We start from the raw sequence: 57,671 nt of genomic DNA, 5'->3' as shown, positions 1-57,671 counted from the left end.
GGAATTTGTACACAATATCAAGGTAGTTTTTAAGTGCTTTGGGAGGTTGGCCGTGTTTAATATACTCATCAGCAATTAAAGCATATGCCCAGAAATCTCTCAGACTAAAATGGAGCTGGGGTTCATTGTCCAGCAGGATCTCTTCCATTTTTGTAAAATCACCATGGCGGGCGTAGGCCAGCATGCGTTCGGGAACTGATAACGCATGAGATACCTTGAATAAATCGCTTGAATCGATCATGACATCATGAATAACGGGAGCTAGGCCAAGTTTCATCGCACAGACGTTTACTGCCCGAATGTTTGCCGGGGAAAAATAGGCATGGGTAAGATTAAAGAAATCATTCAAATTCACTTCCATCCCGGAATGGAGGGCATTAAATAATTCATTCGTATATTTGCCGGTATCGTGTTTGATAGCACTGCCTATTTTGAATTGCCAATCCCCCTGTTCATCTTTGTAAAACAAGATGTTTTCCCATCCCATGGCATCCAAAATGATGTTCGTTTTTTGGTAAAAATCACGATAATGGGTGAGAAATTCACCCATTACCTCACGCAGTTGGGGATCACTGTCTAAACGCTGCAAAATGCCACCAATGCGCGGATCAATAACCTCATAATCCTTGGGTTCAAATTGGCCTCCAGAGTCTTCTTTATGAATCAGCGCCTTATTTGATTTATCAAACAAGCTTTTTTGGTGTTCCGTTAAATAAGGGTCCAGTTCCGCAGGTTCTATTTTAAAATCAAACTTTACTTTAGATTGGAAACATTCTTCATAAGGGACGATTGAGAGTGCTGCATTTTGGGGATCTTTTCCAGGAAGACTCACGGGCAGGGTAATATGATGTTCGCGAATGCACCGATTTTTCCCATCCTTATCAAAACACTCGTATAAAACCGCGTATTTTTTCTCTAATTCCTCAAGCTCCAGGGGATTGGGATTTTGTTTCATTAATTTAACCACAACAGGAGAATCGGGAAATCGATAAAGCACATGAGTCCCGCCTTCAGCAATACGCTCGGCTTTACCCAAATCGATTGCGCCTGATGCAAGTTTCGGCATAGAGTCCATCAATGCCATTATTTTCAGATGCTCCTGAGGCATTTGCTTCACCAGCATGCTTTCTTCATAAATCGCGGTAACAATTTTCCCCTCGGCCAAGATAATTTTGTTTTTGATATTAGGGTTAGGGATTAGTTCACCTGGCTTGACATCAGGATGCATAAAAAAATCGGTGATTTCATAGGGCGACATCGATTTTCTTGCTCTCCATTGACCTTTTTCTTCCTGCTCCATAAGCATTGTATGCTCCTTCCCAAAGGAATCACGAAAACCAAATAACATTTCTTTCGGGACAGGTGTTTGCGGAAGTGGTGTGTAGATGAATGTTGCGGTAAGTTCTGATGCAGTGGGAGGATTATCAATAATTACTTCAATTGTTCCAGCGCTTTCTCCACTGACGGTTAATTTAATCGACTCTGGCATTTTATTTTTTATTAAATAAGAAAAGTCACCTATTATATTTCTGTAACCTCAGAATCATCTGGCTTGAGCAACAAATTTACATTTTATTTTCAGTTTTGCTGGCCCTTAGGGGCAAATTCAACCGCATCCAAAGGATTAAATAAATTCTATGACGCATGACAATTTGAAGCAGATGGGGTTGTCGGGCAAAACCCGACTTAAAATTATTAAAAAAATAAGGGCTTTCTTTATTCAAAGCTTAATACTTAATACATCCGTTGGATTTTCCATGTATTGCCCCTCACAAATCACCTTGGCACCAAGTTTCATATACATTTTATTTAATCTGGGATTTAAAGTATCCAGGTAAATTAAATCAGCCCCCTGTTCCACAGCTAACGATTTTGCTTTATTCAAAAGTTTGCCTGCAAAACCCAAACCTCTTGCATTCTCTTCGACAAAAATATAATCAAAATACACCACTTTTAATTTTCTGGAAGTAGTGTCTCCCTCTGCAGAATGGTCGCGAAAAGAATCAAATCTTTTTTCAAATAAACCAAACATGCCAACTGGTTGCTCGTTAAAGGTTGCAACATAAATCTGGTCCTGGTTTAAAAGAACTTCCCGGAAATAGTATTTTTTCTCATTTTTATGCAGATAACCCCACGCTTGCCTCGCCCATGAAGCAGCCAGCTTTAGATATTCTTCTTTATTTTCCTCAAATTCGGAAAGTCTTTTAAATTGGAGGGTGTGGTGCCTTGCCGCGCTTGTAAAAAAATGCATTTTAACTCCTGTGATTTATTATTTTTTCAAATTGTTCTCTACGGTTATTGATGAAATATGTTCCAGATGTTCCCGGGTTTTATCAAATAATTTTTGCCCAACAGCCATTCCCACTGCAACGCGTGCGGTACCCCAACCAATTCTGAATTTTTGTTGAAAAAAACTCAATCGGCTTAGGAGCGTCGGGGTTGAGTTTTTCGATTCCTTCCATACTTGGGTTAAAACCTCATGCGCAGACGGAGGTTTCTGGTTTGGGGGGGTTGCATATTGCATATTGCGAACGTAATTAAATGGGCTTGATGCAATAGTCGCTAATCCAGCCGCACCCGCATTATAAATAAACTCTTGATGTTTAGCCAAGTTGGAAGTTTTATCGGCTGATTTTTTAGTCACTCCTGTTACACTTCGCAACATTTCATAGGTACTTCCAAAGACCATATCTCGGGTCATTGTAGCCATTGTTCCTTTCAGAAAAGGGTTCAAACCTCCCTGTATCCACATTTCCTTGCTACTTGAACGAAAGGATGCATTTTCTTGTCCCCAAGTATGGTATTTGACAGCAGAAATACTATTGGTAATTGCCCCTCCAATACTCCCGGCAGCCATACCTACACAGAATTGGGATGCGGATTGACTTAACCCTAGCTGGTCATGCAGATAGGGAAACAGATAAGAGTTAAGCTCGCCTTGGGCCATAAAATAAATACCTCCAAGAAATGTACGTTGCACCAATGCCTGGGCAAACCCTTGATAAGGTGATTTAAAATTTTCAAACGATAAAAAAGGACGATTATGTTTCACTGATAAAAACAAAGCCCGATCCCAGGGGTTAAAAAGTCCCGAGAGGGATACCCCCACAATCAAGCCGCTGGCAACATCAATATTGAACCTTTGTTTGTGATCTAACCTTGACTCGTGTTCCTCTGCAACACGTTTACCACCCATGTAAGATCCTCCAGGTATCCATTTGAGTTTGAATTATTAAGACCACAACTGATTCAAAATAGAAGTAACTCTATGAGCAGGGCCTAGTGCATTGAAATTTAAAAGAGAAAGAGATGCAAGTAGATTTTCAGAAGAACCAAGAAAAACATCCAGTACAAGTGCTCTTGAGATATCCCCATCCCAACATTCTTTGCTTCGCCCTGTAACTAATTGCCGGCAATGCAGCACCTCACTTGTATGCCAGGGAGAAGGTAAGCAATTCAGCAATCGCGTTCTGGATTATGACTGTAGATGCTGAAAACAGTTTAATCCGCCTGAGTGCTAAAAATATTTTTGACCCCCTGAGCCTTTTTTTCTAAAGAACTGGAAATGGTTTGATGTTCTGTATGTAAGGCAATTTGCCGTAAATCAAGCCGGGAAATAATTTTCATCATGGTGGTATTGTTGATTTTTCTTTCTTTTCTTAAGGTACGTAATTCCTTATGGGCTCCCTCCAGGGCAGCATATCGCAGCTGTTGTTCGAAGGTTAAAGCCAACATACTCTCCATTTTTTCACTTTCCGTACCGTGATTTGATATAATGAATTGATTAAAGGAGTCTATTAGTTTATTCGCAACCTCGGTACATAACACCCTTTCGCGTTCATTTGCCTCTTCACATAAACTCTTCATTTTGTCTTTAATTGCTTCAACTGCGGCTTTAGATAGAGCCAGCACTGCTTCACTTTCTTCATCCGGGGTGGGCTTATGAAGCAAGTTTTTCAAACCCGGTGTAATTAAAGGCAACAGCAAACTACTAATTAATAAAGAACAAAGAACAACGCCAATAACCAGGATAATTAAAAGCTTACGTTCGGGAAATGGGGCGCCATGAATCATGTGGGGTAAAGATAGAATTGCCGCCAGGGCGATTGCACCTCGTACCCCTCCGAGGGAAAAGGTGCTGATTATTTTTAAATTGGGAAAACGCCAAGTACTCTTGTTCCGCCGTGATATTAACGCTTCAAAAGGTAAGGTTAAATAAATCCATAAGGTTCGCAGGAAAAACAGGGTCATCGTTATAAGAATGACAATCATTGCATATTCTGACAGGCTATAGCCCGTTGCCTTGAGGAATTTAATCGAGTGAGGCAAGTATAATCCCAGCAGAATAAAGATAATTCCATTTAAAGTAATATCAAGAACACCCCAAACAAAATGGCCTTCCAGACGCATTTTGGCCAGAGTTCTATCCAAAAATCCAGCCCTATCTACAGCAAAACCTGCGGAAACAGCAGCCAAAATGCCTGAGAACCCTGCTTTTTCAGCAACCAGATATACAGTAAACGGCAACAGCAGTAATAACAAATTTTCCGTGGTAGTCTCATGCACGTTATGTTTAGCCAACTTTCCTAAAAGTGAAATAAAAACAAAAGTGAGGCTCACCCCCACCGCAATCCCCCCGAAACTGATAATTAATAAACTTAATAATGCATTTTTAACTGAAAATACGCCCGTTACCATTGCAGCAACGGCTAATTTGAATGAAACCAGACCCGAGGCATCATTTAAAAGTGCCTCCCCTTGCAAAATATGCATCATCCGATCTGGAATCCGGGCTCCAGCAGTCATGGATTTAAGTGAAACTGCATCTGTCGGGGAAAGCACTGCAGCCAAAGCAAAAGCGGCAGGTAAAGGAATTAGGGGAATTAACCAATGCACCAGATACCCTATTCCCGCCACAGTAAAAAATACCAGGCCTATCGATAGCATAATAATGGGTCGGGTGTAGAGTAAAAATTCTCTCTTGGGAAAATGCCAGCTGTCATTGAATAATAAAGGGGGGACAAACAATAGCATAAACAGTTCCGGATTAAATCCCACATCAAAAAAGGCGGGGAATAAATCAGCCAAAAGCGTCCCTATGGCAATTTGGATTAATGGGGTGGGCAGGAAAGAAACGAAACGGGTAATCACTCCAGAAATTACCATTAAAAAAAGAAGAATCAAACAAATCAACACGCCTTCCATTGTTCTTTATCACTCCCCGGAATAGGTAAAATGCAGCACTCGATAAATCAATTTATCATTCATTTGCATGACCTTACCCTATAAAAGAAAAAAGTAAAATACTGCAATACCGATAACACCTAGGCTTCAAAAAAATTTAAAATGGAATCATGGGCTGCCATCGTATCCTCATAGCCTAGTTTTATTAATTCGCAGGTGAATTTTTTTTCAAATAAAAGGAAACTGAGTAAATCGCCGGAATGACGTTTCGCACCTAGAAAATTTAACAAAATACGCAAAAGCATGGGCATGTTGTTATAATGGGATTGAGCGAGCGAGGCTATATCCACACTGGGCCGTAAATGCAGCGTCTGAATGGGGCGCCAGGGAGAATGCGCTTTTTTTTCTGTCGGGAGCATTTGCGCCATACTATTCATGTGGTTGACCAATTCCAGATCGCGCTCGAGATTATCCAAAAATAACCCGTTGACCATATTGCCTAAAACCCGGGTGAAATCTATCTCGTTTTCCTGAATTTTTTTCCCCAGACTTTTTGCATCGGGTAAACTGCGAGTCCCGATTATTAGAATTTTATCCATCTGACACCGAATAGCACCACGAAGAGGAGCCGCTAACCCTACATGCCCGTCTCCATAATGATAGCCATCTATTCTTGCAGGCGGAAAAAACAAGGGTAATGAAGTGGAGGCCAGAAAATATTCCATTCGCAGGTTCACCCGTTGGCTGCTATGTAACGGATCATTCCAATCTTCAAAATCCTCCGCATGGTGCTGATAAAACGAGATGGTTTGTTGGGTTTCATAACAGCTGCTTATCACTTCCATCATTTCCAGGTGCTTGTTCTTGATGGAGTGTTCCAAAACTTCAAAATTAATAATGTTATTAATAAATTTCTGTAAGGGTGACGTATCGAGAATATGTCCTAATAAACGTTGTTTTAGCAACATATTGCTCATGTTACGCATGGCTGACATGCCAAGCGCATAATTACTGGCCTTAAAGATATGATCGCAGGTAATATTACGCCATAATTCATCCAGCTTATTCGCCCCGGCAGTAAAATCCAGGGCATTTTCAGCCAATACACCGGCATTAATACTGCCCACACTGGCACCGGTAAGCATGTCAAACGGAATTTCCTTTGTCGCAAGGATTGTGCTGATCGCCTTGAGCACCCCAGCCTGATATGCTCCGCGGGCTCCACCACCAGCTAAGTAAAGCGCTATTTTGGTCATGTGATACTGTTTTGGGAAGGGAAGTAAAAAATATATCTTTGTTGTATGTTGCTGGCAAGTCAAAACATCGAGGTTAGCCTTCCTTATTACGTAAATCAGTACTAATTCCTGGCATTTACTCCTCCAAAATTTAAAATCGCAGGAGGCCTTGGTTTTTATGGGCCGTTACTCTATTGACAGAAGCATTGCTGAATTGTATAGTAATAATACAATTTTTTTTTGCGAAATTTTATGTCCCTTTCTACCGTAAACCAAAAGTTAAATAAAGAAGCAGGCTTTGCTCAGGCCTTTGCTTGCTTTTTTTATTTTAGCTTTTTTAGCCCGGAGCTGGGTGGTCGGTAGAATTAATTAACACTCCAACCCCCAGCTTAGTCTGGGGGGTTTTGGTGCCCGAAGTCCCAGACAAAAGCGTGGGCGTTGGATAAAACCAAAAAAGGAGTGTACGTCATCATGCACCATCAATCGCTAACTTGCTGTTCCCTGGATCTATCCAAATTACTTACTGCTTGCAGGAGGGGACAATGAGCTACTCCATTTTGAAAAAATTACCTCCTGTTGAAGAAATTATTCAAAAAATTCCTTTGTCTGCTTCGGCTTATCTGCAAATTGAGCGCGATCGCAAAGAGATCAAAGCCATTTTGGAAGGTCGTGACAATCGCCTCTTAATGATTGTCGGACCTTGCTCTGCCTGGCCCCAAAAAGCTGTTTTGGAATATGCCCGCCGTTTAGTGCAATTAAATGAGAAAGTGAAACATGAATTAAAACTGATCATGCGGGTGTACATTCAAAAACCAAGAACAACCAAAGGATGGACGGGTCCTGTAAATCAACCTGATTTATTTGCTGCCCCCGATATTGCCGCTGGAATAAAATACACCCGCGATATGATGGTTAAAGTCATCGAGATGGGTCTACCTATCGCTGATGAAGCTTTATTTACCCATAACGCCAAGGGCTTTCTTGAATTACTCTCCTGGGTAGCGATTGGTGCACGCAGTTCCGAAGACCAGGAACATCGAATTTTTGCTTCCTCTCTGGATTGTGCTGTGGGATTAAAAAATCCAACTCATGGTTCCCTGGCTGTTGGGGTAAACAGTATTGTGGCTTCCCAACATGATCACGTCGCGGTTTTCGATGGTTATGAAGTACAAACCCATGGCAATCCGCACGCGCATATGGTTTTGCGCGGATCAAATAACGCCCCTAATTACTCTATAGATCATCTTAAAGAAGTAAAACACCATATGGATATTCATCAGATCGCCAATCCTTCCATCATTGTAGATGTCAGCCATGATAACTGCCTGGTTGATGGCAAAAAAAATCATCAATTACAACCTGCCATTGCTTTAAAGGTTTTGGAAAGCCTTAAAAACCACCCCGATTTGAAAAAATTAGTTAAAGGATTCATGGTGGAAAGCTTTATCAAAGAAGGCAATCAAAAGGTGGATTCCATGAATCCAGCGGAACTGGATCTAGGTGGTTTATCCGTAACTGACCCCTGCCTCAGCTGGGAGCAAACAGAATCCTTTCTTTTGCGGTTAGCCCAAATGCGATCTTTGGAAAGAAACAAGGTGGAAATGGAGGCTATTTTATGACGACTTTATTTGGTATTTCTGGCGATGCAGGGTCATTTTCTGAGGAAGCAGCCTTGCTTTATGCACAACAAAATGGAATCGAACCAACCCTTGTTCACCTGCTGCATATGGAAGGAGTTCTGCATGCTCTTGAAGAGGAACGCATTGATTTGGGCATAGTGCCTGTTGTTAACCTTATCGGTGGACTGGTCAAACCTGCATTTCAGGCGATGGGAAAACATGCATTTACCTTTATTGATGAATTATGGCATGAAATCAATCAATGTTTGTTGGTACGCCCAGGGGTTCAACCCCATCAAATCTCCCATATTGTGTCGCATTCCCAGGGTTTAGCTCAATGCCGCCAATTTCTACAAACCCACTACCAGAACGCCGAACAAATAGAATGGATAGATACTGCCAAAGCAGCCAGGGATTTAGCGGCAGGAAATCTACCCTCCCATGCCGCAATCATTGCCCCGGCACGATGTGCACAATTGTATGGTTTGGAAATTAAAGCAGTAAAGATTCAAGACCGCCATCCGAACCGGACGGCATTTATTTTAGTAAAAAAATATCCAGATAACGCCAGTCTTCTCAAGTAAGGAGAATACCATGCCTACCCTCGAAGAATTGAGAAAACAAATTGAACAAACTGATGCCTGCCTAATTGAAATTTTGGCAAAGCGCCAGGAACTTTCGAAACAAATTGGGGCTTTAAAATCCAAAGAAGGAAAAAAAATAGTAGACAGGTCGCGGGAAAAACAATTGTTTGAATATTATGATCATTTATCCCGGCAGTTTCATCTGCAAGGTGATTTTATTAATCGCTTGTTCAAAATAATCATATCCAATTCCAAAAAGGTGCAAAAATAATGAAGCATTTAAAAAATAAAACCTTGCCTGGGGATTCTGCAACAGTTGCGATTAATTCATTAGTTCAGCAAAAAATGAATGAAGGGGTTAAAATTTATAATCTCAGTGCCGGTGAGCCAAAACTACCTCCCCATCCCTCAATTGTGGCTGCAGCCACCCGAGCGCTGGAGCAAGGACAAACCCTTTATCCCCCAGTAGCGGGGATTTCAGAATTACGCCATCGGGCAAGTACATGGATGAACACTACTTATGGGTGCTCATTGGCAAAAGAAAACTGCCTCGTTGTAAATGGGGGGAAGTTCGGAATTTATTTGCTGATGCAGTTATTAATCCAACCCCATGATGAAGTGATTATACCTGCCCCTTATTGGGTTTCCTATCCAGCGCTGACGCAATTGTTTGGCGGCCTCCCTGTTATTGTGGAGACTGAAAAAGCACAAGGATGGAAGCTGACACCCCAATCCCTCAAAAAGGCGTGTACTCCCCAAAGTAAAGTTCTTATCCTAAACAATGCCTCGAATCCCACCGGGGCCTTATATACTCAAGAGGAATTGCTTGCACTGCTGCACGTGGCACACGAACAGGATCTTCTCGTCATCGCAGATGAAGTATATAGTGCCCTCACTTATGATGGACAACCCTTTATATCGTGTGGCTCCTTTCTGCAATTTCGCGACCGGGTAATTATAATTCAAAGCTGTTCGAAAAACTTTTCAATGACCGGTTGGCGTATTGGCTTTGTTTTCGCACCCCCATCCATGATTTCCTCCCTTACTGTATTAATGAGTCAAAGCACCAGCGGCGTAAATACTATAAGTCAGTGGGCAGCCCTGGCTGCCTTGGACGAAAAAAACCATGTAAGTAGCTGGGTGCAACAATGCATGCAAAAAAGAAGAGATACTGTTATTGAGGCGATAGGAACATCTTTCGGTATCACAGTACAACCGCCGCTTTCTTCACTCTATGTTTTTCTTTCTTTACACAACCTGGGTTTTGAACAAAACAATTCAGAAGAGTTTTGTAAACAGGCTCTTGAAGAAGCTCATGTTGCTCTTGTACCCGGGGTGGCATTTGGTCAGGAGGGTTATGTACGTCTATCGTTTGGAGGTAATGAAGAGGATTTAAGAGCGGGGATCAAGGCACTAGCCCACTGGGTGCACACCCGCAAGAAATAAAGCCGCGTAGGGAATCCCTTTGATAGTGCATTAGGGGGCTTCGGTGAGGAGCCTCCTTTCTGCTCAATTCCCCTTAAGTGCATAAACTGCAATCACCCTGCACATTACCATTACAATAAAAAATAAAAAAGTGTATAATAATCCACCACAAAATAAAAGGGTAAGGGTTTATGGTCAAGATAATTGTAACTGAAGAGCAAAAGGAGAAAATTCTTCTGGATACTGATAACATCAGGTTAAGCAGAGCATCAGAATATTATCAGGAACTCTCCCATTACAATAAACTTGATGAAGCCTTAAAATTATTATCGGGATTTGCAGGAGATGCCTACTGGCAAGAAGTCATATTGTACAAGAACCTGTTGCGAAAACGGGAAGATGCTGAGGAACCCGAGTTCAGATTCCTCCTGCAACAATGCAATGATTTTACCTCCATTTATAAAAGCAATTCAGATCAGCTTGCAAATATGAACGGCCTCCGTTGTTATCGGGTAGGCGTTGATGCAGGTGCAGGATTTAAACAAGGGGATTTAGATGTTTTGGGGACGGAAGGGTTTATAAACTGTACCGGGGTTTTAATCGCTACAACAGATGAAAAGAACACCCCTTGTTATTATCTCGCCCACATATTCGGTGAACGAACCACCAGTTGCGCAGTAAATGAAGAATTAAATCGAATTCTTTATGATGTGCGAATGCTTACTAACAGAAATCTCTCCTGGTCCAACCTAAAAGGTCAAGTTACTTTAGTAGGCCCTGGAAGCAAATATGAAAATCCCAGCTTATGCTACAAACATGCATTTAAATTATTGTCTCAAAAAAAGGTGAAGCCTGTTCCCTTATTTGGGGATAGTGTGGCTTTTAATTTAACGGGTCATGGCGACTTAATCATCTTAGAGCCCGTGGGGCATTTAAATAAAGGCATTCAATCAAGGCTGCCAAGAGTTGGACATGGATACTACTCCCCTATAGATGACAACAGTCATTTAGAATCAATGATTACTATTGAAGCACAAATCCTGGGTGGATTTCTATCTGAAGAAACCTGTAAAGATGCGTCAGCCGTAAGCCATTTCTTCCTTTCTATGTAACCTGTGGTTTCTTACTCAAAGGACAGCTATTAACCGAAGAATAACTCCTTTGCTCATGGAGGTTACTCCCCGGAATGCAAAAAAATCGCTGCCTGGATACCACTTCGTTTGCCAAGATGTTATAAAGTATGATTTTTCCAACCAGGATTGTCTCTAAACATGGAATATCGGCCGGATATTGATGGCTTAAGGGCTGTAGCGATTCTTTTTGTTTTATTTTTTCATGCAGGCTTTAAATGTATTCCCTCGGGTTTTGTTGGCGTTGATGTATTTTTTGTTATTTCCGGATTTTTAATTACTCGCATCATTCATAGCTCATTACAAAAAGGCAGCTTTTCGTTTATCGATTTTTATAATCGCAGACTGTGGCGTTTGCAGCCAATATTCATAGGGTTAATCATTACTACCCTTCTTTTAACCCTGATTTTCTACTTACCTGAGGATTTGCTTCAATACTCCAAGAGCGCTCGCAAGACTTCGCTTTTTATATCCAATGTCTTTTTTGAAAACGCAACAAAAGGATATTTTGCACCCAATATAAACCAGTTGCCTTTATTACATACCTGGTCCTTATCCATAGAATGGCAATGCTATCTCATCTTACCTGTGGTGATATATCTTCTTCATCGTATGGTAGCCCCAAAAAATATCTCCCAAGTAATTTACTTGCTTACGGTTCTTTTTTTTGTTTTGGCTTTATGCTTATCCGTTAAAGAGCCCACAAAAACATACTTCCAGTTATCAAGCCGCATTTTTGAGTTTTTAATGGGTTCTTGTATCGTATTTAGTGCCAATCGTTTTGCATTCAATAAAATTTTTCTTGATTTGCTCAATGCAGTTGCCCTCTTATGCCTTTTCTATATAGCAACCCATAATCAGGTAAATGCAGGTTTTCCTAATGGGTATGCTTTTGTTTTATGTTTGGCAACAGCGACACTGATAGCTTCAGGCAGCCTTGCTCAAAAGCCAATTATCATTCGTTTGCTTTCTATAAAGCCCCTGGTTTTTATAGGATTACTTTCCTATTCACTCTATGTCTGGCATTGGCCGGTATTTGTTTTTATACGTTATATGGGCATTGAGGAAACCCCTACAGTTTTACTGCTGGCTTTAACTCTTGTTTTTATCATTGCCTATTTTTCCTGGCGTTTTATTGAAAAGCCGGCTCGCAAATTACATAAACTCTCTCTGGGATATACCCTCACCTTTTTATTTATAGTACCTGTCCTTCTCCTGCATCTGAGTGATTATGAGCTTAGAAAACATGAGGGATTCCCCGAGCGTTTTAAAGAAATGGGCCTTATTAACGCCCAATTAAAAAATTATGCGTACCCGCAGAGGGTGCAGTGTCTTCAGGAAAAAAACATTGAAGTAAATAACCAGTGTATGCTGGGCGCCACCAACGCAGACAGTAAAAAAGGATTCCTCTTTGGGGATTCGCATGCAAATCATTTATGGGGATTTATGGATAATCTTGCCCGAGCAGCCAATATTTCCATTCTTGCTCATTCCACTGTGTCCTGTCTTTCTTTACCAGGAGTGCAGCAATATGATTGGAATAAAGAGGTTTATGCGGCATGCCATGAACAGGTAAAACGTTATTACGCTATGATCCAGGCGAATCACTATGATTTTGTAATCCTCGGTCAAAATTGGGACGGATATCTAAACAATCGCTTAATCCCCAGCGAACCGGTCGAATTAGTGAAAAAACGTATTGAAAAAGGTTTGGATAAGGCTTTGCAAATTATTATTGCCTCAGGTTCCAAACCGGTTTTAATCAAAAGCATTGCCGTGCATGATACGTACAATTGTTTTTTACATCACATCAAACATAGAAAAAAATATGAACCCCAACAATGTGATTTTAATATGGGTGCAAGTTGGCAAGATGATCTGTTTTCACGAATGCAAAATAAATACGCTCAATTAATAATTATTGATCCCAGAAAGGTGCAATGTCCCCAAGGAAAATGCATTGCTGAAATTAAGGGGATACCTGTATTTCGCGATTCAGGACATATAAATGATTATGCATCATTCCACTTGGCTAGCCGCTATTTGCACGATTATAAAAATCCCTTGATCTAGGGGCAACACTTATTTGCGCGCAACTTTGAATGAAAAAACCCGATTCTAAGACAATTTTTAGAGAAATGAAGTGCTAAGTATCTGTGATTGAAGTGGCACGGCATTGAAGTGACCTAAGACAAACCCTATAATTCACTGAATTTAAAAAAGACAGGACAGAATATGAAAATAGATGTCACCGCGGAAAAAGTTGAATCCCTAACCAACGAGGACTATTCCAAAGCAATGAATTTTATCGGACAAAATTTATTGTCTGCCCTGGTGCAGTCTTTGGAAAAATTACCCCCTCCCCTAAGGGATAGTAATGTGATCTCCCAAGCTCTTTCTGCTTTTTTGTCAAATATTATTTACAAACAATTTCCAGACAGTCCCGAAGCCTGTCAAAAAATGCTGGAAGCCATAAGCAAGCTTGTGAGTAAACAACTTGATAAAATGTCGCAACCCGCAAAATAAAATAAATTTAACTCTCTAACCCGTATTAGCGCAGCCTGGTACGGGCGCAAATAAAGCCGTATGGCCATACAAGTATGACTGAGATTATCCCTGTACTCTTTTTTTAAATACCTTTCCCTTGAAGCACGATTTTAATGATAAAGCACGGTTGCCTGGCTTTTTTCATCGATTTCTTGGGTGATTTTTCTCTTTTTTGCTATGCTGTTTAGAGTAGTAATTTCTTTTTTGATGGATTAGATATGATTATTGCTTCTGTTTCTGACTATCGTGAAGCCGCACGAAAGAAATTACCCCGTTTTTTATTTGATTATATTGATGGCGGTGCTTTTGACGAACACACACTCAAAGCAAATACTGCCGATCTGGCCAAAATAACATTACGTCAACGTATTTTAAGAACGGCAGGCCCCCTGCATCTGGAAACCGAACTTTTGGGGCAAAAAATGGCAATGCCTATTATTTTAAGCCCCGTGGGCCTTACCGGAATGTATGCCAGAAGGGGTGAAATACAAGTTGCCAAAGCCGCCGAAAAAAAAGAAATACCTTTTGCATTATCTACAGTTTCAGTTTGTTCCCTGGAAGAGGTGTCTGCTTCCTGTCCTCATCGAGCCTGGTTCCAATTGTATGTACTCAAAGACCGTGGTTTTATGCAAGCGATGCTGGAGCGTGCCAAAGCATGTGGTGTAACGCACCTGGTGTTTACTGTAGACATGTCCACGCCGAGTGCGCGCTATCGGGATGCGCATTCAGGGATGTCAGGACCATTTTCCCGCGGACGCCGTTTTTTTCAAGCCATGTTAAAACCCTCCTGGGCCTATCAGGTTGGCATTATGGGGCGGCCGCACGAGTTGGGAAATATTTCTGCCTATTTGAAAAAACCTATAGGGCTAAATCATTATATTGGATGGTTGAATAACAATTTTGATCCAGCAATTACCTGGAAAGACCTGGAGTGGATACGTCATGCCTGGAATGGACGATTACTTATTAAAGGAATACTCGATCCAGAAGATGCAAAAGATGCCCAAAGCTTTGGTGCTGATGGGGTTATCGTTTCCAATCACGGAGGACGGCAACTTGATGGCGTCTTATCCACGGCTAAAGCTCTGCCGAGAATTGTGGATAAAATCAGTTCTGATCTCACTATTCTTGTGGACTCAGGAGTTCGTTCCGGGCTTGATGTCGTTCGCATGCTTGCCCTAGGTGCCAAAGCGGTGCTCCTGGGCCGGGCTACTGCATATGCATTAGCAGCCAGAGGACAGGCAGGCGTAGAACATATGATTGATCTTATCCAAAATGAAATGAGAATTGCCATGACCTTGATGGGTGTGACTTCCTCTACCGAAATTAATCGCACTCATATTTACACCTTGCCCTCAAACGAAAATTAGTGAGGCAGTAAATTTTATACCGCCTACCTTATAGGGGTAGAGAAATTTCATAAGCCCCCTAATCCAATGGGAGTAAGGAACGTTTCTTATTAGTAAGCAGGGATTAAACTTAACACTTTAGCCGGGATAAAATTATGGAAGATGACCTGGAATTTACGACGAAAAATTCTTCAGTCAAGACAGTACCAGTCAATGAATTGAAAACAAGTCCCAATCCCAAGGGCGTATATGGTTTTTTTTCAATTCATCATGAAAAAAGTGTTGCCCCACTCTATCCCCAAAGATTATCTATTGCCCACGTCGCCCAGGGGGCACTAAGTGGTGATTGTTATCTTCTGTCGGTAATAAATGCGATCCTTGCTTTGCCCAAAGGAGAGCACTATTTTCGTAAGATAATGATTGATAAGAACAATAAAATTTATGTGCGTTTTTTTAAGGATGATGAACCACAGTGGCTCGTTATGGAAAAATCCCTGCCTAAATACTGGGGGATTTTAAGTTCCGGAAAAATCTGGGTGCGTTTCCTTGAAAAGGCCTATATTACTTTTATGGGCGGCAATTATAATAAAATTCTAAACAGTGGCGATTCGCGCAAAGTATTAAAAGCACTCCTGGGTGGATTTAGTGAACCCATTCCACTTCCGAAACAAGCAAATTGCCCACTTGCTCAATTGCATAAAAAAATAATTTATGGCTGTAATGGTAAAGATATTTACTCCTTAATTTTTCTCTTGCGTCCCTATGATAAGTTAGCAAGTGTTACGAATATGGTGGAATCTATTTTTGCAGGTGAGCAAACCTTACTGGAGGGGTGGTGGAACTGGGTACGTTTGCATCAACACCAATTGGCACATCTGCTTGAGGAACATGTCTTTCTCACAAAAGAAACATTTATTCACTTTATTCAGCAACTGGCAGATACCAGCATTGATCCCCCCCTTAGAGCAATTGGGGCCGTCTTCCAGTGGCTGCAACAGTATAAGATATTACCTGGGGAGAACGAGTACAGTTATGATGAAATGAATCTTTTCCTTTCCTTAAAAAAGGCTCAGGAAGAACAAAAGCCAATTGTTTGCAGTTCCAGAGAAGATCCTCCAGAAGGAATTACAATGTGGCATACCTATGCATTACTCGATGTGAAGGAAAGCCATTTATCCTATCGAAAATTTATTACCCTGCGAAACCCTCATCATGAAAACCGTAATTGGTTATCCCATTATTTATTTTATGGGGGCCGCTATTCAATGGAACGCGAGGTGAATGGAAAGGTCGAATTAGTCATATTACCGGTAAAAGAATCCACCTTTACAATGGAGCTTAGAGATTTTGCCCAGGCGTTTGCATACATCGATTGCGGCCGCTCTTTAGTGGATAATAAACTCTTGCAACAGGAAAATAACCCTGCCTTATTTGAATATGGTTAAACCCCGGTCCTGGATTACATCCATTTCTTTTTTTTAAAAAGAAAAATAAGGAATAAAGCGCAGAAAAATATTAAACCAAGCGCACCAAAATATCCGTATTTCCAGTGTAACTCGGGCATCCATTCAAAATTCATCCCATAGATTCCTGTGATTAAAGTAAGCGGCAGAAAAATCGATGCAAATGCCGTGAGGATCGCCATTGTTTTGCTCATTTTTTGCATCAATTCATTATCAATTTGTCCCAACAAGCTGTTTAACAATTCACGGATTGAATCTGCATCATTGATAATCAGATGACTGTGATTCGATAAATTCGATAAAGAAGAACGGCACTTTTCTGAGACCACAGAGATATTTCGTGTAGTGATGCGCATTAGAACTTCCCTTATGGCCATCATGTACCGTTTAATCTGCAAGGTTTGGTGCTTTACTTCTGCAACCTCTTTATAGATATTTTCATTTGTGGTTTGCAATAGATCTTCCAACTGCTCTGCTATTTCTTCATAGAGAAAAATTATCCGGGCATAGTCATTAATTATCCCTTCAAGAAATAAAAACAATATAAAACATGAGGTCTTGGCATAATGAATTGATTTTGCGCAACTATTAAAAAACTCAAATAAGACAGGTAATGATGTTGTCGATGCAGTAAAACAATAATTCGCAGTGAGATGAAGAATAAGGTTGTCTAAAGTAATTTCCTTATCCTCATTTAATTCAAGTGAAGCCAAACATTTGATTTGCAAGCTAAGCGCATTATCATTATCAATGAGATTGGTTAAGTTATTTTCTTCGCATAATTTCATTACCTCTTCAGGCAATTTGAGGATTTTCACTATTTGTGCATAAGCCTCTGATTGCTTCAGATTGCTGTGGACCCAGTATACTTTATTTTTGTTTTGGGTATCGATACTTAGTTCCTCAAGTGCGATTTGTTTCACATGGTGACGAGTTAAATCAAATTCAATTGCTATTGTATCAAAAGTATTCATTTTGATTGCATCCATGAGGTATCTCTTTTTAATTATGACTTGTTTTGCCTGATAATCAATTTCACCTATACCCCCGAAATAGGAGCTCTTGGGCTGTTTAAAATTGTGCTCATAACGAGAATTACTTAATGTTCCCTTAAGAATTCGACTATAAAATGGGGCATTTTAAAAACTATTCATACAGGAAAAAAGGCAATAAACGCCTGCAATTTAATCTGTGTGAGCGGAGGACTGATACAACTTAGGTAATCTGAATCAATGAGCTCGATTTTGTTGAAATAGATTTTTTAAGTTTATCAGTGATGTAACAAAGCCCGTCCGTAACCAACAGGGCAATATTATTTCATTCTTTTGTCTGAAACCTCGACTTAAATCTTTCTCTTACCCAAACATCGACCGCAAATTTAACGATTCCCTGGGACTAAATATTAATTCGCAATTTACTTAGGTATTTTTTCATATAAAAACGAATTAACTTTATAAGGTTCAAAATGACAATACGCTATTTATCTTTTGATTTTGATGGATGTTTATTTAATAAAGCTTATGTTCAATTACCCCATGATAATTTTTCCAAACATAAAACAGATGCCGTTCTTGTTAATAATAAGGCTTTCCTTGAGAAATTGAAAAAGCAAAATTCCAAATTTTCAGCAGTTTATGGTTTTATTGGGTCTACCCGGCAAGATTATAATACCGATTTGCTCAATTGTGGTTTTTCAGAGCGCTTTAAAGGTTCTTGTTGCTCTGCAATGGAGATTATCTGTGATTATCTGGGCATAACCTTAGATCCATTCATGCTTGCGGATGCTGAAGGGCAACTGCAAAGCGGAACTTCGTTTCAGCGAATAATGGATGAGATAAAAAACAACTCATGGATGGATATGAAAAAAAATATTCATCAACACGCGGCATGTGCAACAATGGATGAATATAAAAGAACCATTCTTTTTGCACAAATGCAAAAAGCCGCGGCAGATCATCCAGGAGAAGAAATAATATTTGATTTTTTTGATGATCGTCGGGATATAGTGACCACCCTGAAAAACTATTTTACTCAGTATCGGCACATGATTCCCAAAAATGTGAAATTACGTTTGCACAGTTATGCCGGAGAAGAAGACGTACTAAGAGCATCCATTTCAGGAACAGGAAAACCTCTCTCTAATTATGAATTCTGCCTCCGTACAATGCACCAAAATGTTCATTTCATGGATGCAGTTGCAGAGGCACTTAAAGAATTTGCCATTCCTCCTGAAGAAAAAATAAAGTCCCTTATGGAGGAGGTTTTTGAAAATGGCCTCTTTATCGAAAGCGCTGAGGAAACAAGCAATTTCTTTGCTAAACATCCTGACGCACCTTTTGTAGCACACCCCAGCAGGCTTAAGGTCGATGATCTCCTTCTTTTCTCTATTTCCTATCAAACAGATAAAGGCATCGTTTCCTCACGATATGGCTTGGATATTAAGGGCAAATTATATTTAGTGGAGCCGGATGCTCGATTCGAGATAGAAATGAATCCCAGAGGATTAATTGCCACACTGGCTTTACATGTGGAAACCGCAAAATTTATTGTAAAATACGAGGAAAACTGGCAGGCTGCTCCTCTATCCCCCCAGCCAGAACCCAGAAAAATTTCCAAAGGCGAGGCGCTTTATCAGGAACTCACCGAAAGCCCTTATTTTGTAGCAGATACAACACAAGCTAAAACCGCTTTGTTAGAGAATCCTGATTTCCCCTTTGTAATACGTCCAAGTAATACCTGCAAAAAAGAAATGTTCACCTTTGTTGTCGTCTATGAAACCACCAAAGGGATTATATCTGCGCGTTTTGGGCTTAATAAACAAGGGGAATTGTTCACTCTCGATGATGATGAAGCATATAAGTTGACTCATGTTACGGATAATTTAATATCTTTTTTAAGGGAAAAGACGCAAGCTTTGAAAGAGATTATCGAGAAAGCAAAACATCTTGAGGAGGTCACCTTTACCCCGATTCAGCATCCTGCAGCAACACAAGAAAATGCGGTCAAGACAACTGGAGTTTCTGTCTCCGATAAAGGATTTTTTTCAAACAAAACCACAATACAGCCTATGGAAGAACGTACTTCTGGTTATGGCAGACAACCTTAATTACCAAGTGCAAGCATAAGTCCAACTTATGCTTGCACCTGTTTTACAATGCAGTTCCACACTGATTTATCATTATTTTTTACAAAATACTCTTGAACCTTTGTTAGAGATAAGTTAATTATCAAGATGAGCCCCAAATATCCAAAAAAGTTCATTGATATACAAAAAGGATTTTAGATATGAAGACAAAGATACCCACCCCCTCAAAATCACACAATATAAATCCTAAAAACAGCAGAGCGTTACCACTTCAATTGGTACAAGATGCGCAGGCCGATAGAACTTACTATTTAAAAAGTACAGCCTCAGAAATCAGCAATTTTTTTTCACTGCGCGTCAAGGAACTTTATAACACTTTAGCATGGACATTTTCCCTGGATTCTATGGATTGGAGTACGTTTAACAAATACATTTGGCCTACCATTTCTTCTGGGGCAGCTTTGGTTTTAGGCAATTACCTGACCCCGCTGCTTAGTGAATACCTAATGGGAAGTCCAGAATATGATTTTGTAATTAAATTCATTTTTGGCGGGGCTGTATTAGGATATTGTGCCTTGAACCGCATTACGGACAACAAGCTGGAATCAGGACCTGCCCTATCGGTTGCTGTCGCCAGTGAGGTAATGGCAATTATCTATATGTACAGCTCGATTTTTAAGGGGACTACCTTTTTTCTTGACGGCCAGCTTGCTGATGAATATTCACTCATTGCAGGACTGGGAACCAGTGCCTTGGTTGTGCCCAGTGGAATTTCTTATCTCACCCAAAAAATTCAAGAAACCCTGTTGCGTTTTCAACACAATCGAGGAGCACAACGTGCGGATACTGCGGTAATTTCCAGCGGCCTGACCCCGTTATCCAACCTGTATTTTCAAATCAATCACTTTATCGCCAGCGAGCTTATGGTAAGTTCCCGTGCGTTCCAATTGGGGCTAATTGCTCATAATATTCGTTATGCTGATCGAATCGTGCAAAAATTTCGCAATTTACCTGCGTTACTTGCAGACTTGACCCCTTCCACTATAAAAAAAATGCGAATTCAGCAAGAAAAACTGAATCACGATTATGAATACAACCATCAGCTACATCAAGTTTTGCGCTTTACCCCCAAGGGTCCAACTTTCGTTAGCGTTCCTCGCTACCAACTCCGTACCGGAGATTTGGTTCTTTGTGATCAGAGCATCAACTTAGAATGCGTCCCCATTGCAGGAGAGCTGGTTGCGCTAGAACGTAATTTAAAAGGTGAATGGACATCCCTCCTGGAGCGGAAAAAATTCAGTGTGAATCTCAAAGCCCAAAATGGGGAAGATGTATGGATAGAACATCATACCAAACCTGATTTGACTTCCAATTACAAAAAAGTGGACTTATATGCAGTGAGAGATGGCAAACAGGCGGGAGTTTTAGTAGGGGATAAACTAAACCTCTATGGCCATGACAATATTTTCATTCAGATAAAACCTGAAAAAGAAATTCTGATTAGCAGCAATTATGAGAAAAAATCTTACATTGATGAGATCATCGCCAAACGCAAACAAAGAAATGTTTTATATTCTATTTTAGGTTCCATCATTATGGCGGCTTTTCTGCAGAGGGACATTACCTTAATGCCCGCAGAAACCCTGAGGCTCATGTTCACCCTGTTTCAAACGATGATTCCTTTTTCCGAGGCATTTTTACGGGAAACGGTGAATAGCCGCTTGATGAAAAAGTTGAATAGCAATTTAGGGGATCATCCCTTTGAAACCATCGATGCCCTGCGGTTGGTGGATTTATGTAACGCATTGGGGGGGTATTATCACGATAAATTTCCCAAAGGGGTTGCCATTATTTCTGATAAAACCGGCACTCTGACCACTACCCGCATGAATGTATTAGGATTGTGGACTGCCGGGATGTCCCCGGAGGTTCAGAAGCTAATTAAAGATAAAGAAGAAAACATCCTTCTGCCTGCAGAAATGGAATGGATGAAAGCCTTTGAAATTTTTTGTTATGCATTCACTCACAGCAAAAAAGAATTAGAACCTGAAGAATTCGCCATTTTGGAATTATTCAAATCCTTATTAAGTGATTCTCGATGCCTGGAGGTAACCACTTACGGAAACAACCACTTTAAAAAAGTGATTGCTGGCAAAAAAGAAGTGGAAACCTTTCATCTGGGTTTGTACCGGACTTTTGGCGGGCGTTTTACCCTGGTCCAGGAGGGTGACCAATATGCTCTTGTCTTTTGTGGCGTACCCAAAGCCGACGCCTTTAGCGACACTTCGTTACTGCATGGCTATACCCGGATGCAAAGTCGTACTGAAGTTTTATCTCGGGATTGGTGTATTGCACATTGCCAAATCAACCCATCTGCATTTATGGCTTTAAAAGAGTTATTTGATAAAGAGGATAAAAATGGCATCGAGAACTTTTTTTTAAAAAACTCGCACTTGCTTAAACGCCTGGAGTATTACGGAACTTTTATAATTGATAATCCCGTCAAAAAAGGTGCAGAGAAATTCATCTCCCAATGCCGAGAAATATCTGTCCCTGTATTTGTCGCAACAGGAGATACTACAAAAGCCGCAATAAATATCGCTAAAGTATTATGTCCGCTTAATGCAAAAAAAATCATCACCATCCGCGCAGAACATACAGAACTCAGTGGATTGCAACTCCTCAGCGAAGAAAGTTGCCCCCCTGAAGCTACAGTAATATTCGCAGGGGTTAACCCATCAATTTTGGCGCATTTTCAAAAGCTGATGGACAGGGATAAAGCCAATCGTCCGGTAATCATTTTTGCAGAGATGAGTACTGAAGGAAAAGGGATCCTCGCCCAGTATCTTAAGGAGCAACACTATTTTGTGGTAGCAAACGGTGATGGCACCAACGATGTCATGATGATGAAAAATTCCCATGCTGTCATCGCTCATCATGCAGAGGATGGGACATTTGCGCCAGGAGTAGGCAATTTATCAAATCTTAGTGAGGAACAGCTGAGAAGATTATTTGGTTCCGAGAAAACGTTTTATGAACTTTTTGATATCCATCTTCCCAAGAGCTTGTTTGTACAACAACTTGCAGATTTGGCTAATTCCCAGGAAAAACCGACCATGGCGCTGGCACTAAAAAGTGGGAAACTGACCTTTGATTTAGCTAAAGCAGTAGGTGCACAAGTTACGGAAATGAATCAGCAGCATTGGTATAGCGTTGCTTTTGATCTGTTATGGTTGTGGATTGCTTTTTATGAAATTAATGAAAGCACTGATCTTCCTATGGATAACCGCAATATCAATGCATCAACACTGATTTCCAAGACCATGGGGATTGCTCTGATTATTGCATTTTTCCAATCCTTGGCTAACTATGTCCTTTTCAATGAGTCAACAAATTTAAGCAGCATGCTTATTATGTTAACCCTGTTGCCTTTTGTCCTGAGGAGTGTTTTTTCAGGATTCAGGATGGTTCAGGAGCGTTTGTATCCTGAGCCTGAAATTGTTGAAGTTGAAGCAAGTCCAGAACCCTCTTCCAATCCCCCCAATTCCTCCATCCTGAGTTATGTGGGGGCCTTTTTTTCACGCAAGCCCTTACAACAGTTGGAGAACATCGCCAATCACCCGAAGCTACAATAGCCAAGACGAGGCATAAGGCACTGCGGAAAAGTCCTGTTCGTGCAGTTGAAAAAGCAACATAGGGCTTTTCTCAATTATTCTTTAATAAAAGCAGGGCTGAAAAAAGCAACAACAGCCCTCCGATGGCAATTAAACCTGCACTGGAGATAAGGGATAATAAATTTGAGCCAAAGCCCGTGACCATCCAGGCAAAGGCCATCACTGCACCGGATATCCCCATTACCCATCCTTGTGATTGCGCATCAACAGCATTGGAGAATAAAGTTAATAAACAGGCAAAAGCCATAATGTCAAAAGTTGCAATGACTACTGCCAAAGGCCATTGCAATAAAGAATTGGAAATAACATAGACGAGTAATTGGCCCAACCCGGTCAAAATCAGGGTAACTAAAGCAATATGCTGTACTTTAAATCGATTCACACATAAAGGCATTCCTATGAGAATACCCATGGCAAAACCCAAACCAATCATACCTTGTACCGCCCCCAGCTGCCAGTTCGTGTATTGATAAACAGCCTTCATATGGACGATGATGAATTGAAAATAAAGACTGAACCCCATCTGCATTAAAAGAAAAACCAATGCCAGAATACGAACTGATCGATGCTCAAATGCTTCTATGAATATTTGTACCGGTCGGAAAAAAGAAATTTTTTTATGTGATAAAGCAACAACAGTATCTTGATAAGCAAGCTCTATCCAAATCCAGGCAGTAAATGCAAGGAATGCCGCCATCAAAAACGGGGTGGTAAAAGTAAACCAGGGCAGCAATTGCTGATCCGACATCACTCCGCCCAGCAAGGGCCCAAGAACAGAACCAAAACTAAAACTCATAGAGATAAGGCTCATATTTAAAGCCTTTGTTTCGGGTGTACTCAAATCGGCAATAGAGGCTTGAGCTATAGGTTGGCTACCGGCCATTAACCCTGAAAGAGCGCGGCCAATAAGCAATAAACTCAAACACGAAAAGGCAACTCCCATCCCCATGAGAAGGAAGCTGATGGTTATTCCTAACATGCACAACAGTAATACTTTTTTTCTCCCCCACACATCAGATAAATCCCCCATGAACGAGGTGCCAAAAAACATACATAAAGGATAAAGCATATAGCTTAGCCCTAAATAAAAATGCTTTACTGCCACACTGGCATCAGCGCTTAATACAGGACTATGGTCTGCTGTGAATATAGCGGTCATTACTGGATAGACAAGCCCAAATCCCAAAGCGTCGATAACGACGGCAAAAAAGCAAGGAGCGGTTTTTCGGAACATAAAGAACCCCGGAGTATCCCTGTAATCCCCAATATACTTTTATTCTATAAGGGTTGTCCATTCACCATTTTCTGCTTTATCTTCATAGCCACATTGTGAGGGTGTTTACAAAGATAACTTTTTGGCGTCAATGAGCCTTAATGCAGCATCAACAATTTCTGCATCGTATTGAATGCCTCTTCCCCGCTTAAGCTCCTCTACGGCAGCATCAATCCCCAATGAGGGTCTGTAAGGTCTATGAGAAGACATCGCTTCCAATACATCGGCTACAGCAATGACCCGGGCCTCGGGTAAAATCTCCGCCCCTTTCAGTCCTCGAGGATAGCCACTGCCATCCAAACGCTCATGATGTTGCAAGATGACTTCTGCAACGGGTTCTTTGAGGGGAACATCCTTTAAAATGTCATATCCAGCTTGTGGATGTCTTTTCATCAGTTCCATTTCAAGATCAGTCAAACGGGTAGGTTTGGAGAGAATTTCGGCGGGGATCGAAATTTTACCTATGTCATGGACTAATCCCATAAGTTCAAGGGATGCACAACGCTTCGCTGGCCAACCCAGCTCTTGTGCAATTGCCTTTGCAATTAACCCTACCCGCCGTTCATGGCCGGCAGTATAGGGATCACGAAGTTCAACCATTGTGGACACCGCGAGAAAAGTCCCCTTTATCGCCGCTTCCAATTGGGTTACATATAGATCTATCTGCTCTCTGGCATGTTGAATCTCAGTCACATCTTCAACGATAGTTAAAAATTCAAAATTGCTCTGCCAGGAAATAACCGTAGTATCTACTCTTAAAACTATGGGAGTGCCGTCACTTCTTTTTAATGGCAAGTAATAAGTAATACACCTTGATCTAATTTCTCCCAATGCTCAAGAACCAATTTACGGGTCGATTCATCTTCTAATAAATCCAGCAGTCCAATCGATAACAAATCCTCTCGTTTGCGGCCAACAAGCTCACAAAAACGAGGGTTTACATACAAAAACCGTTTTTTATTGCGTATATACACCCCAACTTGTGCTTGATCAATAAATGCCTGGAAATGCTTCTCGCTTTCCTTAAAACGGGTTTCCGCTTCTGTTGCTTTTTGTTCGGAATGAAACCGCGTTAGGGCACTTTGCAATAAAACAGCTACCGAGTCTAAAAGAGCTACTTCCTCAGGTAAAAAAACAGGCTCTTTTGGAGGAGAAAGACGATAAAATACATTTATCCTGATTACTGCCTCGCCATTAAATGTAAATTCCTTTTCCAATTGGTAGGGCAATTTTTGTGCTTGAGGGTCTGAACAAAATTCCCCCCAATTACTTTCAATTTTTGCAACAACGTATTCCGGGAATTGAAAAGCAGAAGGTAATTCGTAAACTGTTCGGGTAAATAACTCCTCAATACTCATGTCTCTAAGGGCAATTAGATTGGAAATAGTGTAAAGGCATTCTATTTCTTTAATCCGTTCACCCAAATCGTAGGTTAGCTTTTTACGTTCAACCTCAAGTGCCTTACGGACCGTAATATTTCTTACCATCTGCACCCAGGATTGAGGGAACAAATCCGAATCTATCGGGGATAAGCTGCATTCTACCCATTCCTCTTTGTCGTTTTTAATTTCCACGATAAATTTATTTCTGGCAACAGAGAGCTGCGAGCATACCGGGCACTGCTCCTTGGATACATTCTTATTATGGAAAAGTGTATGGGAAGAGAGACCTACCAACTCTTCAGGTTTACTATGAATAAATTTTCCTGCGGCAGTATTTGCCTGGCTTATCGTTCCTTCAGATTGCACAATAAACGTTGGGTCAGGAATATTATCATAGGTTGTTGCTGCGCGTGTGAGAATGGCAAAAGGGCGACGTAAGGTTTGTACTACCAAAGCAATATAGATAAACCAGAAGGAAAATATTTTGAGTATATGCCCGATTATATTTTGAAAACCAAATAAACTTCTGTAGTCGGAAAATGCCAAATCAGAAAATATCATGGAAATCATGCTCAAGCTCATATACAACATCAACTCTTTTGATACCATTACTTTTTCATACCAAAGCAGTATGAGCGCCATGATCAAGATAAGAATTATTCCCCATTCACAATAGAGTTTGAACCAGGTTACTCCATAATTCTCAATATACGTCTGCGGAAAATGACCCGTAAAAATGGCAATAAAAAGGGTCAGGGTTATTAAAAAAAAACCCACATTCACCACCCAAATTCGCAGGGAATGCCTAAAAAAATAAATAGCAAACAAAAAAGACAAGGCCTGCAAAATACGTGCTGAAATCCAAAGCTGGGTACTCAGGTTTCCTCCACCCTGAGGTAATAAATTCATTCCTTTATAGGCTAACAAATGAGCTATATCAATACAGGAACACCAGCCTATAGCTAAAGAAATAAAAACCACATACTGATTTTGGGTGAATTTCATCGATGTTGCGACTACTGTCATTGCAGTTAAACCGATAAATACGGTGCTTAACTCTGTCAACGTATGAAAAACAAGAAAATTAGTTTTCAGCTCAATTACAATGCAAAGTAGAGACAATACGGTGGGGGGTATTAAAACTCGCCAAAGAGGTGATTGTTCCTGGACATAAGTAGAATAGGGTGCCCTATCGATACTCATAAATATTTCTCCCCTATTATGTCCCTTGTCCCATGCATTCAATCTTAAAAATGATATGAATCAAGTCGATAAAAAATATATCCTTTTAATTATAGTAGAATTAGGCAATTCAGTTTTCAAACACTGACGGGTTGATATTTAATCATCCTGAGCAAAACCAACACTCCTTCATCTTCCCTTAATTATTTATTGTTAAAATAGATCCAATTTTAAAGCAAATGAGGTTTTTTCATGCAAAAGAAATACGACTCCAACACAATAGGAACATCAGCAAAGCCCAAAAAAAGTGTTTCCTGGAATGATAACAAGCAAGAAGGAAAAATAGATAGCGAATTTCTTGATATCGGGGAAGGCGCTTCTCCTACCAAACAAATCCTGGAACAAGAAATTACAGATTTACAAAAAATGGGGTATTCAGAAATTGAAGCCACCTCCATGGTTGGCAAAGCACAAACACCTCGTGGTGAAGTGATAATTACAAAGCCAATATTTTATGATTCGAGAGAGAAAATTGCGGAACGCAAATTTTCACAGGCTCAAGTTCCTGATGCTAAAAATCCCGATCCGGGTTCTACGCGCATAAATCAATTCAGCTTTTTCTCTGCCGCGAGCATTGGTATGGGTGTTGCTTTGGCTGTGGCTGCTACTGTGGGGTTTGCTGCATTCAAAAATTAAAAATTGGATGACTTTAACGGCCTGGAGAACAATCCAGGCTATTTTTATGTAAATTCGTTATTCGTTAATTAGTTGAAGTATCCTTTTTGGAGATCCCTTTCAAAATCATCTGGCCAATTACTTCGATATAACCCATATTGTTTTTTTATGAAATTCTTTTCGATTGTTATCCATACCTGCGTACTGACTATCTGATTGGGATCATAGCTTGAGCCATTCTTTATCGTGATCTTAAATTCATGGGCAGAATATCCATTCCTGAGTAAAATGTTTTGAAAATCTCCTATTATGACATCCTCTCCGTTATGCATTTTTTATTCCTTCAAAAAGTGCTACTTGAGATAAGTATAGTCCTTTCAATTCAGTACCTGTAAATTCCTATACCGAACCTTTAGGAACCGGAGCTGGAGTTAAGCCTCTAAACCCTCGTGCACTACGCCAACCTCCCGGGCTTGTGAGTATTTTTTAAATAATTCGATCAAATATTTTGCCGAGGGCCCTAATTCCTGAGATTGATGGTGCACCAGGTAGATCGGATAGGTTCTTATATTATTTTCTTCCATACACAAAGGAAGAAGAGGTAAATTTCGACCTTCCACCATATGTTGTGGAAGCCAGGCAAAACCTATCCCATGTGCAGCACACTGAACTTTCATTTCCAGGGAGCTTACTTTCCAATGGAATTCAGACCCCAACCACCCTTCATTCCATTTTTTAATGGATCCGGAATCCTGGGCAATGAGATAACGCTCATCGTAGAGATCCTCAAGAGTACATTTTTTTTGGTGTAAGGAACTGTCTTTATGAGCATAAGGTAGAAAATGAACATCCATTAACTTATTAGCCGTATAACCCTCCGGAATTTTTGAAATCACTGCAAGCTCTGCCTCGCCCTGAATTAATTGATCACTAGGACCTGATAACAAGCCTTGATTAATTATCAGCCTGGTGTATTTATTCTCTTGGCCAAATTGATACAACACCGCCAATAATACCGACAATGGAAAAATTTCATCAATGGCAAGCCGCAATGAATTTTCATAAATGGATTTTAAATTGAGCGCGGCAATTTCTACATTTTTGGCCGCTCGGGTAATTTGCCGCGACAGCTTAAGGATCTCCACCGCGTGTGGGGTTAATACTGCTCTTCGTCCCTCAGTCTGCAATAATTGGATCCCTAACTGCTCCTGAAGTCTTGCGACAGTATAGCTGATATTGGATTGACTTTTGTGCAGTTTTAATGCGGCCTTAGCAAAACTTCCTTCATCAACAACTGTTTGCAATACCCGCCATTGTTCTAAAGTGACCTTCGCCATTATCTCACCCCAATTCATCTAAAAAATAGATATATTTGACCAAAATTATGCGCTTTTTTTTTATAATCCGCTATTTATAATCAAAAAGTTACATTAAAAAGGAGCGATAATGAACAAAGTAACGATGGCTTTAATGAGCGGGTGGTTCATGATTCATTCCCTATATGGGAATGCCGGATCGATGCAAGAGGCAAATAAACAAATTGTGACTCAATTTTATCAAAAGGCATTAAATGAAAAAAATTTTGATGCCGCGCAAAGTTACCTGGGAGCCTGGTATATTCAACATAACCCGCAAGCTCAGGATGGGATTGAAGGTTTGAAAAATTACATTGACTATCTCAAAAATACTTACCCACAATCACACAGTGAAATCAAACGAATCCTTGCCGAGGGCGATTATGTGATGGTGCATGTGCATTCAGTTTTGGAACCCGGAACTCAAGGCCGAGCTATAATTGACATTTTTCGCTTGGAAAACAATAAAATTTACGAGCACTGGGATGTAATTCAAGCTCTTCCTATAGAATCAGCAAATAGCAATGGCATGTTTTAGAGCACCTTTTGCAGGGTATCTCCTCCCCCGAAAGGAGGAGATTTTCCGATGAATTACTTCTTTATTAAGTAGAGGTCGAATAAAAATTTAAAAACTCAAAAGTCAAGACTGGTTTTTATTTTTTTCTTTGTTAAGATATGCAAGAAATTTTTAAATTGTTCTTCCCATATCCTGTGGATAACTTTCACAATCCAATCGTGTAACAAAAAATCAAAACTTCCATTTTTTTTATAGTTCCTTGTTTTATAAGGATCTTATCAGTTAATTCTCAGTTTAAATGAAGTTGTTTATCCACAAAATCTGTGGATAAACCTGTGTACATGATATCAAACCTCCTGTGGCTACAACCTTTTTTTACCCCTGCCAAAGAACTTTCCAAAGTGTCGATCATCACCATTTAAATGACCTCTGGGGTTATTTTTTGAGTACCTGCGAAATACAAGAATTTGACCATTTGCAAAATCATTATGTACACTTAATACGTGGTATTATTTTGGATTTTTCATATGTCAAAACCATTTATTTCCCAAATAAATCCTCCTGTCACACTTGTTGAAGCCGCTTTCTGGTTTATTTTCCATGGCGACGATCTTCTATTGCAGCACCACGCCATACCTCAGGCTTTTAATCTCAGTGAATTCAATCTTGCGGTTGAACGCCAAATTTTTTTGGGAACCTATGGGAATACCCCCTGTTTTGCCGTCCAGATTAAAAACAAACCCCAAACATTGGCAAACCATCTTTCTTTCCAACCCATTCGCCAGGCACATGAAATTCTAGGGGATGAAGATTTGTTTCTGCTTGTTACGCGGGCAAAGCAGCTTTTGCATTGGGACCGAAGCAACCGGTTTTGCGGATATTGTGGCGAGCAAACGCAATACAGTGCCAAAGAGCGGGCCAAAGTATGTCCCAATTGTAATTCATTAATATTTCCACAAATTTCCCCCGTTATGTTGGCACTTATCTGGCGGGATGATGAAATTTTGCTTGCGCGCTCACCTCACTTTATGCCAGGGATATACAGCCTACTTGCAGGTTTTGTAGAGCCTGGGGAAATGCTGGAACAAACAGTTGTACGTGAAGTCATGGAAGAAGTGGGGCTAACCATAAAAAATTTACATTATTTTTCTTCCCAGCCCTGGCCTTTTCAGAGCAATTTAATGTTAGGATTTATCGCCGAATATGCCGCGGGCGAGATCCAGATTGATGCAACCGAAATCGAGGATGCCCAATGGTTCCCCCTAAACAAACTGCCTCAATTACCCAAACCCGTCAGTCTTTCGCGTCAAATGATTGATAAATATTTGGCCATGCGTTCGCGATAATACTATCTGGGCTCCTCAATCATTTTTTCAATAAAGTGTCCACAAAACACCCAAAAGATATATAATTGCCCATTTTATCAATTAAAGATACCAACCATCCAATCTCACAGCAGGAATAAAATGAAAACTCTGGCAGAAATTCTCGAAAATCTGGGTTTGTTATATGAAAAGATTCAATTACCAACTATTGAATCCTCCGTTGAACCCAATGGTGGGGTGCTGAATCTTGATAAAGCTCTGGCAGATAATCCGGAGTGTTGGGATACCATCGCGATCGGTTCATCACAACTCGATAAGAAAACCATCATTATCAAATGCAATTTAAAAAACTCCTCTGAAAATATATACCTGCAAGAGCGTATTATAAAAAGACTCATCGAAGATAATTTTTCCATATATTTCCCCACTCGAGATGGTTTAAAAAAATTAGAGGATGCAGCACACATTACCAACCTCCAAGAGCAATATGCTGAGCTGGATCCCAAGCAAGAAGCAGATGAGTTAAAAAAATTAAACCTCATCTATGATCGGATAGCCTTTTTTGATAAGTCGGGTTTTGAGGAGCTGTGCAGCAAAATTCTTAATTCACCGGAAGCATTTTTTCATTTCATCAATTTCGTCGTTCAGGATTTAGATTCCCTATTCAGCATTTTAGGGCCGTCTGAAATACGTAACGGCATATTAAAGAGCATACTCGAGTGGTCTTTTGATCCTCATCCGAACTTGGATAGGGATTGGGACAAAAAATGCCAAAATTTGAAAACGGAACTCCTGGCTGCTGAAAATCAAAAAAAACCAATTCCGCCTTTTTTGTCGGCCACCCAACCTATGGTAACTGCTGATGATCCTGATCACCTGTATCTTTCATATCTGGTACAAAATTATCCCGAATTACTCAAAAGACTCACTCATATTAATTTGGCAAACAACAGATTTCCTTTATTTACCTTTCTTAACCAGCTGGAAAGTTTGGCTTCCCTTTCTCTGGAAAACTGTGAATTTGGACCATCAGAATATGAGGCAGAGCCCGATGAGGATGTACCCCTATTAACTACAAGTTTAAGATTTTTTCAGGCACAAGATACTGAATTTTATTCAGAACGTTTTGCAATGCTTCTCAATAACTCACCTCAGCTAAGGACGCTTTGTTTGCTTGAGGCAGGGATGAAAGATGATGCCCCACTGCAACTCAATCCTCATCAATTAGCCAATCTAGAAAGTGTGTCTTTTACAAATACCCGGATAGCAATATCTCAACTAAATACTCTCATTAATTCAACTTCCAATTTAAGAGAACTGAAATTAGCCCCTCTTTTGGGTCCTTGGGATGAACCTCTGCAAATCAATGAACCGCTCCTTCATTTAAAAGAACTGTTAATCAATTCCACTTTGATTTTTGACGATCTGTACTTGCTGCTTAATTCAGCTCCAAACCTTGAAACATTAACAATTTCCTTTTTTGACTGGATAGATTCAGGACCACCCGAATTTCAATTGGGTATCCAAATGGATGCGCTAAAAAATTTGGTCCTTGGCATTGGGAAAATGAGTAGCACGCAGCTCCATAGCCTTCTCATCAGTGCCCCAAATTTAACACGGCTGGAACTGGCGTCTTGCACTATTGATTATGACTTCAATTTTATCCCCAATTCCTTACCCAATTTAAAAGAACTCCATGTCACAAACACTGCTCTGCCTCCCAACCAATTATTAAAACTATTGGCCGCAGCACCCAATTTAGCTCACATTGAAATTTCTAATCCTGCTAATCTTCTTCGCCTGCTCCACAGTTTGCAACCGGGTTCACTGCCGTTCTTAAACCATATTGCCTTTACTACGGAGGCACTGAGTTTTTCAGAAATAGCGCAACTGATTAAAATAGCACCCAATTTAAAATCAATATCCTATCCTCTCCCGCAAAATAAAAGTGATAAACTCGCGGCGCAATGGCTGCAATATAACTGCCCACAAATTGAACTCAAGCTTATAGAAAATGCGACAAGCTCTGAAAAGCAAGCTGTCTTTACTTATGGTTCTCTATTTCTTGATGGGAAAATAGGCAAGTCTGATCAAATTCCAAACCTGCCCGCACGAACAATTTTCAAAGCTAAAGAAGGCATAATCCCTGTTTCCAGTTATCATTTGGATACATTTATTTGGGTTTCTGAAAGCAACTGTTTTAAACCCTATATCCCTGCAGAAAAAAATTTAGAACCTGTTGCTGAATCCTTAAAACGTACCCCTCAGCAAATAGAAGAACAATTTAACCATCCAGACGCCCCCAAGGAATTGGTATACAGTCAATTTTTATATGAAAAACCTCAGGTGGGTACCTGGCTGCAGTTACCTGCTTTAAGCGCAACCGATAAGCTCATTAACTATGCGGCAGAACATCCGGATTATGAAATAAAGAGAGATAAAAATTCGGGGTACTTTTTCATCAAATTTAAGCGAAAAATGGATTCCTGCATAGTGAATTACCTTCTTGATCCAGGAAAAAATATGGATTTCACCCTTGGAAAAAAACCAAACCAGGAACATCTTGAATGGCTCTCCCGATTATCATTTGATGGTACAGGGAAAATAACCGACTGCGAAGAATATCAACAGCTGTTAAACCTCGATGTCATGCAACGCATTAAAGCATTAACTGAATTTTGCCGCTTTGAGAAAGAAGCAGCTGATGAAGATATAGAAGGCAATGTCATTGACGTGTTAAATGCCTTGATCCAAAAAAGGGCCGGGGTTTGCAGGCACAGGGCCCAACTATTTTCTGCCCTCGCAGATGCATTGCAAATTGATGCCCATTTAGTGGATAACGATGTACATCAATTTATTCTTGCCACCCATAAAGACGTGCACTTTACCCTGGATTTAGGTGGCGGTACGGCCAATGTGGTGGATCTTCCCATGCTGTCCTTGCAAAAAAGGCAGCATGAGAAGAGAAAGGAAGAGCTCCTGGAAAGGACGAAAAAACCCGTTATTCCATTAAATCCGGGCAATCGCTTTCAAACCTGGAATAGCCTCCCTCTCCAAGCCAAAGATGCCGATGCACTGGCACAGAAACTCTCCTCTAAAGATTCAGTTTCAAGACAATGGCTTATTTTCAAAGACGGCCGCGGTATTGAAGCCCTGCATCAAGCATCCCTAAAGTGCAAAAATACTTTTTTTTCGCGTGATCTCGATACACTCGTCCTTCATCACACACGGATAAAGGATAATAAAGATACCCGGGTTGATAGTCCGGTAAGTCAATTTTTAAAGCATGCTGCTTTAAACCCCGGTGAATCTTACACCTGGTTTATTGATTGGTCTGATCCTAAGGCGCGTCACGTCAGCTTAAACAGTGTGATCGATAATGAAGACCGTAATCTTGGGGGGTTACCTATCCCACCCAATGTGCATCTTGTCGTAGGCATGGATGAGCGTTCTGCTTTCAAAATGGGCGATGATTACTATTCACGTTTCGATGCAATCAGCCAGGCGCCTGAACTTCCCCCCCTTAATTTACCCGAAATAAAACTGAATCATCCTGTAGGTGAGGATGATGTCCTTTTTCCTTCCCCCCTAAATTGGGAATCCGTTTTTCTGGGTAAACATACTTTTGATGAGGGCGTTTTAGACATCGCACCCGGCGCCCTCATGAAGGCATCGCAAACAAAGAGCACAAAATTGGTTTTGCATAACCCTCCGCTTGAAGATCCTAAATTTCGCTTTTTGATTCAGGATATCAGGGCCAACAAGCGCTTTTTCTTTAACGGGGAATGGCATGAACTGCACCAAGATTTTCAGCTCGAATTGGTACAGCCCGACTTAAGTACTTATCCTGAGATAATTGCTCCCAAGGGATTGCCAGGGAAAAAACGAATTGTTAACCAAACAACTTTGCCCTTGTTTACTAATCAATACCAAATTACAAAGCATCACACGATTAAACCTCTGCCCGGATTTTTTGCTGCCGATTCCTGTCTTGAATTAGTTGTGACCGATAACTTAACCGAGATCCAATGGTACAGTCTCTTGAAGGAAGCAAACAGAGCAAAATGTGCCTTGTCGATTAAAATCACTCCGAAAGTATTCGTACCGGAGCCTTTAAAAAAATGGGTGAGTTCCATTGAACCATTGAGACAAGGAAATTGCCTTGTTATTTCTGATGATTTGGATGCTGCTGAAGAACACTATAAATCAGCAGACGCCATTACGGTTAATATTGATTCCAAAACAAATTTTAATAATTTGTTTTTCCATGTCTCTTTAAAAAACAAACAATTTAGCGGTGAAGAAACGCCTTTATTAAGGGCCATTAAAGAAGGAAAACCTGTAGTTTTCAAGGGACAATTTTCCACAACCCTGGCGCAGCAATTACAAACCCTTTTTGTTGATCCCCCCACTCTTTGGGTTAATGGCGAACCCGTTTCAGCCCCAAATATCACCCTCGTCACTGATAATGCTGCCTCCTTTAAATCCGTGCACAAGACAATTTATACTTATAACCCCGAAAACGATTTTGCACGCTTAGGCTCTGATTTGTCAGCCAGGTTAAAGAAAATTTACCAACAGCTCCAACTCACCCCGTGCCATAGTCATTTTCTGGATTTGCCCAAAGATCCGACACAGCATTTACCCTGGTTGGACCACTTAATCCATCGCCTGCAATGGCGGGCGGGAATCCTTCCTCATGGAGGGGAGCCAACACCCCCCGAAGCAGTAATGGATTATCTGAAGCAGCATCCCTTTGTCTTTCTTACCAGTAAAACGGGAGCTGGAAAAAGCTATTTTGTTCAGAAAATCCTTCCAAAGTATGGAAAAGAGCAAGGACAACCACTCAAGATATACCATGAATTGGCGGGGGTAAAAAAATGGCTTGAACATCAGGAAGAAAGCCAACCGGTTTTATTTATTGATGAAGCTAATATAAGCCAGGAGCATTATTCCTTATTCGAAGCCCTTGCTCGTGGGGATAAAGAGCTTTGGTTTGAGGGTATATGTTATCCATTAAAAAATCATAAAATTATTTTTGCAGGAAACCCGACCCATTACGAAGGACGTTTTGAACCAGACTTATTTAAACGTTATCCCCATTATTTGCCTTTCGAGGGGCAACCTTTGGGTAACATCTTAAGGCCTCTGCTTGCGCACTATAAAGATTCAGAAAACTTGTTACCTCTCATTGAAACTTACTATACCAAAGCACAAGCCGCTGGGTTGAATATTACTCCCAGGAATGCCCAAATGATGTGTTTGCGCTTCTTTATTCTAAAAGAGCACGCACAAACCAAGCTGATGGGAGATGATTTTTTAATGCGCTACGCTATTTTAAAAGAAATCAAACAAATAAACCTGGATAAAAAGTTAAGTCAGAATATACGACATGAGATAAAACAAGTAAAAAACTGGAATCAGGAAAAGCAGCAGCTTAAAGAAGTGTTACAACAATTTCATCCGGTTACCACTGATAAAAAATTCATCTGGACTGAGTCACGAAAAAAAATAGCCGTGAGTATCGAAATGCTCCTGCTTATCCGCGACAAAAAGATAAAGGGTCTTTGGAATCAGGAATTTGGTCTAAACGGAATCATTCTTGAAGCAGAACCCGGTCTGGGAAAAAGCCAATTGGTTCTCTCCCTGCTCAAATCAAAGGGAGTCGACTACATCACTATTACGCCAACTAATCCTAAAGAGGTACAAGAAAAACTGCTGGATGCATTCCACAAGGGAAAGGTTGTTTTTATAGAAGAATTTAATACGCAAATTCATGAAAAACTCCTCAATGCCTTACTTTCAGGCTACGATCTTGAGGGAAATCCTCCAGATAAACCAGGTTTTTGTCTCATTGGAACTCAAAATCCAACTACCTTTCACGGTCGGCAACCTTTATCCAAAGCCCTGGATAACCGGCTCATGTTTGTGGAATTAAGCCATTATAACGTCAATGAATTCATTAAAATTCTGACCGAAAAGTTCCAGTTATTTGCCGCGAAGGCAAAAACCTTGACTGAGGAATATTTTTCAGCACGTGCTTATGCGCACAGCCAGAGTTTATTCCCCCCTCCCAATCCAAGAAATGTGATGAAAGTAGCTGAGGAAGAGCAAAGAAGACAGGAATTGACGGTATCGTAGAAAAACCGGGGGTATGGGACGTGCCGCATGGCGCAGGATAATATCCGCAGCCCCCTGTTTGTATCGAATGGAACAACTTTCGCAATTAACGGGCATAGAACTTCTCTTAATTCAAGACTACACTTGAAGTAGTGAAATAAAGAGGCATGCAAATGGACATATCAAAGTTTTTAAGTAAAGTCCTTGGAATTTATTTGATTGTTGTCAGCATTGCCATATTTTTTAACGGGGATCAATTCACCATTTATATCAAGGAATTGCTTAAAAATGCTCCCTTAATGTTAGTCATGGGATTTTGGACCTTCATTATTGGTCTACTCATGGTGGTAAGCCATAATATTTGGCAATGGAGCTGGCGGCTTTTGGTCACTATTATTTCCTGGCTGATTTTATTAAAAGGAGTGAGTATTATTTTTTACCCTCACTACATTGATCTGGCGAGCCTTCTCTTTATTCAAAATAAAAATATAGCCTATACCACTGCAGGATTTGACTTGATAATGGGGATGATACTCTGCTACCTGGGTTTTAAGCGAAATTAAACGGCTTTAAGCTGCCTGCCATTTTATAGAATTCATCGATGAAAACATTCCTGAAAATACTTTAAAATTAAGGGATTGGGAATAGCCCTAGTCAATTTACAGTATATTGGTTAAAGTATATAAACTGTTTTTCAAATTAAGGGAATAATAATGAACCTTTTAGCAAAATCACTTTTTTGTACAGTCTTTTTAGCTAATATTACTTTTGCTAGCGAAATATCCCAATTTAATTCACAAATCCAAAGCCAATTAAAACAAATGCAAACCGATCAACAGCAACAAGCACAACAAATGAATACCCAACTCCAGGACCAAATTAAAAAAGTTCAATCCGATTTACAACAGCAAATCGACTCATTAAACACGCAACTGCAAAATCAGATAAAGACAGTACAAAGTCAACTACAGACACAAATACAAAGCGTCAATTCTCAGGTTCAACAATTAGCAATCAAACAAGGCATGCAGCAAGTCCCTGCTCCAGCTCCAGCCCCGGTTAAGAAATAAATCCAAAGCATTTCCCGCGAAAGCGGGATTTCCTGCCTCCATTCCCAAGCCCTGCTGCCTCATTAGATTGCTGAGTTAATTTTTACTAAGTAAATTAATGGAACAACTTGAAGACGCAGACAATTTGGGTGATTTTATAGACACTTAAAACATAACTTTTTAAATCGCTCCCCGCTCACAATCATGCATTAGATAGGCTTTCTGATAGGAGCTGTCATTGCAAAACAGCAGGCTTTGGAATGTTTGCTTGCAAATACTCTCGTTATAACTGCTCAGTAGTTCGTTTAAGCCCTATTGAATGGCTTAAGTTTAAGCAAAAAATACATTAACAGTATATACTTTAAGTTAAACTGGCTTACACATGGTGCCAAACAGTTTGAGGGGAGTGAGTGAGGGAACATGACTAGACGTCAAATAGATTATCAAAGAGTGGCTCAAGCCGCGGAAAAAGTGAAGAAACAAGGTAGAGAACCATCTCTTACTAATGTGTGTGAAGAATTAGGTATTATTTCGCCAACATCAAACTTATCCAGCCTGCTTGAAAAATGGTATCACACCCAACCCGAGTTCCAACGCTCCATTAATGCCCCCCTGTCAGAAAATATTAATGTTAAGACCCATGATATCCTTGAAAAAAATGTAGAGTTGGAAAAATCATTATCTTTATTACGTGCCACCCTTGAATCAACCGCTGATGGCATCATGATGGTTAACGGCAAGGGACAAGTAGTAGACTGGAATCAAAAGTTCGTAGAAATGTGGCGCATCCCCTCGCATATGCTGGAATCGGGCACTGAAAGTATAGGTTTTGAATACATTTTACAACAATTAAGTAACCCGGAAGCCGTTATTGCAGATGTAAAATATCTTTACGAAAATCCTGAATGGCAGGGGGAATTACCGGTTTTACATTTTAAAGATGGACGGATTTTTGAGCGCTTTACGCAGCCGCAACGGATAGGTGCAGAAATCGTTGGAAGAGTATACAGTTTTAGGGATATAACGCAAAAACTTCTGGAAGAAGATGAACTTCGCATCCGTGAACGTGCGATCGAGGCCAGCACCCATGGGGTGGTAATCTTAGATATTTCCAAACCCACTTTACCAATCATCTATGTGAATAAAGCATTTGAGCGCATCACAGGGTACAGCGAAAGGCAAATATTGGGACAGAATCTTACTTTTTTACATGGCAGTCAAATGGAGCATGTAAATCATAAGCGGATTAATCTCGCCATAAAAGAATTACGTGAGGAAACGGTAGAACTGGAAAGTTATCGACGAAACGGTGAGGTTTTTTGGGCTGAAGTGAGTGTCGCCCCGGTAAGAGATTCATTCGATAACGTCAAACATTATGTCTGTATTCTTAATGACGTTACCCAGCGTCGAGAGATGGAACAGCAACTAATTCAACAAGCGACCCATGATTCGCTTACTGAATTACCCAACCGGGTTTTATTAATAGACCGGGTAGACCAGGCCATCTTACAAGCCAAGAAAAAAGGCTCCATGCTGGGTTTTTTATTCCTTGATTTGGATCATTTCAAAATGACTAATGATACGTTGGGGCACAGCATTGGAGACCGCCTCTTACAAGCGGTCTCCAATCGACTGCTTATTGCTACGGATGATTTTGATACCGTTTGCCGCCTGGGGGGGGATGAGTTTGTTATTTTATTGCAAGATGTTGCCTCAGAACTGCAAGCCCAACAAAAGGCTGAGGAAATTCTTGAGTCAATAGCAAAACCCTTTCAAATCGATCAACACAATCTGAAGGTGACCGGAAGCATCGGCATCAGCTATTTCCCTAAGGATGGTGATGATTATGAATCCTTGATGAAAAGTGCCGATTTATCGATGTATCATGCCAAAGACAGCGGCCGCAATACGTATCGTACCTATGACAAAGAAATGAATATGCGCATAATCAATCGAATGCAGCTTGATAACGCCTTACGTGACTCCCTCAAGAAAAATGAATTTCATTTGGTTTATCAACCATTTATTAATTTAGCTACAAACAAAGTCATTGGTTTTGAAGCCTTACTGCGTTGGCACAGCCATATTTTAGGGGATGTTCCCCCAAATGAATTTATTAGCATGGCGGAGGAAAATGGCTTAATCCTTGATATTGGAATGTGGGTTTTAAAAGAAGCCTGCAGTCAGCTGGTACGTTGGCATGCTCAGGGTTATGATCATTTAACTGTCGCCGTAAATATTTCAGGCAGGCAATTTCGCCAAGCTCATTTATCTCAATTAATTGAAAAAATCCTTCTTGAGACAGGCTTACCTGCACGGTTTTTGGAATTGGAACTGACTGAAAGCTTGCTTGTCGATAATGTAAAACATGCTGTAGAAACCATGTATGAGTTGAAAGACATGGGGACCAAGCTGGTTATCGATGATTTTGGTACCGGTTATTCCAGTTTATCCTACCTCAAACAGTTTCCTGTTGATAAATTGAAAATAGACCGCTCATTTATCAGCGAACTGGTCAACCGGGAAAATGATGCGGCCATTACCCGGGCGATCATTAACTTGGGCCATAGCTTAAATCTTGAGGTCCTGGCTGAGGGAGTGGAAACCGATTTACAACGTGAATTCATTGTGCAACACGGCTGTGATTATGCCCAAGGATATTATTTTTCCATGCCTAAAAAGCCTGAAGAATTAAAAGAATTTATTAGCCATCATCTGTAATTTCCCCATTTTCTAATTGTTTTCTCGAATTCGGTATGATTTTTGCTATAAAAATTATGCTTGGAAGTACGTAGAGAATTTTTATGTTGATTTGATTATATTAATTTTTATTAAATGGAATAAGCAGTCGTAGTAGTCGCTGCCCAAAGTGATCTCGGTACAGGTATGCCAGTGAGTAGAGGTTCTGGGGTACCTGTATCACTTCACTTGCAAGCTGTGATTGTTCTAAGGAGACTGGAATGAAAGAGGTAACCCTCATTGGCTCGGGTTTGGCTGGAAGTTTACTCGCCCTCTATTTGGCAAAAAGAGGTTATAGACTTGCTTTATTTGATGCGAGGCCTGATTTGAGGTTGATGCACGCAGATGATGGGCGCTCCATCAATCTTGCCCTATCATGCCGTGGAATTACCGGAATGGAGGGCGTAGGTATTATGCCACGGGTGAAAAAACTCATGGTTCCCATGCGTGCCCGCGCTATTCATGAACTTAATGGGGAAATTAAATTTCAATCTTTTGGCCGCCATCATGATGAATACATCAATGCCATTCAGCGCAACGAGCTAAATAAGCTATTACTCGATGAGCTGGAGCAGTACCCTCAGGTTAAACTCCATTTCCATACCAAACTCATTGATTTGGATGTTGACAACAAAATTGTCATTTTTGAGCGACCCGACAGGAGTACACTAAAAAAAGGGTATGAACTTTTGATTGGTGCGGATGGTGCTGGCTCCTTTGTCCGGGAGCAATTACTGGCCAGGAATTTGGTTCACGCTTCCCGAACCTTTTTGCCGTATGGATATAAGGAACTTTCTATTGGGGAACCAGGCCAAAACCACCTTATTCATGAACATTTACACCTTTGGCCACGAGATGCTTTTTTATTGCTAGGCAATCCCAATGTAAATCAATCCATCACCGGTTCATTATTTTTACCCCATGAGGGAAAAAACAGTTTCGCTGCTCTGGATAACGAGATAAAAATCATTACCTTTTTTAAAGAATCATTTCCGGATGCCTATGCGGAAATGCCCCATTTAATTGAAGAATTCACCCTACATCCTACGGGTAATATGAGCACTATAAAATGCGATCCCTGGCATTACCAGGATCAATGCATGCTGATAGGCGATGCGGCGCATGGGGTAGTACCTTTTTTTGGTCAGGGCATGAACAGTGCTTTCGAGGACTGTCGTATTTTGAATACCCTCCTGGAAAAACACAATGATGACTGGAAGGAAGTGATGCCCGCTTTTTATCAATCAAGAAAGGCAAATACGGATGCTGTGGCGCAAATGTCTATGGATAATTTTCATGAAATACAAGTCGACATTAGAGATAAGCAATTCAATTTAAAAAAACAGCTAGAGCAGGAATTAATGCAGAGATATCCAGAACATTATGTTTCAAAACACGTTTTGGTGATGTTTACTAATACCCCGTATGCGGAAGCACAGGCGCATGGGGAATTACAAGCACAATTTTTAAATAAAATATGTAAGAAAGTGGAGCGAATTGAAGAGATTGAATGGGATAAAGTAGAGAAAGAACTGAAACAGTATGACAAAAAATTGGCATAATTGAACTGAATTTTAAATTAGCGGAAAAAATTCAAGGGCTTACTTTGTCAAAAATTTGACACAGTGATTAATTTTTGCATTATTTTTTTGACGAAATAAGGTTTTTGATGAGTCACACGGGGGTATTTAACCCTCTTTTTAGGGAGATTTTTAGGCAACAAGAGAAAAAAGTTGGTACGCCGCATGCATTACCTAAAGTGTCCAACCAATTTATCTCATGGAGATGGCTATGAAAATCATACAAGATTATATTGATTCAAAACAACAAGAATTCATGAATCATCCCTTTTTTGAATTACTCGAACATTTAAAAAGTTTAAAAGAATTGAGCTACTTTGTACCTGAACTGACCTTTTGGGCTATGACGTTTCAGGATATATTAAGAATAAATGAAGAAAAAGTGACCGACCCCTACTTAAGAAAAGTGGCCCGCCACCATCGGCTTGAAGATTCAGGCCATGAAAAATGGTTTCTGCATGATAAAAAATATATGGGGGCCGTAAATATCGACCCCACAAATGATACCAATGATGTCAGTTGGCTTTACAGCAAGGAATCACAATTAACGCGGGATGCAGCTTATGCTATCTTGGCTGAGGTTTACAAAGCGAATGAGGAAATCCTCAATATTGTTCTTCTCTTAACAATTGAATCATCCGGGCACGTGTTCTTTGAGAAAGTCTCAAAACAAGTGAAAAAAACGGGAGAAGATAAAAACCTCAAATATTTCTCTACATCACATCTGGAAGTAGAAATGGCGCATGCCTTGTTTGAAGAAGAAATGGAACGTTCCCTGTTTTCGAGAACAGTACCTATCCATACCCGCCGGGAAGCATTAAAAATGGTAGACCGATGCTATGAGGCGTTTAACAAGATGTTCGATGGATTGGTTATCGCTTGTAATCGAAGACTCGAATTGGCAAAACAAAGGAATCATCAAGATGCTGCAAACAAAGAACCAGTGGAATTCATTTCACATAAAGCAGTGTAAACAAAAGCTTGGACAAGCGGTGCTCAGCGATGGGCATCCGCTTTTTTTATTTGAAGAAGATTTTGGAAAGTTGTTGCATTCCACTCCTGCAGCCCTCTGCGAACCGAAAACCACTGAGGAACTTCAGGCACTGATACACTATGCCGATGAACATCAATTGCCGGTAACAATCCGTGGCAACGGGTTAAGCCAAAGCGGACAATCGCTTGCAGTTCCTGGCGGACTAGTCCTGAGTATGCAATATTTTAACCATACATCAGAGGCTGACGCAGATTCAATTTGGGTTGAAGCAAATGCCTCTTGGGCTTCTCTGTTGGAAAGTTCATTAAAAAAGTCCATGGTTCCTTATGTGGTGCCGCATAATTGTAATTTATCGATTGGAGGCGTGCTCTCGGCAGGAGGGATCGGGTCGGCCTCATTCAAATACGGTAGTGTCATTGCTCATGTGAATGCCTTGGAAGTAGTCCAAGCCAATGGAGAATTGGTGAGCCTAAAAAAACAAATGCCGTTGATGGAAGCCTGTTTGGGTGGTCAAGGACGTTTTGGTTTGATCACCAAGGCATGCATTGCCTTAAGGCCTTGTTTAAAAAATGTGCGCACGTTCTTTTTACTTTATGCAGACAAGAATAAATGGCTTGAGGATTTACTGTTATGCCAAACAAAAGCAGATCATATAGAATCATTTTGCACACCCGCCATTCAAGGGGCAAAATTATCGGAGAAAGGCCGTTTCCCTTTTGCACAATGGTTTTATGCACTGCATGTTTCTCGGGAATACGACAATGAACCACCAGATTTCAAAGATTTGGGGTTAACTCCCTGGCAACTTCTCCACACCCAGGATGAAACCATTCACTCTTATTTCCATCGTCATGATTCCCGCTTTAATGCAATGAAAATGACGGGGCAATGGGAACTTCAACACCCTTGGTATGAGTGCTTTATACCAGGTATTTTACTCAAAGATCTGGAACAACTGTTAGCTGCTTTACCCCTGCATTACGCTACGGTAGTGCATATTGCACGGGTTGCCGCACTTGCCCCTACCGGATTTTTACAACTCCCCAAAGGTGAGGATGTTTTTGCGCTGATGATCTTGAATCCAGGCTTGCCAAATGCATTAATTCCCAGTTGCCTGGAAACCATCAAACATCTGGACTCAATTTTTCTTGGGCAAGGGGGAAAACGTTATCTTTCAGGCTACCTAGGTGATATTCCAGATAAAAATTATTGGAAAAAGCATTTCGAAGAACGTTATGATGATTGGGTTCAATTAAAAAAACAGTATGACCCCCACCCGATTTTTTGTTCGCTTTTACATCACCAATAATGCACGCAAATGCCAATCTGCTGTCATCATAAGAATTCTGGCAAAGAAACCTGGGGCTTTAGTCAGGAATAGGCCCCGCCCTCATAACTCCAGAAAATCATGTTGGAATTATCATTTTCAAATGACTTATTTTTTGTGCCTGGAGGTCATTTAAGTTAAAAATCCTTCATTCTGTAACAGCAAATTAGGGCAGGCCATTTCGCATTGGTTGTGCTTATTATCACTAACCAACGAAATTTAATTCGCGTCCATATCCCTCTCTCATCTTTCTCTCTCGGGTATAGGCTTAAATTCCATTAAAGTAAACAAGCTCTGCGTCGGATAACTGTTTTTAAAACGAAACCCTGTGGGTTCGATTGATTTTTGCCATTCGGACAAGGTCCGTTGTCTTCCGCCTAATAAAACCATCATGACCAAATCCATAGTTTTATTCGGATGGGGTTTATCATCATCCGGCATCACTTGTTCTACAATAAACAAAGTTGCATTTTCAGGCATTTGCCGGGCACAATTTTTTAATATCTGGTGCATCATCTCATCATTGAAATCATGCAACACCCCCTTAAAAATATAAGCATCAGCTTTGGGTATGGCCGCAAAAAAATCTCCTTCCTGAAGGGTGATGTTTTGTGCAAACGCATCGGTGTTTAGTTGGCGAATCACGGCAGGCGTATCAAACAGGATGGCATTTATCTGAGGGTAATCTTTGCTTAGGGAGTTTAAAAGTCCTCCTCGCCCGCCCCCCATATCTACAATAGTTGAAAAGATAGAGAAATCGAAGGCGCTGCTAATTGCCGCCTCATCATAAGAAGATAATTTTGCCATCCCCCTATCAAAATTGTGTTGCTTTTCCGGATGTTTGGCAAGAAAACTGAAAAAATCGTCTCGGTGTTGTATTTCAAACGCGGGTTTTCCCGTCTTAAGACTGACATCCAGCTGAGAAAAAGCTTGCCACCAGGAATCATCTACCATACATAATACATCACGCACAGAATGGGGATCATTATCGCAAAGCGGTTTGGATAATTCGGTCAGGGAGTAAACCCCATTATCGTAATGGAATAAATCATAGCTTATTAGAAATTTCAAAACCCTATCAAGCCATTCCGGCTTTGTTGCTGTTGCTTTGGCTAATTCATCAATATTTTTAGGCCCGGATGCAAGATGATTGGCTACACCCAATTTGGCTATGGCATGTAATGCTCGTGAAGCCACATACCAACGTGACATGATAGCTAATTGAACATGAGGTTTTTCCATTTGAGAGTACATTTATAATTCCTTTTAACGCGGTTTATTTATTATTTGTTAATTGAATCAAAAAGTTAAGTGATATTTAAGTTTTTCTGTGATTGCACAAATTAAGATAGCTCTTATTTTATTATATACCGCCCGCTAAATAGTACTGGAGAGGGAATAGAGCAATTCCCAAGCTAACATTTTGACGAGCGGATCGTATTCTTACACTATACAACAATATGAATTTTTTGCGTGTTGCTTTTCTTCTATTCTATGCAAAATCAGACCAAGATGCTCATTTTGTATATACAACAGCAAGATTTCAATACCATTTAATTGTTTATTAAACAGTTTATCGAAGTATCTTTCTGCGGCTGGTATCCCTTTAGTGGTTCATTTTTTAGTTTAAAATCCAAAAAAGTATAACTTGTCAAATCAGGAGTTAATGAATTAATGGTTTCGGCATCGTGTAGCTCAACTTCGAAGGATTTATTTTCTTGAATCCCGACAAATGTTTGATATTTAGGTTCCCTTTCAACTTTTATGCTCAGAATTCCGGACAATGGAAGCAAGTTTACTTCCGGTAATTTATCAGCCACGATGACATGGGCATCAATTTTACTTACCTCATCGGCATTTGTGATTTGATTTTTATAATTATCCAAACAAATTTCAACCCCGATATGCAAGCCATTAAGCTTGATAATATTACTATTGGCAACAGAACCTTTTTTAAAAAAAACGCTTTGGTTGAGCCTGCCGCCAGAAAAATCAAAATCATACACCAGGTGGGGATTACTTTTCCTGTATTTCATTACCTGTGTTTTGTATACAAAATAAATCATATTCCTATAATAAATTTTTTGATTTTCTTTGCTGGTTTTTTGCCAACATATGGTTCCAGGAGCGAGGATGAGTTCACTGTCTTGAGACAAGCGGATGAGAGTATTTTTAAATTGATTTTTTTGTTCTTGCGAATAATATTTTTCTTTGCCGGATTTATTTAAATCTTTAAATAAATATTCCGGTGCAATAAAAATGGCTTTGATTAATCCTTTTTTTGAAAACCCCTTTAAATTTTCCTTGGCGAGTTCGATATTATCTTCTACCTCTTTTAATCGATCCGCAAAAGATAATTGATAAAAATCATTTTTAGGTTGATAGATATAAACTTTAAAATGAGCGCTTATTATCGGGAACTCACATTCAGGAGCTGATTTTGAATGAAACATAAAAACATCACTTTTCTAATTTCAGGTAGACCCTGCTGAAAGATTACAAATCATCAGAAACGAGTAAACATTGCCAAATAAATTTCGGAAGAGAATAAAGCAGACCTGTGAGCCGAGTGAATCAATCGCCTTTAATTCTCTTCTTAATCCAGGAGCTTATTTTATGCAGGTAACATTGCAGCATGGCTCAGGTTTGCAATTCTTACTCCAAAAGCAACCAGCAATCCCCCCATAACTTTGACAATGTAATATTGCAGCCGATTCAGGTTGGATTTAACGTACTGATGAGTAAGCAGGTAAGAAAGGCTGGAAAACCAAATCATATGAATTAAAGCAATTTCAACTCCATAACCCAATTCTGTAATAATGGAATGCCCGGGTTTAACCACCAAAGTAAAAAATGCCAGTAAAAACATGATTGCTTTAGGATTTAAAAGATTACAAAACAACCCCTGGTTAAACGCTTGTAACGAAGTGATGGAGTGGGTTGCCTGACGGGTGTCAACCTTCATCATTTCACGTTTTGCTAACAGGCTTTTAATGCCGATATAAATCAAATAAGCTGCTCCCAGATATTTAATAATACTGAAAGCCAGCAATGATTGTGAAATAACCAATGCTAATCCTAAAATGCAATAACTTGCATGAGCCAAGAGGCTCACGGAAACCCCCAAAGCGGTATAGATCCCGGCTTTTCGGGAGTACAACAAGGAATTTTTGGTGACCAGGGCAAAATCGGGGCCAGGAGAAATAGCAGCTAACATAATCAACACGCTTATTGATAAAAACTCTTGCACAATTCTCCCCCAATAAAATCATAAAGCATCATTATAACATGAATTTTAGCGTCCTTAATCCTTATTATCTCGACTATAAATGGCGAAGTTTTTATCTGCACTCCAAGGCTGCAGAGCATAGGTTTTTGTGGTCAAGGAACATTGGGAGTCAAAAACAGCACCTATATTTGCTGCCGTGTAATGGGATGCTTCTTTTCCACCGTGACCATCATAAATTCCTACCAAAAAGGGGAGCGTCGCGGAAAGTGTTTGTACAGCAATTGAAATATTATCTTGGGAGCCTCTTGCAAGCGCTTTATACGCAAGTTTTTTTGCTAATTGATGTTCTTGCAGTTGGCCGGGGGAAGGTATTCTCCGGATGCAATCAAAAAGCCACCCTTCATGCTCTTTTTGCGTCTGTGAAGTTAAAGGCTCCGTAAAACCATCGCAAGTAGTAATGATTTGCACCCTTGCCACGCATGGAGCACTAATACCCAAATGCCCATAAATTTTAGCGAGCGAATGAATGTCGATATGGGCATCAGCACAAACTACCTCAGGATTAAAATCATAATCACCTATCGCTCGGGAGACAGCCAGGCGACCATTAATACGATTAAAAAAAACCTCACCCCCGGCTCTTCGTATCCGTTCTAACTCCACTTCAGGATGGTGAATTATGCTATTCAATCGAAACACTCCAAGCAAATCCCCCTGTTTTCCATAAATCACGGCAAAAGAGAGAGAGTCTGCTAAAGTGGCGGTAATTAAAGTGCCTCTACCATCATAAACCGTCGTTGAAGCAGTTGTACCGCTATAAAATTGCTTCTGACCCAACTGGTTAAGCAGGTGGTAGCTAGTCCATAGGCGCCGTCCGATTTCTTGCGGGGTTAGGGGATTAAAGTGATCTTTGGTATACCAGCAGGCAAAGGCGGCATCCTCCTGGCTTTGACGGGCGCCAATAGTTTCATACAAACCAAAACCATGACCTTCTACCCGTTCACAGACATCAAGCCCGTTATCTGCAGGCAGTGAGATCAATTGCTGAATACGAGTCATGACTGTCCTGATTTATCTCTGTAGAAAAACTATAGCATAAGGACCAACGTACTTTGTGACTACCGGCACTCAGATTCCGTTGTTTCTTCTTTTGTTAATTGGGGCAAATATCCGCAGTCAATTAGGTAATCAAGATATCTACGGAATAAACCCGCTTCAGTTTTTCCACAATAAACCCCATACTTTGCTAATTGATTTATTGTATAAGTACAGTCAATCCTCGCTTTGTTATTATGGAGATATAAATCAAATAATGTACGGTCTTTGGGTAATAGTTTTTCTGTAAAAAAAGGACGTAATGGAGAAAGGCCGCTGTTATGTTTCACTAAGTTTACCCACTCAGGATAAGCAACTTTCTGCATCTTGAATCCTTTAGCCTCAATGGCTTTAACTAATTGATGAACATCCATTTCCTGAGGATTGGTTAAATGATAGGTATCCGGCTGATAGGGTTTTTCCATAGCTAAACGAGTAATCGCCCGGGCAATATAATCCACTGGAACAAAATTGAATCCGACTTCCAGTTCAGGGATAGCCCCCAATTCGATGCACCCTTTGAGGATTCGGCATACCACATCTTCATGGTTCCAGTGACCTGTTTGGCTGTTACCGGTTATTAGGCTTGGCCGGTACACTATGGTGGGAATATTGTAGCTGCGCGCATGGACCACCAACTGTTCTGCCAACCATTTGGTTTGATTATAACCTCCATAAATTCCTTCTTCTGGTGTCAGTTCACTCAATTCGCTGACTACTGCATCCTCTGCCAAATCAGCAGACATAAAATAACCTATGGTGGAGATATAATGCAGTGCCTTCAGCCGTTTATGTGCTGCTAACTTTATGAGTTGTTTGGTGCCCAGTACGTTGCTGGCCATCATTTTTTGGTAAGGGTAGTTAAAATTAAGTACTGCAGCTCCATGAAAAATGAGATCGATAGTGTCTGCCAAATACTCCCAATCGTGCCGGAAAAGCCCCAAGTTATTTTTTTCCAAATTTCCCGCGACGATTTTAATCCGTTCATGAAAAATCGGATCCCATATCCCATAACGCTCCATATTAGCTCTGAGCCTCTCCATCCCTGCAGCGAGTGAACTGGCTTGCACAAGACAGGTAATCTGCCAGTCCGTATGCAGGAGCAGTTCGCACAGTAAGTAGGCTCCTAAAAAACCTGTGGCACCCGTTAACAAAATACGTTGCGGCATGGGAGCTGGTTGAAATCTGATATGAGGGGTTACGTTTTTATGTTCCTTAAATTCTGCCTTCAAATCAACCGGCGTATTTTCCAGCGTCTTGGGAAGCTCCACTGTACCCGCCAGTAAGGACATTATTTCCTCGATGCAGGGATCCCTGAGCAAGAATTCAATTGAAATGTCCTGACCAGTACAGGTCGAAAGGATATGGTGCAACGTGCCCATTTTCACCGAACTTAAGCCTGTTTCACTTAATCTTTTTTCCTTATCCAGCGAGTTAAAATCTGCATTAAAAATTTCTCTGAGTTGTGCATCTATTCCTTTTGCCGATTTTTGTGGGCTATCGCCCTCGAGCTTGCTGATGCAAATAATATCCAGCTCGCCACGTACATATTTTTTCTTGCATAATAAACGCTGGATTTTTCCACTCGTTGTTTTTGGTACTGATTTACGCCCTGCTAACACCACCACCTCTGCTTCAATTCCATGAGCCTGCAGCAACTTGCTGCGGATGATTTTTATGAGTGCTTGCGGATTTAATTCCTGGATGTCTTTTTCTATTTCCTGGACAATAATCAAGGATTCCCGATCGTTTTCTTCTACAGAAAAAATAGCGCAGCAATGCTCGCGAAGATGAGGGTGGCAGTTATGGAGAGCATCTTCCAAATCATGAGGGTAATAATTGCGTCCGCGCACAATAATCATATCCTTTAAACGTCCGGTGACATAAAGTGCACCTTGATCCACATATCCAAGATCCCCTGTACGTAAAAAAGAGTGGGGTTTATCAGGGAGGCCAGCATTAAAACAATATTCTGTTTCCTCAGGTAATTGCCAATAGCCTTTGGCAACACTTTTCCCTGCCACCCATATTTCGCCTACCGTTTTTTCTGGACATTCGTGTAACGTTTCGGGATCAACAATGGCAATGTGGCAACTATCAATTGCTTGTCCGCAGTTAATCACGCTGCGGGAATCGGGATGCGTTTCATTACATTGAATGACCTGCCCCTGGTTTAATCTGTTCTTATCAACATAGTGACAGTTAACCCCCTGTTTTCTCACCCCTCCTGTGACCATCAAAGTGGATTCTGCAAGCCCATAACAGGGGTAAAAAGCCTCGGGCGCAAATCCACAACGGGCAAAGTTGTGAATAAAACGCTCAATCGTTGATTTGCGAATGGGTTCTGCACCACTCATGGCACAATGCAGGCTGCTTAGGTTCAGCGCATTTTTTTCTTCTTCGCTAATTTTGCTCGAACATAAGTCATAGGCAAAATTAGGGGCCACTGTTGCCGTGGCGCGATAATGAGTTATAGTTTCCAACCAAATGGCGGGGCGTTGCAAAAAAGTAAACGGGGACATGAGTTTTACAGGAATGCTACTGAAAAGTGGTTGTAATATTCCACCTATTAGCCCCATATCATGATAATGGGGTAACCAGGAAACACTGATATCTTGTTCAGTGAGCCTGTTGGCTTTTTCGATGACAAATAAATTATGCAATAAATTAGCATGAGTGATCATCACCCCTTTGGGTTTGCCTGTGGAGCCTGAGGTATATTGCAAGAAGGCGATATCCTCTTTTATTACCGCAGGATTGCGCCACCCCTCCCTCTCATTCATCCAATCTTCAGCGGTAACCCATTGGATTTTCTCAAATTCTTTTTCGTTGCTTTTTAATTTGCTGATGTGCGGAACCAGTTCTTTTGTAGTGAGGACGACAGTTGCCCCTGAATTTTTGATAATATGGTGTAATTTTTCAGACAGTTCTTTTGTAGTAGGAACATAAGAAGGTACGGCAATGACTCCGGCAAACAAGCACCCCAAGAATGCTGAAATAAACTCAAGTCCAGGAGGATAAAAAATCAATGCACACTCCCCGGGAGAGGTGACTTCCCGCAAAACACGCGCTATTTTCTGGGCGTCTTCTGCCAACTGACCATAGCTTAATTTCTTATCTTCCATCATTCTTCGATGGATGAATGTATAGAGTGGAAAATCAGGATTTTTTTCTGCTTTTTTTTCTAATAATTCGACCAGGCTCTTATAACCTTCTCCCATCCCAAACCCCTAAAATCTAAACTCAAAATGACTCACTCAATGAGAGACTTGTAAATTTTTTTAAATACTTTGCACATCTAAATCCTCTGTGCCGCAATTTATTATGGAATATCTATTTGAAAAGTACAGCAATCTCAGCCAAACTAAAACATTTTTCAACGATGTGGCAGGATCAATTCAATGTTCAAATTCATAGTTAAAGCCCTATTGAAAATAAAAGAAGCCAGCGGGTATTCTTTTGCTGGTTTGAAGGCCGCCTTCCAGGACGAATATGCATTCCGCCTTGAATTATTAGCCGGGGTTATTGCCTTGCCTGCTGCGATTTTTATAGGAAAAACCTCCATTGAACGTGCCTTGTTGATAAGTACCCTGCTCCTCGTATTGATTGCCGAATTATTGAACTCTGCCGTGGAAACCACATTAAATCGAATTGATCGCGCCTGGAATCCTTTAACAAAGAAAGCAAAGGATCTGGGTTCAGCAGCAGTGTTCCTTACGATCATCAATGCACTTGTGGTGTGGATCTTAATTATCATCTCCCGTTTCCAGGGGTAAAAAAACAGTTTGAAAAAGAGCGTAGGGCAAATCCCTGAATAGAGGTCATTGCGTACTCAACAGCCTGGGTTTCATAATTTATTCCAGGCTATTTGTTTGATCAGGATAAAAGCGGATTAATGCGTAAAATTGGGTGTACTCCGGATAAATTCAGAGAGTTCATCCAATTGGGTTTTAGCACAATACTCAGTCTGGTTTTGTTCTGGATTAATCTGGGCAAGTTTCTGATAAAGCTTTTCTATGTTTTCATGACGGCCTTTACCTAAAACCTTGGAGTGGCTGAAAAAGTAAAATAAACCTGGTGCAATCTTTGATTGCCCAATTTGTTTTAATTGTTCCAATTGTTCGATAGGGGAAGCTGTAGAGCTTAAAATATGGGCAATCCTTTTCATGCCTGTGCTGTTGGTTGTAATAAATTTAGCCGTGAGCTGTTTGTCTTTTATGATTTCCTGGACACAGCCTTTAAAACTGTCTATTCCTTCTTTAAATTTCATGTTTTCATTATGCAACATGCGAATTACATGTTCCAAATCAGGGTATGGATTATCCTGATCTTCAAAATCTGCCCTACGATTTTCTTTAATTAATTTTTTTGCTAATACATAGTGGGACTTAGGTAAAGTGAAAGTGGAAATAGCACGATAAATTTCTGCTCTTTTTTTAAGCATCTCCTGATTAAAGAGATGACTCTGGAGTTGATTATCCACAAAAAGGTTTTTCCTAAAAGGAGATAAATTATGCTTTGCTGCCAGCAATTTCATTTGTTGGTGATACTCTTCGAACTCTTTGAAATGGGTGATCATTGCCGCCCATCTTTCATTAAAACTTTTATATGCATCCATGCGGGCAGGTAGAGTAATAAAAAATTTATTCACATGATCAATTGTGGGCCGTTCCTCAGGCTTCCTTCTTTGCAATCGCTGCAGCAATATCTTTATATCTTCCAGCAGATATGGATCGATTTCAGACACATCATAATCACTAAATAGGCCATCAAGACAATAATTGGCATTGGCTAAATCAGGCAGGTTGGTAGCTGACTCTTTGTATTTTAAAATATTTCTGGCCCCAAATATCTCCCCCAATATTGCGGCAAACGCATACATATCGGATTGATAGCTGCTTCCTTGTCCAAAAAGAACTTCAGGGGCCATATAAGCCAGTGTTCCTGAACAATTTAAATTATTTTTAGAATCAATATCTTCAGCCAAACCAAAATCAATAAAAATAATAAGAAATTGCCCTTTACTTATCTCTTTATAGCAAATGTTTGCGGGCTTCAGGTCACGATGCACAACACCTTTTTGTTGTAATAAAAGCATTTCACAGGCAATCCGTGCAGCAACTTCCAGGCGAAATTGAAAGGAATACTTGTGGCTGGGGCTAAAGGGCAAAATCTTATCCAGACTGATGCCGCAATCATCGAGAATGGTAATTACTTTATCTCCCGCCCCAACTACCCCCACAACGTTCACTCCATGGTTGTGTTGTTTCTGGGCTTCTCTACCTGCCCTTAACAGTAATTCAGAGTAGGGCAGTTTTAACGTAGGGGTTTGGATTTTAACCACATTCTTTACCGGGATAACTTGTGCTTGATAGCGTTTGCTTCTTGGTTCATGCGTCATCACAATTTTAAACTTTGATTCATTAACCGCCCCGAAACCGCCCTTGCCTTTTTGCGTGCTTTCAATAATATGCCATTGATCTTTACCAGAGAGCACAAGACAGTGGCTGAAATTAAATTGGGGCAAATCTTTTTTAAATAAACTGAGTTTGGATCCTGAGGAGCGAATTGATGAGGAAGTATCAAAAGGTACTATAAAATTAACCTTTTCTCTCTGTTTAAACAAAAATTTTGCTATTTTTTTATCCAGAAAAATCGGGGCATTTGTTTTTTTACATAATTGATTAAAATCAACATACTTCATAGGATTTCCATAACGCTAAAAGTAAAAAAATAGGGTTCCAATGGTATCAGTTTTAACTCTTAATAAGAAAAAAAATTCAAATCTACTTACGAGAATTCCCGATTCGAGTTAAAATAAGCGCCTCGAACAGTAGCCGTATACCGATTCCAACATGTCCAAATCATTAAAACATATTAGGCGCGTCTCCTGTGTTGTACCGGTTTACAATGAAGAAGCAGGAATAGCCGAATTCATTGCCGCCTTAACCGATACGCTAAAAAAACTTGGCTATGCCTATGAGATATTGCTTGTAGATGATGGCAGCCAGGATAATACCCCTTTGATTATTCAGCAGCTAAAAGCGCACTATCCTCTGCGTTGTATTCGCTTTAGCAGGAATTTCGGCAAAGAAAATGCTATCAGTGCCGGTCTTGATTATGCTCAAGGTGACGCCGTAATTCTATTGGATGCAGACTTCCAACATCCCTTGGAACTTTTGAGTCAGTTTCTTGCCAAATGGGAGGAAGGCTATGATATGGTTTACGCTGTTCGTCAAAACAGAGCTAATGAATCCTGGTTAAAAAGAACCTGCGCCAAAGCATTTTATCAACTGACTTCGCGAATCAACCGCATCAATATTCCTGCGAATGCTGGCGACTTCAGGCTGTTGGATCGCAAAATTGTGACTGCCTTGCAAAAATTGCCCGAGCGCAATCGGTTTATGAAAGGCTTATACAGTTGGGTGGGATTTAAACAAGTTGCTATTCCTTTTGAAGTACAACCTCGTAAAACAGGTACTTCCCAATGGAATTTTTACTCGCTCATGGACTTGGCCATCACTGGAATCACCTCCTTTACCGCTTTTCCTTTACGGATGATTGCTATTGGGGGCATAGGCGTGGCAACCTTAGCCATTTTATATGGCTTATGGATTATCCTTAGCACTTTAATCTTCGGAATTGAAACTCCAGGTTGGGCAACCATAGTAACCACCATTTCGTTTTTTGGCGGGTTACAACTTTTTGCCTTGGGCGTTGTGGGTGAATACATAGGACGTGTATTTGATGAAGTCAAACACAGGCCCCATTATATTATCGATGAGGAATCCAGTTTTGATGACAGCTCAACTTAGGTTAAAGCATAGGCTGGTTTTTTTTCTGGTTATTGGCGGCTCTGCTGCCTTAATCCACCTCTTTACCGTCTACAATCTGGTAAACTTCATGCATGTCCATGCTCTCACAGCAAATGTGTTTGCTTTTCTGCTCGCCTTTAACGTCAGTTTTTTTGGCCACAAATATCTGACCTTTTCCCGCCTGCACAATGAACAAATTTTAAGCTTACCCCATTTTTTCCTGGTCGCAGCTTCTGCCGGCATTATTAACGAACTCCTTTACTACTTTCTCTTAAATTATACTCATTTGAATTATTTATTGGCCTTATTTCTCGTATTGGGATTGGTTTCTGTTTACAGTTTTACCGTGTCCAGATTTTGGGCGTGCCGCTAGGGCACCAGTAAGAGCCGTTACATGTCAATGGTGCTTGGCTTCAGTACCTCTTCATTCTCACCTCTGAAGCATTGGATTTTTTTCTTTTTTACATCAAAAACATAATGGAGCTTGCAATATTCTCTGGCGTTTGACAATAAATTAGGATTAAACACCACAAGATTAATTCCCTCTGCATGTCTGGCGGACGGAACAATCAGGAGAGGATGTCCTTCATGCGCTACTCTTCTGCCTGTTTCCTGGCATTTGGTGTAGTTATCCGGATCGACGAGCCACGGGTATTCCTCTTTTTTATCAGTAAGATCCAACCCTAGACCCTCACAATAAATTTTTCCTACACGTCTATCAATGATAATTCGATCTTGGGTTTGAAAAATATCCCAAGAATCTTTTATTTCCTGAATGAAATGGTACCTTGTTTCATAAATTGTCGTTTTCAGTGTCTCTGACCCATACCAGCACGCAATGGAACCATCGCTGTATCGGGAGCTGGTTATGTTTTCAAACGGATAATCAATAAAATCATTTTTACTGTAATCAAACGCGCGCTGAATCAAAGATTGATTGATTAAAGCAGGATGGGTATGGCTTTCTAATTCATTGGCCGCCGCCCAATTGACTGGATCCTCACTAAGATCATCAAAAAGATCCTGGGAAACTTTAATTCCTCTTATGTTTCTATAAATATCTTGCGAGTATTCCCTAACCATAGCAAATAAAGACACCTTTATTGACCTCTCATAAAATCGGTGAAACGTCTTATTTGGGCAATCCCGATGTATCCTTGCTCCAACATAACGTCCAAAGGACGCAGGTTATGAAGCTTTTTATTTCTTCCTTTTACCCATTGATAGACTATCTCCCGATTGTATGGGTAAAGAATCCGCAGATTTTTATGTATCCCCAAAAGGTGTCCCACCCGTTCAATGGTATCGCGGCCAGATATATGAGCTGTCCCTTTTTTAAATTTAGCCAGTTGTGCAGGACTGATACCCCCTAAGAGTTCGCACTCTTCCTCATTTTTTAATTGCCAATGTTTAAAAAGGGCAACTACGTTCTGCGTATTGCGTTTGAGAACGTCTTCATTTATCACGGACGATAGATTAAATGGCTTTATATGTAAATGATTCATAGCAACACCTCTATTTATAGATGATAATAGTCTATTAATGGATTTTTTACAAGAATGAGGGATCAGAATAGTAGATGACAGCGCATAAAAAATTTAAATTCCACATGCGCATAAGATGGTGTTTTCAGGAAATAGTACCGATTAACTAACGAGGTGACAGCCGTTTAGAACTTCTACAGGCTCGCGAATGATGAGGCGTTTTCCCGCCATTTCT

Annotated in this window: 42 protein-coding genes (1 of these 42 only partly in view); 24 read left to right on the top strand and 18 right to left on the bottom strand. The window is 40.4% G+C overall.

From position 1 onward, the window contains the following. The 5 genes from KYQ_RS01565 to KYQ_RS01540 form a co-directional block, all read right to left on the bottom strand. A protein-coding gene (locus KYQ_RS01565) for a hypothetical protein (RefSeq protein ID WP_019349493.1) crosses the window boundary here: on the bottom strand, positions 1-1,489 show its 5' portion. 266 nt of this gene lie to the left of the window's left edge; the window shows 1,489 of its 1,755 coding nt (coding positions 1-1,489); the start codon lies at positions 1,487-1,489; its stop codon lies off the left edge, out of view. A 231-nt stretch (positions 1,490-1,720) separates the two neighbouring features. Beyond that, positions 1,721-2,251 (bottom strand): GNAT family N-acetyltransferase, encoded by a 531-nt coding sequence (locus KYQ_RS01555; protein WP_010652601.1) that lies wholly within the window; start codon positions 2,249-2,251, stop codon positions 1,721-1,723. Between the two features lie 18 nt (positions 2,252-2,269). After that, on the bottom strand, positions 2,270-3,196 hold the full coding sequence (locus KYQ_RS01550) for a hypothetical protein (RefSeq protein WP_019349491.1): 927 nt from the start codon (positions 3,194-3,196) through the stop codon (positions 2,270-2,272). 305 nt (positions 3,197-3,501) lie between these two features. After that, positions 3,502-5,205 carry a Na+/H+ antiporter gene (locus KYQ_RS01545; protein ID WP_019349490.1) on the bottom strand — a complete coding sequence of 568 codons (1,704 nt, stop codon included), beginning with the start codon at positions 5,203-5,205 and terminating at the stop codon, positions 3,502-3,504. A gap of 119 nt (positions 5,206-5,324) precedes the next feature. Then, positions 5,325-6,440: a patatin-like phospholipase family protein gene (locus KYQ_RS01540; RefSeq protein WP_010652598.1), complete on the bottom strand. Its 1,116-nt coding sequence runs from the start codon at positions 6,438-6,440 to the stop codon at positions 5,325-5,327. A gap of 521 nt (positions 6,441-6,961) precedes the next feature. Between KYQ_RS01540 and KYQ_RS01535 the strand changes: the two genes are divergently transcribed. The 9 genes from KYQ_RS01535 to KYQ_RS01495 all read left to right on the top strand — a co-directional run bounded on the left by KYQ_RS01535 (position 6,962) and on the right by KYQ_RS01495 (position 16,518). Then, entirely contained in the window at positions 6,962-8,038 is a 1,077-nt protein-coding gene (locus KYQ_RS01535) for a 3-deoxy-7-phosphoheptulonate synthase (RefSeq protein ID WP_019349489.1), read from the top strand. Next, positions 8,035-8,622 carry a prephenate dehydratase gene (locus tag KYQ_RS01530; RefSeq protein WP_010652595.1) on the top strand — a complete coding sequence of 196 codons (588 nt, stop codon included), beginning with the start codon at positions 8,035-8,037 and terminating at the stop codon, positions 8,620-8,622. Before KYQ_RS01535 ends, KYQ_RS01530 begins: the two co-directional genes overlap by 4 nt. 10 nt (positions 8,623-8,632) lie before the next feature. Further along, positions 8,633-8,893, top strand: coding sequence for a chorismate mutase (locus tag KYQ_RS01525; protein ID WP_010652594.1), 261 nt, complete (start codon positions 8,633-8,635; stop codon positions 8,891-8,893). Beyond that, positions 8,893-10,068, top strand: a complete 1,176-nt coding sequence (locus KYQ_RS01520) for a pyridoxal phosphate-dependent aminotransferase (protein ID WP_010652593.1) — start codon at positions 8,893-8,895, stop codon at positions 10,066-10,068. The genes KYQ_RS01525 and KYQ_RS01520 overlap by 1 nt, the downstream gene beginning before the upstream one ends. Before the next feature lie 170 nt (positions 10,069-10,238). Further along, the gene (locus KYQ_RS01515; RefSeq protein ID WP_010652592.1) at positions 10,239-11,159 is read left to right on the top strand and encodes a hypothetical protein; all 921 of its coding nucleotides are present in this window, start codon (positions 10,239-10,241) and stop codon (positions 11,157-11,159) included. A gap of 159 nt (positions 11,160-11,318) precedes the next feature. Further along, positions 11,319-13,250, top strand: a complete 1,932-nt coding sequence (locus KYQ_RS01510) for an acyltransferase family protein (RefSeq protein ID WP_010652591.1) — start codon at positions 11,319-11,321, stop codon at positions 13,248-13,250. A gap of 162 nt (positions 13,251-13,412) precedes the next feature. Then, positions 13,413-13,703, top strand: a complete 291-nt coding sequence (locus KYQ_RS01505; RefSeq protein WP_010652590.1) for a hypothetical protein — start codon at positions 13,413-13,415, stop codon at positions 13,701-13,703. Positions 13,704-13,942: 239 nt separating this feature from the next. Then, the gene (lldD, locus tag KYQ_RS01500) at positions 13,943-15,094 is read left to right on the top strand and encodes an FMN-dependent L-lactate dehydrogenase LldD (protein ID WP_010652589.1); all 1,152 of its coding nucleotides are present in this window, start codon (positions 13,943-13,945) and stop codon (positions 15,092-15,094) included. A 134-nt stretch (positions 15,095-15,228) separates the two neighbouring features. Next, entirely contained in the window at positions 15,229-16,518 is a 1,290-nt protein-coding gene (locus KYQ_RS01495) for a C2 family cysteine protease (protein ID WP_019349488.1), read from the top strand. A gap of 14 nt (positions 16,519-16,532) precedes the next feature. Here KYQ_RS01495 and KYQ_RS01490 read toward each other — a convergent pair whose 3' ends face one another. Next, positions 16,533-17,525 (bottom strand): magnesium transporter CorA family protein, encoded by a 993-nt coding sequence (locus KYQ_RS01490; protein WP_019349487.1) that lies wholly within the window; start codon positions 17,523-17,525, stop codon positions 16,533-16,535. A 476-nt stretch (positions 17,526-18,001) separates the two neighbouring features. Here KYQ_RS01490 and KYQ_RS01485 point away from each other — a divergent pair, with 476 nt between their 5' ends. Together KYQ_RS01485 and KYQ_RS01480 are read left to right on the top strand one after the other, a co-directional pair. After that, positions 18,002-19,642, top strand: coding sequence for a hypothetical protein (locus KYQ_RS01485; protein ID WP_010652586.1), 1,641 nt, complete (start codon positions 18,002-18,004; stop codon positions 19,640-19,642). A gap of 179 nt (positions 19,643-19,821) precedes the next feature. After that, positions 19,822-23,256 carry an HAD family hydrolase gene (locus KYQ_RS01480; RefSeq protein ID WP_019349486.1) on the top strand — a complete coding sequence of 1,145 codons (3,435 nt, stop codon included), beginning with the start codon at positions 19,822-19,824 and terminating at the stop codon, positions 23,254-23,256. Between the two features lie 70 nt (positions 23,257-23,326). On the opposite strand, the gene KYQ_RS01475 is transcribed toward KYQ_RS01480, so the two are convergent. The 3 genes from KYQ_RS01475 to KYQ_RS18110 all read right to left on the bottom strand — a co-directional run bounded on the left by KYQ_RS01475 (position 23,327) and on the right by KYQ_RS18110 (position 27,153). Next, positions 23,327-24,529, bottom strand: coding sequence for an MFS transporter (locus tag KYQ_RS01475; RefSeq protein WP_010652584.1), 1,203 nt, complete (start codon positions 24,527-24,529; stop codon positions 23,327-23,329). Between the two features lie 105 nt (positions 24,530-24,634). Then, positions 24,635-25,363 carry an HD-GYP domain-containing protein gene (locus KYQ_RS18115; protein ID WP_019349485.1) on the bottom strand — a complete coding sequence of 243 codons (729 nt, stop codon included), beginning with the start codon at positions 25,361-25,363 and terminating at the stop codon, positions 24,635-24,637. After that, positions 25,354-27,153, bottom strand: coding sequence for an MASE3 domain-containing protein (locus tag KYQ_RS18110; protein WP_019349484.1), 1,800 nt, complete (start codon positions 27,151-27,153; stop codon positions 25,354-25,356). Before KYQ_RS18110 ends, KYQ_RS18115 begins: the two co-directional genes overlap by 10 nt. A 231-nt stretch (positions 27,154-27,384) precedes the next feature. Here KYQ_RS18110 and KYQ_RS01465 point away from each other — a divergent pair, with 231 nt between their 5' ends. Continuing rightward, positions 27,385-27,828: a hypothetical protein gene (locus tag KYQ_RS01465; protein WP_010652582.1), complete on the top strand. Its 444-nt coding sequence runs from the start codon at positions 27,385-27,387 to the stop codon at positions 27,826-27,828. A 410-nt stretch (positions 27,829-28,238) separates the two neighbouring features. Here KYQ_RS01465 and KYQ_RS01455 read toward each other — a convergent pair whose 3' ends face one another. Next, complete coding sequence (locus KYQ_RS01455) at positions 28,239-29,144, bottom strand: LysR family transcriptional regulator (protein ID WP_019349483.1); 906 nt, start codon at positions 29,142-29,144, stop codon at positions 28,239-28,241. 109 nt (positions 29,145-29,253) lie between these two features. On the opposite strand from KYQ_RS01455, the gene KYQ_RS01450 reads away from it, so the two are divergent. The 9 genes from KYQ_RS01450 (at position 29,254) to KYQ_RS01410 (ending at position 44,795) form a co-directional block, all read left to right on the top strand. Then, on the top strand, positions 29,254-29,700 hold the full coding sequence (locus KYQ_RS01450) for a nuclear transport factor 2 family protein (protein WP_010652579.1): 447 nt from the start codon (positions 29,254-29,256) through the stop codon (positions 29,698-29,700). 506 nt (positions 29,701-30,206) lie between these two features. After that, a complete protein-coding gene (gene nudC / locus KYQ_RS01445; protein WP_010652578.1) occupies positions 30,207-31,025 on the top strand; it encodes an NAD(+) diphosphatase in 819 nt (272 codons plus the stop codon). A gap of 120 nt (positions 31,026-31,145) precedes the next feature. Next, positions 31,146-37,145, top strand: coding sequence for a MoxR family ATPase (locus tag KYQ_RS01440; protein WP_019349482.1), 6,000 nt, complete (start codon positions 31,146-31,148; stop codon positions 37,143-37,145). A 152-nt stretch (positions 37,146-37,297) separates the two neighbouring features. After that, positions 37,298-37,687 carry a hypothetical protein gene (locus KYQ_RS01435; RefSeq protein WP_010652576.1) on the top strand — a complete coding sequence of 130 codons (390 nt, stop codon included), beginning with the start codon at positions 37,298-37,300 and terminating at the stop codon, positions 37,685-37,687. Between the two features lie 150 nt (positions 37,688-37,837). Continuing rightward, positions 37,838-38,194: a hypothetical protein gene (locus tag KYQ_RS01430; RefSeq protein ID WP_010652575.1), complete on the top strand. Its 357-nt coding sequence runs from the start codon at positions 37,838-37,840 to the stop codon at positions 38,192-38,194. 399 nt (positions 38,195-38,593) lie between these two features. Further along, complete coding sequence (locus KYQ_RS01425) at positions 38,594-40,894, top strand: bifunctional diguanylate cyclase/phosphodiesterase (protein ID WP_010652574.1); 2,301 nt, start codon at positions 38,594-38,596, stop codon at positions 40,892-40,894. A 239-nt stretch (positions 40,895-41,133) separates the two neighbouring features. Further along, on the top strand, positions 41,134-42,474 hold the full coding sequence (locus KYQ_RS01420; protein WP_010652573.1) for an FAD-dependent oxidoreductase: 1,341 nt from the start codon (positions 41,134-41,136) through the stop codon (positions 42,472-42,474). A 229-nt stretch (positions 42,475-42,703) separates the two neighbouring features. After that, positions 42,704-43,465 carry a hypothetical protein gene (locus KYQ_RS01415; RefSeq protein ID WP_010652572.1) on the top strand — a complete coding sequence of 254 codons (762 nt, stop codon included), beginning with the start codon at positions 42,704-42,706 and terminating at the stop codon, positions 43,463-43,465. After that, positions 43,416-44,795, top strand: a complete 1,380-nt coding sequence (locus KYQ_RS01410) for an FAD-binding protein (protein ID WP_019349481.1) — start codon at positions 43,416-43,418, stop codon at positions 44,793-44,795. Before KYQ_RS01415 ends, KYQ_RS01410 begins: the two co-directional genes overlap by 50 nt. A 261-nt stretch (positions 44,796-45,056) precedes the next feature. Here the strand turns inward: KYQ_RS01410 and KYQ_RS01405 are convergent, their stop codons facing one another. The 5 genes from KYQ_RS01405 to KYQ_RS01385 form a co-directional block, all read right to left on the bottom strand. Next, the gene (locus KYQ_RS01405) at positions 45,057-46,067 is read right to left on the bottom strand and encodes a methyltransferase (protein WP_010652570.1); all 1,011 of its coding nucleotides are present in this window, start codon (positions 46,065-46,067) and stop codon (positions 45,057-45,059) included. Between the two features lie 299 nt (positions 46,068-46,366). Continuing rightward, a complete protein-coding gene (locus tag KYQ_RS01400; protein ID WP_010652569.1) occupies positions 46,367-47,266 on the bottom strand; it encodes a hypothetical protein in 900 nt (299 codons plus the stop codon). Positions 47,267-47,427: 161 nt separating this feature from the next. Continuing rightward, positions 47,428-48,063: a LysE family transporter gene (locus KYQ_RS01395; RefSeq protein ID WP_010652568.1), complete on the bottom strand. Its 636-nt coding sequence runs from the start codon at positions 48,061-48,063 to the stop codon at positions 47,428-47,430. 54 nt (positions 48,064-48,117) lie between these two features. Continuing rightward, a complete protein-coding gene (locus tag KYQ_RS01390; protein WP_010652567.1) occupies positions 48,118-49,101 on the bottom strand; it encodes a PP2C family serine/threonine-protein phosphatase in 984 nt (327 codons plus the stop codon). 59 nt (positions 49,102-49,160) lie between these two features. Continuing rightward, positions 49,161-52,358: a thioester reductase domain-containing protein gene (locus KYQ_RS01385; RefSeq protein WP_019349480.1), complete on the bottom strand. Its 3,198-nt coding sequence runs from the start codon at positions 52,356-52,358 to the stop codon at positions 49,161-49,163. 180 nt (positions 52,359-52,538) lie between these two features. On the opposite strand from KYQ_RS01385, the gene KYQ_RS01380 reads away from it, so the two are divergent. Beyond that, positions 52,539-52,913: a diacylglycerol kinase gene (locus KYQ_RS01380; protein WP_010652565.1), complete on the top strand. Its 375-nt coding sequence runs from the start codon at positions 52,539-52,541 to the stop codon at positions 52,911-52,913. A gap of 116 nt (positions 52,914-53,029) precedes the next feature. Here KYQ_RS01380 and KYQ_RS01375 read toward each other — a convergent pair whose 3' ends face one another. Further along, complete coding sequence (locus tag KYQ_RS01375) at positions 53,030-54,841, bottom strand: protein kinase domain-containing protein (RefSeq protein ID WP_019349479.1); 1,812 nt, start codon at positions 54,839-54,841, stop codon at positions 53,030-53,032. A gap of 151 nt (positions 54,842-54,992) precedes the next feature. Here KYQ_RS01375 and KYQ_RS01370 point away from each other — a divergent pair, with 151 nt between their 5' ends. Then, positions 54,993-55,952 (top strand): glycosyltransferase family 2 protein, encoded by a 960-nt coding sequence (locus KYQ_RS01370; protein ID WP_010652563.1) that lies wholly within the window; start codon positions 54,993-54,995, stop codon positions 55,950-55,952. Further along, positions 55,936-56,325, top strand: coding sequence for a GtrA family protein (locus KYQ_RS01365; protein ID WP_010652562.1), 390 nt, complete (start codon positions 55,936-55,938; stop codon positions 56,323-56,325). Before KYQ_RS01370 ends, KYQ_RS01365 begins: the two co-directional genes overlap by 17 nt. A 17-nt stretch (positions 56,326-56,342) precedes the next feature. Here the strand turns inward: KYQ_RS01365 and KYQ_RS01360 are convergent, their stop codons facing one another. Then, complete coding sequence (locus tag KYQ_RS01360) at positions 56,343-57,035, bottom strand: RES family NAD+ phosphorylase (RefSeq protein WP_010652561.1); 693 nt, start codon at positions 57,033-57,035, stop codon at positions 56,343-56,345. Positions 57,036-57,052: 17 nt separating this feature from the next. After that, a complete protein-coding gene (locus KYQ_RS01355; RefSeq protein ID WP_010652560.1) occupies positions 57,053-57,457 on the bottom strand; it encodes a hypothetical protein in 405 nt (134 codons plus the stop codon). Positions 57,458-57,671 lie beyond the last annotated feature (214 nt).

Origin of the sequence: Fluoribacter dumoffii NY 23, from assembly GCF_000236165.1 — a bacterium.
Lineage (GTDB): Bacteria > Pseudomonadota > Gammaproteobacteria > Legionellales > Legionellaceae > Legionella > Legionella dumoffii.
This window is presented reverse-complemented; position numbering and strand designations above follow the sequence as displayed.

What these genes read in the sequence shown, in the direction of transcription:
- KYQ_RS01555 (WP_010652601.1), bottom strand. Translation starts at nt 2,251, where the DNA reads ATGCATTTTTTTACAAGCGCGGCAAGGCACCACACCCTCCAATTTAAA.
- KYQ_RS01550 (WP_019349491.1), bottom strand. Translation starts at nt 3,196, where the DNA reads ATGGGTGGTAAACGTGTTGCAGAGGAACACGAGTCAAGGTTAGATCAC.
- KYQ_RS01545 (WP_019349490.1), bottom strand. Translation starts at nt 5,205, where the DNA reads ATGGAAGGCGTGTTGATTTGTTTGATTCTTCTTTTTTTAATGGTAATT.
- KYQ_RS01540 (WP_010652598.1), bottom strand. Translation starts at nt 6,440, where the DNA reads ATGACCAAAATAGCGCTTTACTTAGCTGGTGGTGGAGCCCGCGGAGCA.
- KYQ_RS01535 (WP_019349489.1), top strand. Translation starts at nt 6,962, where the DNA reads ATGAGCTACTCCATTTTGAAAAAATTACCTCCTGTTGAAGAAATTATT.
- KYQ_RS01530 (WP_010652595.1), top strand. Translation starts at nt 8,035, where the DNA reads ATGACGACTTTATTTGGTATTTCTGGCGATGCAGGGTCATTTTCTGAG.
- KYQ_RS01525 (WP_010652594.1), top strand. Translation starts at nt 8,633, where the DNA reads ATGCCTACCCTCGAAGAATTGAGAAAACAAATTGAACAAACTGATGCC.
- KYQ_RS01520 (WP_010652593.1), top strand. Translation starts at nt 8,893, where the DNA reads ATGAAGCATTTAAAAAATAAAACCTTGCCTGGGGATTCTGCAACAGTT.
- KYQ_RS01515 (WP_010652592.1), top strand. Translation starts at nt 10,239, where the DNA reads ATGGTCAAGATAATTGTAACTGAAGAGCAAAAGGAGAAAATTCTTCTG.
- KYQ_RS01510 (WP_010652591.1), top strand. Translation starts at nt 11,319, where the DNA reads ATGGAATATCGGCCGGATATTGATGGCTTAAGGGCTGTAGCGATTCTT.
- KYQ_RS01505 (WP_010652590.1), top strand. Translation starts at nt 13,413, where the DNA reads ATGAAAATAGATGTCACCGCGGAAAAAGTTGAATCCCTAACCAACGAG.
- lldD (WP_010652589.1), top strand. Translation starts at nt 13,943, where the DNA reads ATGATTATTGCTTCTGTTTCTGACTATCGTGAAGCCGCACGAAAGAAA.
- KYQ_RS01495 (WP_019349488.1), top strand. Translation starts at nt 15,229, where the DNA reads ATGGAAGATGACCTGGAATTTACGACGAAAAATTCTTCAGTCAAGACA.
- KYQ_RS01490 (WP_019349487.1), bottom strand. Translation starts at nt 17,525, where the DNA reads ATGGATGCAATCAAAATGAATACTTTTGATACAATAGCAATTGAATTT.
- KYQ_RS01485 (WP_010652586.1), top strand. Translation starts at nt 18,002, where the DNA reads ATGACAATACGCTATTTATCTTTTGATTTTGATGGATGTTTATTTAAT.
- KYQ_RS01480 (WP_019349486.1), top strand. Translation starts at nt 19,822, where the DNA reads ATGAAGACAAAGATACCCACCCCCTCAAAATCACACAATATAAATCCT.
- KYQ_RS01475 (WP_010652584.1), bottom strand. Translation starts at nt 24,529, where the DNA reads ATGTTCCGAAAAACCGCTCCTTGCTTTTTTGCCGTCGTTATCGACGCT.
- KYQ_RS18110 (WP_019349484.1), bottom strand. Translation starts at nt 27,153, where the DNA reads ATGAGTATCGATAGGGCACCCTATTCTACTTATGTCCAGGAACAATCA.
- KYQ_RS01465 (WP_010652582.1), top strand. Translation starts at nt 27,385, where the DNA reads ATGCAAAAGAAATACGACTCCAACACAATAGGAACATCAGCAAAGCCC.
- KYQ_RS01455 (WP_019349483.1), bottom strand. Translation starts at nt 29,144, where the DNA reads ATGGCGAAGGTCACTTTAGAACAATGGCGGGTATTGCAAACAGTTGTT.
- KYQ_RS01450 (WP_010652579.1), top strand. Translation starts at nt 29,254, where the DNA reads ATGAACAAAGTAACGATGGCTTTAATGAGCGGGTGGTTCATGATTCAT.
- nudC (WP_010652578.1), top strand. Translation starts at nt 30,207, where the DNA reads ATGTCAAAACCATTTATTTCCCAAATAAATCCTCCTGTCACACTTGTT.
- KYQ_RS01440 (WP_019349482.1), top strand. Translation starts at nt 31,146, where the DNA reads ATGAAAACTCTGGCAGAAATTCTCGAAAATCTGGGTTTGTTATATGAA.
- KYQ_RS01435 (WP_010652576.1), top strand. Translation starts at nt 37,298, where the DNA reads ATGGACATATCAAAGTTTTTAAGTAAAGTCCTTGGAATTTATTTGATT.
- KYQ_RS01430 (WP_010652575.1), top strand. Translation starts at nt 37,838, where the DNA reads ATGAACCTTTTAGCAAAATCACTTTTTTGTACAGTCTTTTTAGCTAAT.
- KYQ_RS01425 (WP_010652574.1), top strand. Translation starts at nt 38,594, where the DNA reads ATGACTAGACGTCAAATAGATTATCAAAGAGTGGCTCAAGCCGCGGAA.
- KYQ_RS01420 (WP_010652573.1), top strand. Translation starts at nt 41,134, where the DNA reads ATGAAAGAGGTAACCCTCATTGGCTCGGGTTTGGCTGGAAGTTTACTC.
- KYQ_RS01415 (WP_010652572.1), top strand. Translation starts at nt 42,704, where the DNA reads ATGAAAATCATACAAGATTATATTGATTCAAAACAACAAGAATTCATG.
- KYQ_RS01410 (WP_019349481.1), top strand. Translation starts at nt 43,416, where the DNA reads ATGCTGCAAACAAAGAACCAGTGGAATTCATTTCACATAAAGCAGTGT.
- KYQ_RS01405 (WP_010652570.1), bottom strand. Translation starts at nt 46,067, where the DNA reads ATGTACTCTCAAATGGAAAAACCTCATGTTCAATTAGCTATCATGTCA.
- KYQ_RS01400 (WP_010652569.1), bottom strand. Translation starts at nt 47,266, where the DNA reads ATGTTTCATTCAAAATCAGCTCCTGAATGTGAGTTCCCGATAATAAGC.
- KYQ_RS01390 (WP_010652567.1), bottom strand. Translation starts at nt 49,101, where the DNA reads ATGACTCGTATTCAGCAATTGATCTCACTGCCTGCAGATAACGGGCTT.
- KYQ_RS01385 (WP_019349480.1), bottom strand. Translation starts at nt 52,358, where the DNA reads ATGGGAGAAGGTTATAAGAGCCTGGTCGAATTATTAGAAAAAAAAGCA.
- KYQ_RS01380 (WP_010652565.1), top strand. Translation starts at nt 52,539, where the DNA reads ATGTTCAAATTCATAGTTAAAGCCCTATTGAAAATAAAAGAAGCCAGC.
- KYQ_RS01375 (WP_019349479.1), bottom strand. Translation starts at nt 54,841, where the DNA reads ATGAAGTATGTTGATTTTAATCAATTATGTAAAAAAACAAATGCCCCG.
- KYQ_RS01370 (WP_010652563.1), top strand. Translation starts at nt 54,993, where the DNA reads ATGTCCAAATCATTAAAACATATTAGGCGCGTCTCCTGTGTTGTACCG.
- KYQ_RS01365 (WP_010652562.1), top strand. Translation starts at nt 55,936, where the DNA reads ATGACAGCTCAACTTAGGTTAAAGCATAGGCTGGTTTTTTTTCTGGTT.
- KYQ_RS01360 (WP_010652561.1), bottom strand. Translation starts at nt 57,035, where the DNA reads ATGGTTAGGGAATACTCGCAAGATATTTATAGAAACATAAGAGGAATT.
- KYQ_RS01355 (WP_010652560.1), bottom strand. Translation starts at nt 57,457, where the DNA reads ATGAATCATTTACATATAAAGCCATTTAATCTATCGTCCGTGATAAAT.